Annotated in this window: 60 protein-coding genes and 1 pseudogene (1 of these 61 only partly in view); 28 read left to right on the forward strand and 33 right to left on the reverse strand. The window is 41.5% G+C overall.

Features of this window, described 5'->3' with window-relative positions; all coding sequences use genetic code 11:
• Positions 1-92: 92 nt before the first annotated feature.
• The 8 genes from G3T18_RS15990 to G3T18_RS16025 form a co-directional block, all read right to left on the reverse strand.
• Positions 93-494: a PIN domain-containing protein gene (locus tag G3T18_RS15990; protein ID WP_224411573.1), complete on the reverse strand. Its 402-nt coding sequence runs from the start codon at positions 492-494 to the stop codon at positions 93-95.
• Positions 487-735, reverse strand: a complete 249-nt coding sequence (locus tag G3T18_RS15995) for an AbrB/MazE/SpoVT family DNA-binding domain-containing protein (protein ID WP_224411574.1) — start codon at positions 733-735, stop codon at positions 487-489. The genes G3T18_RS15990 and G3T18_RS15995 overlap by 8 nt, the downstream gene beginning before the upstream one ends.
• A gap of 157 nt (positions 736-892) precedes the next feature.
• Entirely contained in the window at positions 893-1,072 is a 180-nt protein-coding gene (locus tag G3T18_RS16000; RefSeq protein WP_224411575.1) for a hypothetical protein, read from the reverse strand.
• Positions 1,073-1,300: 228 nt separating this feature from the next.
• Complete coding sequence (locus G3T18_RS16005) at positions 1,301-2,056, reverse strand: HEAT repeat domain-containing protein (protein ID WP_224411576.1); 756 nt, start codon at positions 2,054-2,056, stop codon at positions 1,301-1,303.
• A 119-nt stretch (positions 2,057-2,175) separates the two neighbouring features.
• A complete protein-coding gene (locus tag G3T18_RS16010; RefSeq protein WP_224411577.1) occupies positions 2,176-2,652 on the reverse strand; it encodes a GNAT family N-acetyltransferase in 477 nt (158 codons plus the stop codon).
• On the reverse strand, positions 2,645-2,833 hold the full coding sequence (locus G3T18_RS16015; RefSeq protein WP_224411578.1) for a hypothetical protein: 189 nt from the start codon (positions 2,831-2,833) through the stop codon (positions 2,645-2,647). Before G3T18_RS16015 ends, G3T18_RS16010 begins: the two co-directional genes overlap by 8 nt.
• Positions 2,834-3,107: 274 nt before the next feature.
• The gene (locus G3T18_RS16020; protein ID WP_224411579.1) at positions 3,108-3,602 is read right to left on the reverse strand and encodes a nuclear transport factor 2 family protein; all 495 of its coding nucleotides are present in this window, start codon (positions 3,600-3,602) and stop codon (positions 3,108-3,110) included.
• Between the two features lie 51 nt (positions 3,603-3,653).
• Positions 3,654-3,800 (reverse strand): hypothetical protein, encoded by a 147-nt coding sequence (locus G3T18_RS16025; protein WP_224411580.1) that lies wholly within the window; start codon positions 3,798-3,800, stop codon positions 3,654-3,656.
• A gap of 138 nt (positions 3,801-3,938) precedes the next feature.
• On the opposite strand from G3T18_RS16025, the gene G3T18_RS16030 reads away from it, so the two are divergent.
• Positions 3,939-4,277, forward strand: coding sequence for a P-II family nitrogen regulator (locus G3T18_RS16030; protein ID WP_224411581.1), 339 nt, complete (start codon positions 3,939-3,941; stop codon positions 4,275-4,277).
• Between the two features lie 57 nt (positions 4,278-4,334).
• Here the strand turns inward: G3T18_RS16030 and rdgB are convergent, their stop codons facing one another.
• The 3 genes from rdgB to G3T18_RS16045 form a co-directional block, all read right to left on the reverse strand.
• Entirely contained in the window at positions 4,335-4,925 is a 591-nt protein-coding gene (rdgB, locus tag G3T18_RS16035; RefSeq protein ID WP_224411582.1) for an RdgB/HAM1 family non-canonical purine NTP pyrophosphatase, read from the reverse strand.
• 253 nt (positions 4,926-5,178) lie between these two features.
• Entirely contained in the window at positions 5,179-6,618 is a 1,440-nt protein-coding gene (locus tag G3T18_RS16040; RefSeq protein ID WP_224411583.1) for a phosphoglucomutase/phosphomannomutase family protein, read from the reverse strand.
• A gap of 70 nt (positions 6,619-6,688) precedes the next feature.
• Entirely contained in the window at positions 6,689-7,057 is a 369-nt protein-coding gene (locus G3T18_RS16045) for a hypothetical protein (protein ID WP_224411584.1), read from the reverse strand.
• A gap of 357 nt (positions 7,058-7,414) precedes the next feature.
• Between G3T18_RS16045 and psbO the strand changes: the two genes are divergently transcribed.
• The 4 genes from psbO to G3T18_RS16065 all read left to right on the forward strand — a co-directional run bounded on the left by psbO (position 7,415) and on the right by G3T18_RS16065 (position 11,234).
• The gene (psbO, locus tag G3T18_RS16050; RefSeq protein WP_224411585.1) at positions 7,415-8,254 is read left to right on the forward strand and encodes a photosystem II manganese-stabilizing polypeptide; all 840 of its coding nucleotides are present in this window, start codon (positions 7,415-7,417) and stop codon (positions 8,252-8,254) included.
• 372 nt (positions 8,255-8,626) lie between these two features.
• Positions 8,627-9,409: an RNA polymerase sigma factor SigF gene (locus G3T18_RS16055; RefSeq protein WP_224411586.1), complete on the forward strand. Its 783-nt coding sequence runs from the start codon at positions 8,627-8,629 to the stop codon at positions 9,407-9,409.
• 363 nt (positions 9,410-9,772) lie between these two features.
• Positions 9,773-10,831 (forward strand): hypothetical protein, encoded by a 1,059-nt coding sequence (locus G3T18_RS16060; RefSeq protein ID WP_224411587.1) that lies wholly within the window; start codon positions 9,773-9,775, stop codon positions 10,829-10,831.
• Between the two features lie 109 nt (positions 10,832-10,940).
• Positions 10,941-11,234: a hypothetical protein gene (locus G3T18_RS16065; RefSeq protein WP_224411588.1), complete on the forward strand. Its 294-nt coding sequence runs from the start codon at positions 10,941-10,943 to the stop codon at positions 11,232-11,234.
• A gap of 27 nt (positions 11,235-11,261) precedes the next feature.
• Here the strand turns inward: G3T18_RS16065 and G3T18_RS16070 are convergent, their stop codons facing one another.
• Positions 11,262-11,798 (reverse strand): pentapeptide repeat-containing protein, encoded by a 537-nt coding sequence (locus tag G3T18_RS16070; RefSeq protein ID WP_224411589.1) that lies wholly within the window; start codon positions 11,796-11,798, stop codon positions 11,262-11,264.
• Between the two features lie 284 nt (positions 11,799-12,082).
• On the opposite strand from G3T18_RS16070, the gene G3T18_RS16075 reads away from it, so the two are divergent.
• The 3 genes from G3T18_RS16075 (at position 12,083) to G3T18_RS16085 (ending at position 14,824) form a co-directional block, all read left to right on the forward strand.
• Positions 12,083-13,597 carry a SagB/ThcOx family dehydrogenase gene (locus G3T18_RS16075; protein ID WP_224411590.1) on the forward strand — a complete coding sequence of 505 codons (1,515 nt, stop codon included), beginning with the start codon at positions 12,083-12,085 and terminating at the stop codon, positions 13,595-13,597.
• Positions 13,598-13,676: 79 nt separating this feature from the next.
• On the forward strand, positions 13,677-14,447 hold the full coding sequence (locus G3T18_RS16080; RefSeq protein ID WP_318013987.1) for a YdcF family protein: 771 nt from the start codon (positions 13,677-13,679) through the stop codon (positions 14,445-14,447).
• A 146-nt stretch (positions 14,448-14,593) separates the two neighbouring features.
• A complete protein-coding gene (locus tag G3T18_RS16085; protein ID WP_224411592.1) occupies positions 14,594-14,824 on the forward strand; it encodes a hypothetical protein in 231 nt (76 codons plus the stop codon).
• Between the two features lie 53 nt (positions 14,825-14,877).
• Here the strand turns inward: G3T18_RS16085 and G3T18_RS16090 are convergent, their stop codons facing one another.
• The 4 genes from G3T18_RS16090 to G3T18_RS16105 form a co-directional block, all read right to left on the reverse strand.
• Positions 14,878-15,099 carry a ferredoxin-thioredoxin reductase variable chain gene (locus G3T18_RS16090; protein ID WP_224411593.1) on the reverse strand — a complete coding sequence of 74 codons (222 nt, stop codon included), beginning with the start codon at positions 15,097-15,099 and terminating at the stop codon, positions 14,878-14,880.
• 121 nt (positions 15,100-15,220) lie between these two features.
• Complete coding sequence (locus G3T18_RS16095) at positions 15,221-15,403, reverse strand: hypothetical protein (protein WP_224411594.1); 183 nt, start codon at positions 15,401-15,403, stop codon at positions 15,221-15,223.
• 98 nt (positions 15,404-15,501) lie between these two features.
• Complete coding sequence (gene rimM, locus G3T18_RS16100; RefSeq protein ID WP_224411595.1) at positions 15,502-16,146, reverse strand: ribosome maturation factor RimM; 645 nt, start codon at positions 16,144-16,146, stop codon at positions 15,502-15,504.
• Between the two features lie 44 nt (positions 16,147-16,190).
• A complete protein-coding gene (locus G3T18_RS16105) occupies positions 16,191-17,474 on the reverse strand; it encodes a valine--pyruvate transaminase (protein WP_224411634.1) in 1,284 nt (427 codons plus the stop codon).
• A 148-nt stretch (positions 17,475-17,622) separates the two neighbouring features.
• On the opposite strand from G3T18_RS16105, the gene G3T18_RS16110 reads away from it, so the two are divergent.
• Together G3T18_RS16110 and G3T18_RS16115 are read left to right on the forward strand one after the other, a co-directional pair.
• The gene (locus G3T18_RS16110) at positions 17,623-18,465 is read left to right on the forward strand and encodes a Tab2/Atab2 family RNA-binding protein (protein ID WP_224411596.1); all 843 of its coding nucleotides are present in this window, start codon (positions 17,623-17,625) and stop codon (positions 18,463-18,465) included.
• 180 nt (positions 18,466-18,645) lie between these two features.
• On the forward strand, positions 18,646-18,909 hold the full coding sequence (locus tag G3T18_RS16115) for a hypothetical protein (protein ID WP_318013988.1): 264 nt from the start codon (positions 18,646-18,648) through the stop codon (positions 18,907-18,909).
• A 212-nt stretch (positions 18,910-19,121) separates the two neighbouring features.
• On the opposite strand, the gene G3T18_RS16120 is transcribed toward G3T18_RS16115, so the two are convergent.
• Positions 19,122-19,358 carry a hypothetical protein gene (locus tag G3T18_RS16120; protein WP_224411597.1) on the reverse strand — a complete coding sequence of 79 codons (237 nt, stop codon included), beginning with the start codon at positions 19,356-19,358 and terminating at the stop codon, positions 19,122-19,124.
• 188 nt (positions 19,359-19,546) lie between these two features.
• Between G3T18_RS16120 and G3T18_RS16125 the strand changes: the two genes are divergently transcribed.
• The 4 genes from G3T18_RS16125 (at position 19,547) to G3T18_RS16140 (ending at position 23,190) form a co-directional block, all read left to right on the forward strand.
• Entirely contained in the window at positions 19,547-20,419 is an 873-nt protein-coding gene (locus G3T18_RS16125) for an S-methyl-5'-thioadenosine phosphorylase (RefSeq protein ID WP_224411635.1), read from the forward strand.
• Between the two features lie 115 nt (positions 20,420-20,534).
• A complete protein-coding gene (gene map, locus G3T18_RS16130) occupies positions 20,535-21,401 on the forward strand; it encodes a type I methionyl aminopeptidase (protein ID WP_224411598.1) in 867 nt (288 codons plus the stop codon).
• 184 nt (positions 21,402-21,585) lie between these two features.
• The gene (locus G3T18_RS16135) at positions 21,586-22,473 is read left to right on the forward strand and encodes a hypothetical protein (RefSeq protein ID WP_224411599.1); all 888 of its coding nucleotides are present in this window, start codon (positions 21,586-21,588) and stop codon (positions 22,471-22,473) included.
• Positions 22,474-22,965: 492 nt separating this feature from the next.
• Entirely contained in the window at positions 22,966-23,190 is a 225-nt protein-coding gene (locus tag G3T18_RS16140; protein WP_224411600.1) for a hypothetical protein, read from the forward strand.
• An 83-nt stretch (positions 23,191-23,273) separates the two neighbouring features.
• Here G3T18_RS16140 and G3T18_RS16145 read toward each other — a convergent pair.
• Positions 23,274-23,738 (reverse strand): annotated as a pseudogene (locus G3T18_RS16145) (Rpn family recombination-promoting nuclease/putative transposase); the annotation flags it as partial.
• 128 nt (positions 23,739-23,866) lie between these two features.
• Between G3T18_RS16145 and G3T18_RS16150 the strand changes: the two are divergent.
• Positions 23,867-25,093, forward strand: coding sequence for an RNA-guided endonuclease InsQ/TnpB family protein (locus G3T18_RS16150; RefSeq protein WP_224411601.1), 1,227 nt, complete (start codon positions 23,867-23,869; stop codon positions 25,091-25,093).
• Here the strand turns inward: G3T18_RS16150 and G3T18_RS16155 are convergent.
• Positions 25,088-25,222 (reverse strand): Rpn family recombination-promoting nuclease/putative transposase, encoded by a 135-nt coding sequence (locus tag G3T18_RS16155; protein ID WP_224411602.1) that lies wholly within the window; start codon positions 25,220-25,222, stop codon positions 25,088-25,090. The two genes, G3T18_RS16150 and G3T18_RS16155, sit on opposite strands and share 6 nt — an antisense overlap.
• A 302-nt stretch (positions 25,223-25,524) precedes the next feature.
• Between G3T18_RS16155 and G3T18_RS16160 the strand changes: the two genes are divergently transcribed.
• The gene (locus tag G3T18_RS16160) at positions 25,525-26,469 is read left to right on the forward strand and encodes a phosphoribulokinase (protein ID WP_224411603.1); all 945 of its coding nucleotides are present in this window, start codon (positions 25,525-25,527) and stop codon (positions 26,467-26,469) included.
• A 204-nt stretch (positions 26,470-26,673) separates the two neighbouring features.
• Here G3T18_RS16160 and G3T18_RS16165 read toward each other — a convergent pair whose 3' ends face one another.
• From G3T18_RS16165 to G3T18_RS16190, 6 genes are all read right to left on the reverse strand, one after another.
• On the reverse strand, positions 26,674-27,234 hold the full coding sequence (locus G3T18_RS16165) for an anti-sigma factor family protein (protein ID WP_224411604.1): 561 nt from the start codon (positions 27,232-27,234) through the stop codon (positions 26,674-26,676).
• Between the two features lie 81 nt (positions 27,235-27,315).
• A complete protein-coding gene (locus tag G3T18_RS16170) occupies positions 27,316-27,972 on the reverse strand; it encodes a sigma-70 family RNA polymerase sigma factor (protein WP_224411605.1) in 657 nt (218 codons plus the stop codon).
• Between the two features lie 92 nt (positions 27,973-28,064).
• The gene (locus G3T18_RS16175) at positions 28,065-28,607 is read right to left on the reverse strand and encodes a late competence development ComFB family protein (RefSeq protein WP_224411606.1); all 543 of its coding nucleotides are present in this window, start codon (positions 28,605-28,607) and stop codon (positions 28,065-28,067) included.
• Positions 28,608-28,856: 249 nt separating this feature from the next.
• Positions 28,857-29,738 carry a M23 family metallopeptidase gene (locus G3T18_RS16180; RefSeq protein WP_224411607.1) on the reverse strand — a complete coding sequence of 294 codons (882 nt, stop codon included), beginning with the start codon at positions 29,736-29,738 and terminating at the stop codon, positions 28,857-28,859.
• Between the two features lie 4 nt (positions 29,739-29,742).
• Positions 29,743-29,880: a hypothetical protein gene (locus tag G3T18_RS16185; RefSeq protein ID WP_224411608.1), complete on the reverse strand. Its 138-nt coding sequence runs from the start codon at positions 29,878-29,880 to the stop codon at positions 29,743-29,745.
• A 74-nt stretch (positions 29,881-29,954) separates the two neighbouring features.
• A complete protein-coding gene (locus G3T18_RS16190) occupies positions 29,955-30,167 on the reverse strand; it encodes an Hfq-related RNA-binding protein (RefSeq protein ID WP_224411609.1) in 213 nt (70 codons plus the stop codon).
• Between the two features lie 80 nt (positions 30,168-30,247).
• Here G3T18_RS16190 and dapF point away from each other — a divergent pair, with 80 nt between their 5' ends.
• The 3 genes from dapF (at position 30,248) to G3T18_RS16205 (ending at position 34,234) form a co-directional block, all read left to right on the forward strand.
• Positions 30,248-31,105 (forward strand): diaminopimelate epimerase, encoded by an 858-nt coding sequence (gene dapF, locus G3T18_RS16195; RefSeq protein ID WP_224411610.1) that lies wholly within the window; start codon positions 30,248-30,250, stop codon positions 31,103-31,105.
• A gap of 127 nt (positions 31,106-31,232) precedes the next feature.
• On the forward strand, positions 31,233-32,396 hold the full coding sequence (locus G3T18_RS16200; protein ID WP_224411611.1) for a hypothetical protein: 1,164 nt from the start codon (positions 31,233-31,235) through the stop codon (positions 32,394-32,396).
• A gap of 41 nt (positions 32,397-32,437) precedes the next feature.
• Positions 32,438-34,234, forward strand: a complete 1,797-nt coding sequence (locus G3T18_RS16205; protein ID WP_397333960.1) for a metallophosphoesterase family protein — start codon at positions 32,438-32,440, stop codon at positions 34,232-34,234.
• Between the two features lie 182 nt (positions 34,235-34,416).
• On the opposite strand, the gene G3T18_RS16210 is transcribed toward G3T18_RS16205, so the two are convergent.
• The 3 genes from G3T18_RS16210 to G3T18_RS16220 form a co-directional block, all read right to left on the reverse strand.
• Positions 34,417-37,161: a cation-transporting P-type ATPase gene (locus G3T18_RS16210; RefSeq protein WP_224411612.1), complete on the reverse strand. Its 2,745-nt coding sequence runs from the start codon at positions 37,159-37,161 to the stop codon at positions 34,417-34,419.
• A 142-nt stretch (positions 37,162-37,303) separates the two neighbouring features.
• Complete coding sequence (locus G3T18_RS16215; protein ID WP_224411613.1) at positions 37,304-37,537, reverse strand: hypothetical protein; 234 nt, start codon at positions 37,535-37,537, stop codon at positions 37,304-37,306.
• A 109-nt stretch (positions 37,538-37,646) separates the two neighbouring features.
• Entirely contained in the window at positions 37,647-41,243 is a 3,597-nt protein-coding gene (locus G3T18_RS16220) for a response regulator (RefSeq protein WP_224411614.1), read from the reverse strand.
• A 716-nt stretch (positions 41,244-41,959) separates the two neighbouring features.
• On the opposite strand from G3T18_RS16220, the gene G3T18_RS16225 reads away from it, so the two are divergent.
• The gene (locus G3T18_RS16225; protein ID WP_224411615.1) at positions 41,960-42,580 is read left to right on the forward strand and encodes a GNAT family N-acetyltransferase; all 621 of its coding nucleotides are present in this window, start codon (positions 41,960-41,962) and stop codon (positions 42,578-42,580) included.
• A gap of 220 nt (positions 42,581-42,800) precedes the next feature.
• Positions 42,801-43,286 carry a hypothetical protein gene (locus G3T18_RS16230; RefSeq protein WP_224411616.1) on the forward strand — a complete coding sequence of 162 codons (486 nt, stop codon included), beginning with the start codon at positions 42,801-42,803 and terminating at the stop codon, positions 43,284-43,286.
• A 122-nt stretch (positions 43,287-43,408) separates the two neighbouring features.
• Here the strand turns inward: G3T18_RS16230 and G3T18_RS16235 are convergent, their stop codons facing one another.
• The 3 genes from G3T18_RS16235 to G3T18_RS16245 all read right to left on the reverse strand — a co-directional run bounded on the left by G3T18_RS16235 (position 43,409) and on the right by G3T18_RS16245 (position 47,276).
• A complete protein-coding gene (locus G3T18_RS16235) occupies positions 43,409-44,530 on the reverse strand; it encodes a histidinol-phosphate transaminase (RefSeq protein ID WP_224411617.1) in 1,122 nt (373 codons plus the stop codon).
• 112 nt (positions 44,531-44,642) lie between these two features.
• Complete coding sequence (locus G3T18_RS16240; RefSeq protein WP_224411618.1) at positions 44,643-45,473, reverse strand: metallophosphoesterase; 831 nt, start codon at positions 45,471-45,473, stop codon at positions 44,643-44,645.
• 384 nt (positions 45,474-45,857) lie between these two features.
• On the reverse strand, positions 45,858-47,276 hold the full coding sequence (locus G3T18_RS16245) for a dihydrolipoyl dehydrogenase family protein (RefSeq protein WP_224411619.1): 1,419 nt from the start codon (positions 47,274-47,276) through the stop codon (positions 45,858-45,860).
• 214 nt (positions 47,277-47,490) lie between these two features.
• On the opposite strand from G3T18_RS16245, the gene G3T18_RS16250 reads away from it, so the two are divergent.
• Positions 47,491-48,789 carry a serine/threonine protein kinase gene (locus tag G3T18_RS16250; RefSeq protein WP_224411620.1) on the forward strand — a complete coding sequence of 433 codons (1,299 nt, stop codon included), beginning with the start codon at positions 47,491-47,493 and terminating at the stop codon, positions 48,787-48,789.
• A gap of 167 nt (positions 48,790-48,956) precedes the next feature.
• Positions 48,957-50,372, forward strand: coding sequence for an ATP-binding protein (locus tag G3T18_RS16255; RefSeq protein WP_224411621.1), 1,416 nt, complete (start codon positions 48,957-48,959; stop codon positions 50,370-50,372).
• 30 nt (positions 50,373-50,402) lie between these two features.
• Here G3T18_RS16255 and G3T18_RS16260 read toward each other — a convergent pair whose 3' ends face one another.
• Complete coding sequence (locus G3T18_RS16260; RefSeq protein WP_224411622.1) at positions 50,403-51,194, reverse strand: ABC transporter ATP-binding protein; 792 nt, start codon at positions 51,192-51,194, stop codon at positions 50,403-50,405.
• 246 nt (positions 51,195-51,440) lie between these two features.
• A complete protein-coding gene (locus G3T18_RS16265) occupies positions 51,441-52,685 on the reverse strand; it encodes an FtsX-like permease family protein (protein WP_224411623.1) in 1,245 nt (414 codons plus the stop codon).
• A 114-nt stretch (positions 52,686-52,799) separates the two neighbouring features.
• On the opposite strand from G3T18_RS16265, the gene G3T18_RS16270 reads away from it, so the two are divergent.
• The 5 genes from G3T18_RS16270 to G3T18_RS16290 all read left to right on the forward strand — a co-directional run.
• The gene (locus G3T18_RS16270) at positions 52,800-53,207 is read left to right on the forward strand and encodes an acyl-CoA thioesterase (protein WP_224411624.1); all 408 of its coding nucleotides are present in this window, start codon (positions 52,800-52,802) and stop codon (positions 53,205-53,207) included.
• 65 nt (positions 53,208-53,272) lie between these two features.
• Positions 53,273-54,607 (forward strand): protein kinase domain-containing protein, encoded by a 1,335-nt coding sequence (locus G3T18_RS16275; RefSeq protein ID WP_224411625.1) that lies wholly within the window; start codon positions 53,273-53,275, stop codon positions 54,605-54,607.
• 2 nt (positions 54,608-54,609) lie between these two features.
• Positions 54,610-55,020: a hypothetical protein gene (locus tag G3T18_RS16280; RefSeq protein ID WP_224411626.1), complete on the forward strand. Its 411-nt coding sequence runs from the start codon at positions 54,610-54,612 to the stop codon at positions 55,018-55,020.
• A 23-nt stretch (positions 55,021-55,043) separates the two neighbouring features.
• Positions 55,044-55,439 carry a DUF4359 domain-containing protein gene (locus G3T18_RS16285; protein WP_224411627.1) on the forward strand — a complete coding sequence of 132 codons (396 nt, stop codon included), beginning with the start codon at positions 55,044-55,046 and terminating at the stop codon, positions 55,437-55,439.
• A gap of 233 nt (positions 55,440-55,672) precedes the next feature.
• On the forward strand, positions 55,673-55,827 hold the 5' portion of the coding sequence (locus tag G3T18_RS16290) for a DUF4258 domain-containing protein (RefSeq protein ID WP_224411628.1). 100 nt of this gene lie beyond the right edge of the window; 155 of the gene's 255 nt are visible here — the first part of the coding sequence; it begins with the start codon at positions 55,673-55,675; its stop codon lies beyond the right edge, outside the window.

Raw genomic sequence — 55,827 nt, forward strand, 5'->3', positions numbered from 1 at the left:
TATTTCTATACTCATAACTTGTTTTTCATACTTCTATCAAAGTGAACAGTAACAACTGTTAGAAGTGTTGTGGTTTCATTGTAAACGACTGGTTAACGAATCAAATTCACAGTAACATCAAATGTTAAACTAATCCAGGTACGATCGCTGGTAAAAACTGGAAGTTTTAATCTTTTACCCAAAGCTAAACAAGCTCTATCTCCTAAAGAAAGACCGATACTTTTAGTTAAAGGTCGCAGTCGAGCAACTGTCAAGGCATCTTCTTCTGTAAAAGGTAAAATTTCTAGGCTATTGTTTAATAATCCTTCGTCTTCTAGTTGTTGAACAAATCTTTGAGGATCTTCTCCAATATCGGCAACTTTAGTTAAGACTTCTGCCCAATTAATAATACTCATATAAGCACCGTCAAATAAAACATTTTCGACAGTTGTTGCTCCAGGTTCGTCGCGGAGGTAAGCTAATAATGCAGAAGCATTTAAAACACAATTACTCATTCATTGCCTCCTGATGACGTTCGTAAATTAATTCATTCACGAGATTACGTTCGGGAGCTTTATCTTTTAAAATACCCCTTAACTTACTAATTTGAGGGCGAATACTTTTTAGGTGTAAAGTTCCGTTTTCATCAACAGTAAGAATTAAGCGATCGCCAGGTTTTAGGTTTAGCTGTTGTTGCACTTCTTGAGGTAATTTTAGCTGTCCCTCGTTTTCTATTTTTAAGGTATAGTTAGTCATTGTTTTTGCCAATCTTTATTAAAATTATAGCCCAAGTAAAGACACGGTATTTTTAATTATGCTTGGGTTTAAACATAATTGTAATTTGCCGTGTCAATTAGGTTAATTGTGGTGTATTGTGGAGGAAGAAGTTAACTTAATGCTTTTTTTTACCTATTTATGCAGGTCTCATTAAGAGTTCTAAGTCGGTGATGAGAGGTGTAATTATTTCTTTTTCTTGTCGATCGTTGGCTTTGGTTTGCTTGTTTGTTTGTTGCGTTTCTTCTTCGTCGGCTAAGTAAATTACTGGAAGAGGTTCGTGTTGATTTTGGTTTGGTAGATATTCTGGATAAAGCATCGTTGTGAGTTGAACTCGATGCTTTTAAGTTAGTGATTTTGATGAAGTTTCTGTAAAGTTATTGTGTCAGTATCGGGAAATAACTACGCAGATAGCGAAATTGTGATTAACTCGCCATTCCTAGAGTAAGATAGTCAAAATCTGATGGTGAAATAATTTGCAGTCAAAAAAATAGCACGATCGCTGTCTGTTTTCATCTTCTCATCAGTGGGCGATCGCGTAACTGGTTCACACAATTCCTTCAAGTTCTAATTCTTCAATCATCTGAAGCCCACCTGGGTCGCCTACTTTTAACAATGATGCTCTTGCATCTTCTTTCACACCTAAATCTTCGTCTTCGACTAGGGCTTCAATCAAAGCATCAATTGCTGTAGCATAAACTACATTTGAGGGTAATTCTCGGCATAACTGCCCGATTGACCAAGCACAATTACTTCGCACTGCGGCTACTGAATCGCGCCTTAAAGCCTCAATTAACGGCGGTAGAGCCGAGATCATATCTTCGTATTCGAGTTTGGCTATTTGCGCTAAACTGCTTGCCGCCCAAAGACGTACTGCTGCAATATCACTTTTTAACGCATTTGTCAAGGGCGATAAAGAACGACGCGATCGGCAATTACCCAAAGCCCAAACTACACCTTTACGGACATAACCATTCCAATCATTTTCCAGTTGAGTAATCAACGGTTCCACCGCATCCGGACTAGGGTTACGTCCCAAAGCATAAGCCGCACTCACCCGCACCAAAGGACAAACATCTGTCAGCAAGCGGATCAAATGGGGAATAGCCCGTTCGTCCTCAATTTCGCAAAAAGCCCTAGCCGCCAACATTCGTTGTGGCGTTTCCGGGGAAGATAGCAGCGCTAACATCACCTCTGGGTTCGGCGGCGGAGTCTGTTCCTCTACAGGCTCCATGCGATCCAGAGGGCTTTCTAGCTCTGCATCAACATCGAGTATAAGTAGATCGTCATCATCATCATACATACTTGTAAGTTAGCATTACCGAGGTAATTTCACCAGTACCTTTTTAGGGGAATTGGGAATTGGGGACTGGGAATTGGTAACTGTTAACTGATAACTGCTCACTGTTCACTGATAACTGACTAAAGAGGTTTAACCATCAATAGCGACTGAGTTTGGTAGCCGAGACTGCGATAGAGGTTGACGGCTGGTTGGTTTTCCTGGAAAACATGAAGCCCAATTTGGCGATCGCCTCTTTTTTTTGCCCATATTTGCGCTTGATTCATTAAAGCCGAACCAATACCTTTACGTCGATGTTCGGGAGCGACATAAAGCAGGAAAATATGAGTATAGCGAGAGCCGACGATCTGATCGATCCCGTTTCCCATCCACAGACAACCGATGGGAGTCAGCCGTTGTTCTGTATCTATATTTGGTTCCACAAACCATAAAGGTGTTTCCGGAGAAAAATAACGCCTTACCGTGTCCGCCAAATGAGCAAAATCGTTAACTGCGGGAAAAATTTCCTGGTAAGTTACTTGCATAAACTTGACCAGTAAAGCGCGATCGCATCCAAGTCCGACTCGCAACCGATAACCTGGTAATAACTCTTCAGACACCGAAATTTCCCTTTAACAAAGACATATCAGCCGATGGCTGTGGTACTGAGTTTACATCTTCAATGGGTGCGGGCGCTGCCATATCGTTTGGTAAAAAGATTCTCGCACTAACTGCCACTAGCGCCACCAGAAAGACAAACACGATCAGTAAAGGAAAAACGAATTCGCGCAAAATTGCCATTGTTATCTCGGTTGTAACTTGATGAAAAAAAGATTTATTAAGCTTATCGTTTCTAGTGTAGCGATTTTTCTGTTCCAGGATTAGCAGCGTCGTGCCAAGTCAGCGCAGCGATCGCACTCAGTTTACTCTTTCACTGCTTTAATTGACCAATTAATCCCCAAAAGTTAAATATATTTTTTTTCCTAAAATACCAAAGCAGCTTTCATCGCCTACTTAATCAAGATCTGAGATATTTTCTCGGAAGTAAATCAAGAAACTGGCTTATAGATTGAAACTAACCAGAAGATTTAGTATCAATGTATTCTCGCCAATATTGAATTTTGCCATTTTCAAGCTCGAAAATAATGGCATCTTCAGCTAGAGAAATTTCTCCGGTTTCTTTCTTCTTTTGCTGCCAATCCCACTCCACAGCACCATCCTTACCATTGAAAACAATTCTTTTTACTGTTATTTTAGTATCGGTGTAGTTAGCAAAATAATTTTCTACTGCTTGTTTAATTGCTTGCTTTCCTTGAGATGTAGAACCAGGAACGATAAAAAGACCATTTTCTGCAAAATCAGCAATAATTTGGTCAGCATTGGCAGTTTCCCAACCATTTACTTGCCTTGCAATCAAGTAGTGAATGTTTAGTTCTAGAAACGGCAAAGTTGCTAAATTTTTAGCACAAACTATGCTTGTGGGCAAGATTAAACCATAAATGACGAGAGTAACTAAAGTAACTCTTATCAATTTGCCGAAAAAATTTAGATATTTGTAATCATTAATCATTATTTTTCTGCTTAAATATTAACTATAAGCTTTTCTTTCAGAAAACTGAATTTATTTCTCAAACTGTAGTGGTAACATCGCCACTGCGAAACTCTCCCACACTTGGCGGCGATCGCGGAACTTGTCAAAGAAACTCAGACAAACTGCGTAGGTGTATAGCCCGCCGTGAGCGATCGCCGCTCCCCCAAACATCACCATCTATGACGCAAGGATATATAATCTCTCTTGGCAAAATGTACCTGCTGTTACAATAATTTGATTATCTGCGGTGATAGAAAGTGACAGACTCGGCTTATAAATAAATACGAGTCGAAGAATTATTGAGGAGTTGAACAGTTGAAAAAAGTCGAAGCTATTATCCGTCCCTTTAAACTAGACGAAGTCAAAATCGCACTCGTCAATGCTGGTATCGTCGGAATGACTGTCTCGGAAGTCCGGGGTTTCGGACGACAAAAGGGTCAAACAGAACGCTATCGTGGTTCTGAGTATACCGTCGAGTTTCTCCAAAAGCTCAAAATCGAGATTGTCGTTGAAGACGATCAAGTCGATATGGTAGTTGATAAAGTTATCGCCGCCGCTCGCACTGGAGAAATTGGCGACGGTAAAATCTTTATTACTCCTGTGGATCAAATTATCCGCATTCGTACTGGAGAAAAAAATTTGGAGGCTGTGTAAAAAAAGCGATCGCATAACTAGGGGCAACCATAGGGGGATTGCCCCTAGATTTTGCCTTTATGTGTGGTCGCTCTTCAAAATCATGGTGGCTAATTTCGGTAATAATGCCTCGAAGGCTTTACCTCGATGACTAATTTTGTTCTTGACTTCTGGTGACATTTGTGCAAAAGTCATTTGGTGTTCTGGAACATAAAAAATGGGGTCGTAGCCAAAGCCACCTTTACCTTGAGGAGTTTGGAGAATTTCGCCTCGACAGATACCTTCAGTTTCTAAGACAACTTCGCCATCCCGACGAGCAACAGCGATCGCGCAAACAAACTGGGCTTGGCGATTATTTGCCTCTCCTAGCTCATTTAACAGCCGTTCGATCCGATCTTGGTCTGTTTTACCATAACGAGCCGAATAAATGCCTGGAGCGCCATTTAGAGCCTCTACCTCTAAGCCTGAGTCATCGGCGATCGCCCATTCTCCCGTTGCTTTGGCAATCTGGGAAGCTTTCAAACGAGCATTCGCTAAAAAAGTCTCGCCTGTTTCGGCAATATCTAGCTCATCTGGCTTCAGTTGCAACTTAATGGGTAAATCTGTTAAGTATTCCTGCATTTCCCGCACTTTACCTGGATTTCCCGTTGCTACGATTAGTTTTTTCATGATTATTGGGGATTGGGGACTGGGGATTGGGGATTGGGGATTGGGGATTGGGGACTGGGGATTGGGGATTGGGGACTGGGGATTAGGGATTGGGGATTGGGGATTAGGGATTGGGGATTGGGGATTGGGGATTAGGGATTGGGGATTGGGAAACAAGAGGATAAACTGCTAACTGCTAACTGTTAACTGATAACTGATAACTGCTAACTGTTAACTGATAACTGTTAACTGATAACTGATAACTGTTAACTGCTCAAGAGTTTGCCCAATTTTTTGCCCAAGTTAAAGTTTTCCGGACTTCAGTTAAATTTGGTGCTTCACAATACAAGCGTAAAACTGGTTCAGTACCGCTAAAGCGAATCAATAACCAACTATTATCCGCTAAACGAAACTTATAGCCATCGATGTCGAGACAGTCAATTACTTGCTTACCTGCTACAGTTTTCATGGGTTCGTTTTGTAACCGTGCGAGTAACTTCCCGCGTACATCCATACTCGCTAAAGGTAAGTCAAGGCGATCGTAAGCAAAATTAAAGTTAGTTTTTTCCTGTAACTGTGCGTAAAGTGCGCCTAAATCTTTCCCAGATTCAACGATCGCTTCTAATAAATAAAGTGCTGACATCAAAGCGTCTCGTTCGGGAATATGATTTCCATAACCTATACCACCCGACTCTTCGCCACCTACTAACACTTGAGTCGTTTGCATTCGATCGGCAATATATTTATAACCAATTGGTGTTTGATGTAGAGGCAAGCCATATAACTCAGCCAGACGAGGAATTATATCCGAACCACTCACCGTTTTAACCACTTCTCCCGTCATTTTGCGGCGTTTTGCCAAGTGAGCGATCAAAATCGGGATTAAAACTTGGGAACTGAGAAAATTACCTTGTCCATCCACAGCCGCAATGCGATCGCTATCCCCATCAAAGACAAATCCTACTCGCAAACCATCTGCCTCATTGCGGGCTGCACTGCGAATTTTCCGAAATAAAGCCGATAGATGACGAGGTAAAGGTTCCGGCGCGCCACCACCAAACAAAGGATCGCGATCGCCGTTGATCTCCTCAATCTCCATTCCCAACAAACGATTTAACCCTGTTGCGGCTGCACCGTGCATCACATCAGCAAATATCTGTAACTTTCCATAGGCGATCGCCTCTTGAATCGCCTCAATTTTCACCTTCTTACGCAAACCCTCACAATAACTCGACCAAGGTTCAAACTTCTGCAAACTACCAGAATATTTTCTTGACGGTTGAGGTCTTGACAAAAGCGCCTCAATTTGCTTCGTAACTTCCGGAGAAACCGAACCACCGAAAGCACCTTTAACCTTCAACCCCAAATAACCAGGAGGATTATGACTAGCCGTAATCACCAAAGCCCCCAAAGCCCGTTCAGCCATAGCCGCCCAACTAAAAGCCGGAGTCGGAGCATAACTTTGGGACAAAAGCACATCAAAACCAGCAGCCTGAGTAGCTTCTGCGGTTGCCAGAGCAAACTCTTCAGCCAGAAAGCGGCGATCGTAGCCAACAATAATCTTATTATTGCCAGCAGCATCGCCATAATTATCTGCCAAAACCTTTGCTGCTAGGGGAGCGAGCATCGTCACACGCTCAAAAGTGAAATCGGCGGCGATTAAACCTCGCCAGCCATCAGTGCCAAATTTAATCGGGTTTACAGTGACTGGCATGAGACAGGAATGATAGCTTGGTCAGCGAGATTCTAACACAATCAGTAGCGATCGGCTAACCTCAAACAAATTAACTTTCCGGTTCTGAAGTTTCCGAAACCTCAGCAACCAAATCTCCATCAGTCGAAACAAATAGCTCCTGATTTAGAAAAGCCCGCAGTTTCATCCGCTCAATATAGGGCCAACCGCCATTTTCCTCAATATCTTTCAGCAAATTGTATAATTCCTGTCGATTATCAGGAAGAGATTCCAGAAAAAGTTCCTCTCTAATACCTCGATGTAAATCCTCCAAAGTTCGCAGCACCAACAGCAAAGCCCGACTATCACCGCGACACTGCTTTGCCATCTGTAATACAAAAGAGAAAACCTCTTGCAGTTCAATTGTCAGCTCTTTTGAGTCCCAAGCTCGATCCGAGTTCATCACCTTCCAAGAATTCATTTTAAAATTCGGGATTGACAAAACTTGATGCACCTCTTGCACTGAAAACGTGGCTAGTATCGGTGGAAAAGAGCCACACCCGTGTACAATCTTTATGAGAGCTTAACATAAGCCTTTCAACTCTATCCTGATAATATTTTTGCTTAACACAGCAGCAGTTTCAGCAAAACCGCACGCTGTAGTTAGGCTAGCGCGAGCTAAAGACAAAGCTGTTCTTAACACTAGGAAAGCTCTCGATCTGGAAAACTCCCAATCGAGAATAATGATTATTTTCATCCTAGTTACACTTTGTCCACAGTTAGCGAATTTCCACAGAAAAATTTTGTTTTTTTCGAGATTGACGAAACGAGGTTGACCATGAGAAGGTATCGCGTACTCATTGTTGCCTTCCTAGCTGTATGCCTGAGTGTACTCACAGCTTGTAGCGAAGGACCAGCAACAGCCACCAGCAGAGAGCAACTAACCTACGATCAGATTCTTAATACTGGACTGGCAAATACCTGTCCGCAACTTACAGAAACTAGTCGTGGTTCGATCGCCATTGAACCCGATAAATCTTACCGTTTAGTAGATTTGTGTTTGGAACCGAAAGAATTTTTTGTCGAGGAAGAACCTACTAATAAACGTAGAGAAGCTGAATTCGTGCCTGGAAAATTATTAACCAGGTATACCACTAGCCTTGAGCAAATCAGTGGACAACTGAAATTAGAAGAAGACGGCAGCTTAGTTTTTATCGAAAAAGGTGGTATTGACTTCCAGCCAGTGACAGTTCAACTTCCTGGCGGCGAACAAATACCTTTCATGTTTACGATTAAAAGATTAGTTGCCAAATCTCAGCCCGGTTTGTCAGCAGTCAGTACTGCAACTGACTTTAAAGGTGAGTTTTACGTTCCTTCTTATCGAGGTAACGTTTTCCTCGACCCCAAAGGTCGTGGTGTCGCCAGTGGCTATGACAACGCAGTTGCTTTACCATCTCAAGCAGATGCAGAAGAATTAGCTCGTGCTAACGTGAAACGGCTACAAGGTGGTCAAGGGCAAATCTCCCTGCAAGTGGCAAAAGTCGATCGCGTAACTGGCGAAATTGCCGGAACATTTGAAAGCGAGCAACCTTCGGACACAGATTTAGGTGCTGACGAACCCGAACAAGTAAAAGTTCGTGGCATTTTCTATGCTCGCGTTGAACCTGATTTTTCATAAATTTCTTGCTCTTAGCCAGCATAAATAATCACTAAGCCCCTTCCTGGGGCTTTTTTTTATGACTGAACTGAGATGATTTTCCTTGTTGACTAGCAGTTTTCTCTTCATTTCTCAATATTTCTCGATTTTTTGCCGACAACTTCGGAATTATTTTGATTCATCTCAATGAAATTAGGTACTATCAATTAAGTAAATAAACTCTCACTCAGTCAATACGGGTAAAAATGCTGTTGTCGTCAAACCGACAAAAAGCTTACACTTAATTGATTTGAAAGGGAAAAACATCTGTTACAAATCACAGCATCATTGAGAAAAGCAGGTTAAAAATAAAAAAATTGCCTTTGACCAGTCGATCTACCAAATAATTAGGATATGTTGACTCAAACTGCCCAACAAGAAGAACTAAAGCGCAAAAGCATGGAACTTTTGCAAGACTATCAAAAGTCTGGAGATCCTCGCCTTCGCAACCAAATTTTGAAACTTAATTTTGGCTTGGTGAGGAAGGAAGCTCACCACTGGGTTAATCAATGTAATGAAAGTTACGAAGACTTAGTACAAGTTGGTAGTATTGGTTTACTACGGGCAATCGAACGCTTCGATCTGAGTAAGGGAAATGCTTTTAGTTCTTTTGCTATTCCCTATGTCCGAGGTGAGATTCAACACTATTTGCGCGATAAAAGTAGCTCTCTGAGGATTCCTCGACGTTGGTTGGAAATTCGTCACTCGGCGGCGGCGGTAACGCGAGATTTGCGAGAAAAGTTAAATCGCCAACCTACAGATGTAGAAGTTGCTCAAGCTTTAGAAATTTCCTTGAAAGAGTGGCAAGAAATTAAGCTAGCTTATCAAAATCGCGAACCTCTTAGCTTAGATGTTACTGTCGGTGATGAAGAAGAGGGTAGTGCTAGCTTAGGTGAACTGGTTCCCGATACGCACTATCGTAGTTTTCAGTTAGCACAAGAAGACCAAATTCGACTCGAACAAGCTTTGGTACAACTGGAAAACCGTACTCGCGAAGTTCTCGAATTTGTGTTTTTACACGATCTAACTCACAAAGAAGCAGCCGAAATTTTGGATATTAGTGTGGTAACAGTGTCCCGTCGAGTGAAAAAAGGGTTGAGTTCATTGAAAAAGCTGATGCAAACAGAAGTTTTTTGAATGAAGTTTACGATACTTGTGTGGGAGTGGTTCCGTAGTTGCTCGCTCGTCAAAGTTAAACGCGATCGCATTATCGTTCTCAAAAACGGATCTCCTCGCACTCTAAATTATTGCCATTACTGATTCTTCAGCATTTGTCAATCTTTGAGATCTAATTCAGCCACAGGGAATCAATCAGCTAAAAATTGTCAATATTTTCGCCAAAATAAGCATTTTACCCGACTATTTCTTAGTTCTTGCCAAATGTTAAATATTGTTGAGAATACTGGTTGAAAAAAAAAGCTAGTATTTGATTATAAGTATTTTCTGTTGTATGTAAAATTTTAGCTTGGGGGGATAATAGTCATGGGGAAATTTTCATTAATGGCATTCTTGGCAGCGATCGCTCTTTTTGTCGGTGGCTGTGAAGCTTTGCAGTCGTTTTTACCAGGTGGCGACGACCAACAACCAGAGGTGGTAGAACCAGTGGGGGAATCACCGACAGCAGAAGTTCCCAATAATACTCCCGGTGGTACAGAGAATCCTGAAATCGCTGAATCGGAGGAAACTGTCCCTCCTCCACCCACAGTAGTTACACCAGGAGGATTAATCCAATCAACTAATCCTCAACAACGGATAGGTGAAATTACTCAAGGTCGAGAAGATCCTTTCGCCTCGATTCCGGTACAACCAATTATAGAAGTTGAGCCAGGTGAACCTGAAACGAATAATCAACCAGTTTCCCCAGTAGCACCTGCTCCCGGTAACACTCAATCTGCTGGTAATAATAGGGGTGCAGGAGCAGCCGATAGAATCGATCGCGCACGAGATACAGTTTCACGCAGTACACGAGTTCCCTCACCACTGACGACACCTCCACCTACTACTACTCAAGCTCCACAAACTCCCTCCAATGGAAGCAGCACAACTCCCAGAACTCCCTCCAATGGAAGCAGCACAACTCCAAAAACTCCTTCCAATGGAGGCAGCACAACTCCAAAAACTCCCTCCAATGGAGGTGACAACGGAGATACTCCAGTAGCGGTTGCTCCTCCTAGCGAACCTAGTTTTATTCCTGAATTGCCGCCACCGCCGCAGCCAGATTTAGCAGAAGCAGTCGCTGTTACGGGAGTGGTTCAAGTGGGAGGCGTACCGCAAGCTATTGTCAAAGCTCCCAACGAAAAATTCAGTCGCTATGTCCGCGCAGGACAGTATTTGTCTAACGGACAGGTGTTAGTCAAGCGTATTGATATGAATGATGGTCCTGAACCTGTGGTAATTCTTGAAGAAAAGGGCATCGAAGTAGCCAAGACTGTGGGAGCGCCTGCCACAGGAGATTTACCTTCAGATACATCACCTAGTGCCTCGAAAGCTTCTATTGTTGGTAGCTTATCTGAGAGAGAAAATCGCTCTTTTGAAAGATTTACCAAAAAATTGGGTTGAAAGCCTCGCCGTTCTACGGCGACTTTGATTGAGAAGAAACTAGAAAATTAGTACAATAGTCGTTCTTCGAGTAGAACTAAAGTCTACGCGATGACAGATAAGCAAGAAGATGACGAACCAAATTACAGAACAAAAACGAGAACTTCTGCGTTGTTCGGGGTTGCCCTTGGCAGTGTATCGAGAAATTGCTGCTCATTTACGACAGGTTGAGGGTGTCGAAACAAAATTGATTACTCAGCAATCTCAACACTTTGATTACTACCAAAGTCAAGTTGATGGTATTTTGATTCAATATCCCATCCCATTTGATGCTACTTGCCAAGGTAATCTAGAAGCAATTTTGGCTTATTACGCTCAACAGCATGGTACATGGCAACGCCAGCCAGTTGATGAGTCAAGCTAGATTAGAAGACATAAAATGAGGAAATTCTTAAGTTTGATTGGTCGGATAACCATCGGGATTAATTGTGCTTGAGTCTATTTGCGCCTCGGATAAGTCAACATTGCGAGCGCGGAATAAGTTAGCACCGACTAATCGAGAGCAACTTAGATTTGCCCGAGCTAAGTTGGCTCTAGTTAAATTTGCTTCAGTCAAGTCAGCATTACTGAGGTCGGCTCCAAATAAATCACATCTTTGTAAATTAGCACCTTTCAGGTTAGCTCCTTGTAAGTTAGCGTAGCGGAGATTTGCTCTAGACAAGTTTGCTCCACTCAAGTTAGCATCTGATAAGTTACTTTGGTAAAGTTGAGCATCGCTTAACTCGCAAGCCTGAAGTTGCGAGCGTTCTAAAGTAGCGTTTTTCAAGTTAGCATAGGGTAAATAAGCTTGTGTTAAATCGCTACCCGCTAGATTTATTTCTGGGAGTTTAGCTTCAAAAAGGTCAGCGTTGCTGAGATTGACTTGACTGAAATTTCGTTGTCCTCTGGCATATTGTTCCAGTAAATCTTTTACATTTAGCTCTCGCATCTTTGTTTACTTAATTAGTTTTCCTCCTCAACTTTCAGGCTTTTTCTGAAACAGTTATGAGTATTTATGCTTAGTTATCTCTAAGTTAAGGGACTAAGTAAGCAGACAAATTTCTTCTCAAGATTTTCTTAATATTTGTAACAGGATTTTCAAATAAAAACTGACTGTTGATATAATTAGCATCTTACTCAGGAGGGATAGCCAAAGCAAAGTTTGCTCAACCTCTGCCAAATAGCGCCAATGAATGTCAAGATGAAAACAAAGGGTCAGTAACAAAAACAGCTATGGCAGAATTTTCAGGATCGATTGCAAAGCATTACCACGAGCGAACCAAATACGACCCCGAAACGATCGCCCAAAAAAACAAAACTCTCGACTGGGAAAAGCAGCCAGTACCATTTAAGGAATACAAAATTGGTCAAACCTTCGACCTAAAGCCTTATTTAACGGACGAGGAATTAGATTCACAGTGGCGACGGTTATCGAAGTTGCTCTTTTGCAGCTACGGGTTGACAGCAAAAATGGCGACGATGTTCGGATCGCCATTATATCTGCGGGCTGCACCTTCGGCGGGAGGTTTGTATCCGGTAGAGGTTTATCTGCTTTCTCGCGGAACAGATTTATTACCGCCGGGATTGTACAACTATCAACCGCAAACTCATACCTTAGTTCATTTTTGGGAAAGCGAGATTTGGGCTGATTTACAAGCAGCTTGTTTTCAACATCCAGCATTAGAAAAGACTAAATTAGCGATCGCCACAAGTGCTATTTTTTATCGTTCGGCTTGGCGTTATGAAGATCGAGCTTATCGACGGATTTTCCTGGATACAGGACATATCTTGGGCAATATTGAGTTAGCTTGTGCAATTAATAGTTATCGCCCCTACCCGATCGGTGGTTTTAATGATGAAGCAATCGATAAGTTGCTTTATCTCAACTCTAATGAAGAAGGAGTAATGACAGTCATTCCTTTACTAGATTTACAAAATGACACCCAAAAAGTATTTTCCGCAACGACAGCTTTACCCTCTGAAGTCACAACAGATTATCAAGTTGTTCCTGATGGAGAGTTGTTAGGTTATTTTCACCAAAAAACACAGATCGATCGGGTTTTAGAGCCACTTAATAAAGAAGAGAAAGGAGAATTATTTTTAGAAGATAAATATAATTTTCCCTTCTGTACGAAAATTTCTACTAAAATTACTCCCATTGATTGGCAAGAAAATTTATCGGGAATAGAAAATACCATTCTCAAGCGACGTTCGACTCGTGCTTACACGGGTGCTAACTTAACTTTATTAGAGTTAAATGCTTTGTTGAATTTTACTTATCAGCCTCAAGATTATGCCAGACAAGGTTTAGATGGTTCGCCAGATTATTTCGATCTGTCCTTATTGGAAACCTTCGTAGCTGTTTCGGGAGTAGATGGTTTAGAAGAAGGCTGTTATTATTACGCACCGAAAGCACAAGAATTACGCCAAATTCGCTTTAAGAATTTTCGGCGGGAGTTGCATTATTTGTGTTTGGGACAAGATTTAGGTAGAGATGCAGGGGCAGTAATTTTTCATACAGCCGATTTAAAATTAGCTATATCTAAATATGGCGATCGCGTCTACCGTTATTTACATCTGGATGCGGGACATTTAGGACAGCGTTTGAATCTTGCTGCTATTTATCTCGATTTAGGAGTTAGCGGTATTGGTGGCTTTTTTGATGACCAAGTGAATGAAGTTTTGGGCATTCCGGCTGACGAAGCTGTTATTTATATTACTACCTTGGGTCGTCCACGACGCAGATAGTCATCAGTGAACAGTTAGCACGTAGCCGCATTTATCAGTTTATCTCCCCCCTCTTCCAATCCCCAATATGTTTTTGTTTTTGTCAAAGCTACTACCGTTATTTATTTATCCTTTAGGATTAGCTTGTTTGTTGCTAATTATGGCTTTAGTGATGTGGTGGCGAAGATCGCGTTGGACACCGATACCTATATCATTAGCATTGTTAATTCTCTGGGTAGCTAGTAGCGGTTGGATGAGTGCTGCATTAGTGCGATCGCTGGAATGGCAAAATATTCCTAGAGGTGAGTTACCCACAGCAGAAGCGATCGTTTTATTAGGAGGTGCGACGAAACCGCCGACTCCACCACGACCAATGGTAGATGTAAAAGATGAAGGCGATCGCGTACTTTATGCGGCTAAACTATACCAAGAGCAAAAAGCACCGATAATTGTTGCGGCTGGAGGTCGTATTGATTGGCGTGATGGCGGACAATCAGAAGCAGAAGATATGGCAGAATTGCTCAAAATGATGGGGGTTCCCAGTCGAGCTATTATCCTAGAACCAGATTCATTGAATACTTATGAAAATGCGGTTAACGTGCGGAAAATTCTTGAAGATCGAGGCATTAAACGAGTATTGTTAGTAACCTCTGCTATTCATATGCCTCGAAGTGTGTTAATTTTTCAACGTCAAAATTTTGAAGTTATTCCCGCACCTTGTGACTTTCTCATCGCTAAACCAAGTGGACAAAGAACTACTGAAGGAACAATTCTCAATTTAATTCCTGATAGCGAGAGGCTTGTTAATAGTACTAGAGCAATGAAAGAATACATTGGAATGGTAATTTATCGTCTCCGGGGTTGGCTGTAGGTGAAATCGCGAGTAGCTCAACTAGCTACTCGATAAATTCAATAAACCCGATCTACTAATAAGTTCTTTAGATAATCTCAGAAGAATAAAAGCAAAAAGCAACACATAACACCTAAGTTATTTATTACAAATATATACAAGCATTTATGGAACGAGCATCTCGGAATCTGGCGTTAGAGAGAAACTTTGAAGGCAATCTCAGATGGGTAGCTTACCACGAAGGACTACTTAATCCTTTACGAGGGAATGCTCGAAGAGGAAATGCTAACGAGATTAGACGTATATACCGTGCGAGACAAGGACATAATCCGGATACGAGATATTTAGATGCCACGGTTAGCGATCTGGCGTTAATAGAGATGTGCCAGCGATTATGAAGTGTAAGCTTGAAGATAAAGATAGAGACGTTGCACGCAACGTCTCTACATGGTTAAATGACCTCCAGTTCATTTTGTCGTAAATGAGCTTTGAATTTTTTTGTGAACTGGACTTGAATGGGAAGATTGGCGCTAACTGGTCTTCCTTGCCATTCGAGAATAATTGCAGTTACTTCTCCTTCCATACCTTTGATATCGAAGGGTTCTTTTCTGTGTTCAGGATGGTGGTAAACGATAACAGAGTCAATGACACGGACGCGATCGCCAACTTTCATATAGCTTGTTTTCTATCTCCTACTGTGCTGCAAAATCGCTGATTAAGCGTTTTTTAGCAATTAAATTATTCTTGCATAAAATCGTCCTTAGTCTGAACTGGGCAGTTTCGATAGTTCAGTTTTAGGTGTCAACAACTAACTTAGGCTGCCAATCGAACCAAGGTTTTGCGGCTTGGTTCGCGCTGGCAAGAGATAATAAAGTTGTTTCGGCAGTTGGCTTACCCAGAGGAATGACGATCGCTGCTACGATCTCTACATAGCCTCTTAAATCGTGAGTTCTTCTAGTGAATATAAGCGATTTCACCAACCTTTTTTTAATAACCTAAAATTTCCAAAAATCTCCGATCGGAGCGCTACAGAAGCGTAGCGCGCAGCTTCTCGCCCAGTAGAGCTGACTAGGAACTAGGAATTATTTATTTCTAATAATCCTGGTGGCGGCAAAATTTCCAAACGCCCTTTTTCAAGATCCACCATTGTCACAATATCTTTAACAAAAGGGATTAAAATAGTTGCTGGTTTAGTCTTTTTGAAACGAAATTTACGACGTTTACTTCGACGAGAAATATTAGCCAAATCAGTTTGTTTTGGGGGATATTTTTGTGGCCATTGCTCGTGTAATTGTACTTCTAATAAATCATTTCCTGCCGTAAAAACATCAATAACAAAACCAATATTTTTTCCATCTAACTGATTGTAAACTTCGAGATTAATTAGATCTGAAACGTGATATTCATCCTGAGCGAGTTGAGGGCGATCGCGTTTATTCACTAATAATTTACAACCTCTTAAATCTTCGGCTGTATTTCTATCTTCCACCCCAGCCAGTTGCACCACATAAACATTTTTTCCCGGTATTTCTCGTCCTTGTAGTAATTCAATTAATTGGGGTACGCTACTGTCTGGACGTTGCAGCCAGCGCATTCCCGGTTGTTCAAAACGTTCGGGAAAATCAGAATTGACCAGCACTCGCACTTCTCCTTTAATTCCTTGAGGAGCTACAATTGTGCCAATTTCAATTAATTCATCGGCTAATTGTTCGTTATTCATTGCTAATTTATTACTTTTATGTCCAATTAATTTATTGAGGTCATTTAAGCCTTAATCATCGAACTTTGATAAACGTGATTTGTCAATTCCGCTAAACGCTGCATTCCTGTAACAATTTCTTCATTACTAGCAGTCAGACTAATACGGAGACATTGATGTTTATGTTGCCAATTTTCTCGCAAACCAGGGAAGAAAGAACTACCGGGAACCGCAATCACTTCAAACTCTTTTAGCTGCTGATAAAATTCCCAGTCAGTTATCGGTAAATCTTGAAACCATAACCAAGCAAAAATCGCCCCTTCACCTAGATGTAAAAACCAAGGTATATCTTGGGACATAGTTTCTGACAGCGTAGCTTCTAAAACCGCGAACTTTTGCTGGTAATAAGGACGAATAATATTAATCGAAATATCAGCTAGTTTACCAGAGGCGATCGCTCTTGCCGCGATCGCTTGTCCATATCTTGGTGAATGAATACAAGCATTAGTCTGAAAAGATTCTAACACCTTGAGTATTTCCGGTTCCCCAATTGCCACCCCAATTCGTTCCCCAGGCAAGCCAGCTTTTGATAAACTCAGACAATGGACGATATTACCACCAAAAATCGGTGTCATTGACCTGAAATTCAGTGCAGGAAAAGGCGGCGCATAAGCAGAATCCACCAAAACTGGTACATTATAAGGTGCAGCCAAACTAGCAATTTTGCGTACTTCCGCATCAGAAAGTACATTACCTGTAGGATTACAGGGACGAGAAAAAATTACACAACCCGTCTTCTGAGTAATTTCCAATTGGCTAAAATCTGGGCGATACTTAAAACGATGGGCTTCCTCATCAAGATCGAGAGTAGGTTGATAAGCTATTACCGCATCCGGAGTTAAACTCACCCCACCATAACCAGTATAATCAGGACTCAGAGGTAAAACAACCTGCTTCAACTCACCATCAATAGTTTTACCACCAAAAGCATTAGCCGCATAAAAATAGATTGACTGCGACCCAGGAGTAATGAGAACATGGCGATCGCTCAACTCTAACCCATAACGACGATTAAAATCAGCAACAATTGCGGCAATTAAAGGTTCATATCCTTGAGAAGTACCATAACGACACACCACCTCACCATATTCGGGGGAAGCAAGTAACTCAGCCGTACAATCGCGCCACAATTGCTCAACCTCTGGTAAAATAACCGGATTACCAGCACTCAAATTAATAAATTCTCGTCCTTTACCAGCCCGTAAAGTTTCGATAATATCTTTCATAATCGCCCGGACTCCAGTTAAACTGGACATCTGGACACCAATTTGAGATAAAGCAGGTTCCATAAGCATTCCCATAAAATCCTTAACTTCGGCTTCTGAATATTTTCAGCCACCTTACCAATGTAGCCCCAAAATCACCGACCATTCAGACTAAGCCAAACTTGGTCTTCCTCTCCTTTGCGTCTTTGCGCCTTTGCGCGATCAAAAAATCATGATAACCTGGCAAATAGACTTTTATCGTCGTCCCCTCAAAAATGAAGCAGGAAAACCCATCTGGGAATTGCTAATTTGTAGCCCAGATGGTAACTTCATCTACGACGCTCAATGTAGCCAATCTCAAGCTAACTCAGACTGGCTAGTAGAACAACTACAAACAGCAGCAAAAGGAAATTTACCCAATCTTATCCAAGTATTTCGTCCCCAAAGCTTAAGTTTACTTAAGGCTGCGGGAGAAAAATTAGCTATTGAAGTAGAAGCTACCAGACGAGTTGCTGCTTTGAAAACTCAATTAAGCAAACGCGCTTCAGAATATGCCAACTTAGATAATTCTACAGGCGAAGTTTACCAACCGATCAAAATTGAACAACCGCCCCCGCAAGCTTTACCAGAAAACCTCTGGGGTGATGAATGGCGTTTTGCAGCAATTCCGGCTGGGGAAATTGAAGCTAAGTTTAAATCTTACCCCATACCTATTGTAGATTTACCTGATGCTCTTTTGCCGCTCAATCTCGGTATTGCTTCCACGGTGAAAATTCCGGGTGTGATTATTTATGGTGGCAGAAAATCGATGCAGTTAGCTTGTTGGTTAGCGGAAGCAAAACCTTTCGCGTTGAATTACATTCCGACGGTGGTGGGAGAGTCAGGAGGTTTAGTCTTAGAGACGGGATTGTGCGATCGCTGGATTGTTGCTACTTTTGAAGATACAGATGTAGCTAAGGCTGCTCCATTTTATCAACAACGTCAGCAAGCTAGCCAAGGATTACATTTTTTACTCGTTCAACCTGATGACTCTGGTATGACTTATACCGCTTTTTGGCTGCTACAAAACGAATAAAGAAATCTATTTCTGCCCATATCATATTTCGAGACTATTTTTTGGTGTTTGTCATAAAAATTATTTTTCTTAGGGAAGAGGAACTATTGGTAATTATTTAATTCCCTAGATAGATACATATACCTAATCAGAAATACTATTATTTTAGTCATAATAAATAAATTGTTTGAGGAAACAAAAATGGATAACAAAACCAAACCCACAAAACAAGTAGGGGCTGATGTAGACACTTACGACAGAAATATAGTTCCAGCCGAAACAGCAGCGCGAAAAGAACGGGAAAAAGAAAATTTCAAGCATCCACCGGAACACAAAAAAGCTGAAGACGAAGCTGGTGTAGAAACAACAGAAGGTTATACGACAGACAAAGAAGGTTTAACTAATAATTATCCGATTGAACCAGAAATGTATGTCAATAAACCAGGAGATATGCGCGAACAATAAGAAAGAAAAAAAGCTGCAAGAGTAGCAGATTTTCAAATATCAATGAGGATGAAGAAGGTAAGTTGACGATGACAGAAGATCGTCCCAGTAAGGGAGAAGTAAAAGTTGATAATTAGCTAATTTACTCGCTCCAATTTCGATTTTAGATTAACTGGCTTGGTTAGTCTAAAATCGAAAGCTTTTTCCTTGTTTATTTTAGCAGAGTAGAGTGATTATGAATTTGAATTACTTTCTTCTTGATTAGATTCAGTCTCATCTGAAATAATAAAATTTTCTTGTGTTTCATTTGAATCTAAAATTTCTTGAAGTATTTGTTTTAAAGTTTTATCAGGTGGGCGTTTAGCAAATTCTTCGTGGGTATAAATCCACACTAACACAATCATTCTTTCATTTTGATTGACTAAGTATATCAGTCTTCCTTGTTCAGATGCTCCTTGTAAATTAGGCATCTTGAAGTAATATTTTCTAAACTCCCATTCTCCTAGTTTGTTTAGTTTTTCTGGTATTATTTAATGTTCAGAACCTAAGAAAAAGGGATCGTTACTTAAATCTTTTATATCCACAAAGCTCAAACGTAGCCGTAAACGATGCTAAAATATCTAGGCATTCGGTGAAAATAAGGGAGAAAGTAGCGATCGTGACACAAGCAAAAATTGGTATAATTGGCGGTAGCGGTCTGTACAAAATGGATGCGCTCAAGGATGTAGAAGAAATAACTATCGATACACCTTTTGGTTCGCCATCCGACGCCTTAATTTTGGGAACATTAGCAGAAACTAGAGTAGCATTCCTCGCTCGTCACGGACGCAATCATCATCTTTCCCCTTCAGAATTGCCTTTTCGTGCTAATATTCACGCCATGAAGCAGTTAGGTGTAGAATACTTGATTTCTGCTTCGGCGGTAGGTTCCCTCAAAGAAGAGGTAAAACCTCTTGATATGGTAGTACCAAATCAGTTTATCGATCGGACAAAAAATCGCGTCTCCAGTTTTTTTGCTGAAGGAATAGTCGCTCATATTGCTTTTGCTGACCCAGTTTGCAACAATTTAGCTCAAGTAGTTGCTGAGGCTGTGGCTAGTTTAAATTTACCTGACGTTACTTTACATCGTGGCGGTACTTATGTGTGTATGGAAGGTCCAGCTTTCTCCACTAAAGCTGAGTCTCATCTTTATCGTAGCTGGGGTGCGACAATTATTGGTATGACTAATTTACCGGAAGCGAAGTTAGCTAGAGAAGCAGAAATTGCTTATGCGACATTAGCTTTGGTGACAGATTACGATTGCTGGCATCCCGACCACGATAGCGTTACAGTGGAGATGGTGATTGCTAATCTCCAACGCAATGCAAGTAATGCTCAAAAAGTAATTCTGGAAACAGTGAAGCGTTTGAGTGAAAATCCCCCATCATCCGACGCACATTCAGCCTTGAAGTATGCGATTTTGACTCCTCTGGAAAAAGCTCCGGCGGCAACTAAGGAAAAATTAGCGCTATTGTTGAAGAAGTATTTGTAAGCCGTGTTTTTCTTCTTTAGCGAGAAAAAGTGCTGATTTGATACTGATAAAATTTAGCAGTAAGTACGCCAGCTAATATTTCGATCCATAAAAACTAACTTTTGTCAAGGTTCTGATGAATATTCTCACCAATTTACTTTTTTCCCAAAGTCAAACCGCAAGCAAACCAAGCAAACCAAGCAACGAAAATAAAGCACCCAGGATTAAAAAGAAACGTCGCGGGATTGAAATTAAATCCGATCGCGAAATCGAAATTATGCGTCAATCGGGTAAAATTGTCGCTACAGTGTTGAAAGAAATCTCGGAAATGGTGGAACCGGGAATGACAACCGCCGATTTAGATGCTTATGCAGAAAAGCGGATTCGCGAAATGGGTGCAACACCTAGTTTTAAAGGCTATGGTGGCTTTCCTGGTTCGATTTGTGCTTCGATAAATAACGAAGTTGTACATGGAATTCCTAGCCCGAAAAGTGTAATTCGTACCGGAGATTTATTGAAAGTCGATACTGGTGCATATCAGCAAGGTTTTCACGGTGACTCTTGTATAACGATCGCGGTAGGGAAAGTTACTCCTGACGCAGCTAAGTTAATGGAAGTGGCTGAAAAAGCTTTGTATCAAGGAATTGATCTTGTAAAAGCGGGAAATTATTTACTCGATATTGCTGGGGCGATCGAAGATTGTGTAAAAACTCATGGTTATAGTGTAGTAGAAGATTATACAGGTCATGGTGTCGGACGTAACTTGCATGAAGAACCTGCGGTATTTAATTTTCGCACCCGTGAGTTACCCAATGTGAAGTTGCGTCAGGGAATGGTTTTAGCCATTGAACCAATTTTAAATGCCGGATCGAAAGTTACTAGGGTACTTAGCGATCGCTGGACTGTGGTGACAGTAGATAATTCATTATCAGCACAATTTGAGCATACTGTATTGGTGACAGCCGACGGTTATGAAATCTTAACCGATCGTAGTAAAGTTTAAAAAAAAGCCCCTCTAAGGGTGACAAGCTTAGAGGGGATAACAGATCAGAGTGCATTTACCTTATATTTATACCTAAGACAAGCGAGATCGATCCGGAATATTTAGCCGCAAAATTTATTGTCTCGGAAATCGGCGATCGCTATTTGAATAAGCCATGATAGTACAGTAATTTAGGGAATTAAGCATGGCTGAATCAATTGTTAAGTTAGTTGACGAATTACCCACAGGTGGAATTACCGTTTCCGTCTTACGAGCATTAGATTTTATCGTTCCCGGAGAGTGGGATAATCTAGTTGGCTTTGAAAATACAATTCGTGCAGTTACCGGGAAAACCAAGTCGAAAAAAATTGACAAGATCCGCGATCGCGCCTTAGAACTATATCAGGACGAAGCAAACGGATATCAACGCGCCGTCTGGCTTTATCAAACCGCCGACAACGCCGACGCAGCAATGGGTACAGCAGCAATGGCGAATAAAGTTAGCGAAAAAATTGGCTTTCTCGGCTTCTTAAACAAACTTACACCCAAAGCCGACACAATTCAATCAGTGGATTTAGGTTTAAAAATAGTTGTCGAGTTAGTTGCTTTTTGCAAAATGAACCAACTTCCACCTTACAGTATTGCTGAATTTGCTGGTGCTTTACCAAACTACAACCACGAAGCAATTATGCGCATGGCAGCATTAATTTGCTTTGATGGTTTAATACCCCTCGGTCCCGACTTTATCCAAACTGCGGGTAGAACTATTTCCAGCTTAAGCCCAGATCGCTTAGAACAAAATACCGTTTTCAAACGTATTGGCGGTTTAATTCCCGGAGACGGCACTTCTGGTAAACTCAGCTTTATCAACCAAAGTTTTGATGCAGTTAAAGGTTGGATGAGTAGTTTAGTCAACTCGCGAGGCTTGAGTTCCACAACTATTCTCCGCCATTTAGAAGGATTTGTCGAAGTTTCCGACGATAAATTAGATTACGTCGCAGCTTTCCTAGATATGAGTACCAATTATTACGAGCATACCGGAATTCAAACCGTAGCGCGTCGCTTAATCGCACAAGCCGCCGCAGAAGTTTGACTACTCCCCTCCCTCCGCGTTGCTAAAGGGAGGGGATTCACAAGTAGTTCTCTTTCCTCTTGCAGGCACAGTCAAGTTGCCTCTAGACGCTCAATATGTTGACATATAGCCGCATATATTGCGCTTACTTTTTTGAGTTTTATGCTTTCAAACATCCATCACTCAGCTAGTTTAGTACGCTCCTCGCTCTGAAGAAAGCTGGCAGTGGTTTAGTCATACTGCCGTTAGAGCCAATCTAACCGTTGTTTCTTACTTACCGGGATTTCGACCTACTAGAGCGAAGAATCACGTAGATTTTCGTTTTACTATCAACTATTGTACTAACTTTCTAGTTTCTTTTCAATCAAAGTCGCCGTAGAACAGCGAGGCTTTAAACCCATTTTTTTTGGTAAAATTTTGCTGCCAGGATACGCAATCGGGAACTATTGTAGAATCTGTCTCGGTCTGATATTTTTGGAGTGGAATCTTTTGTTTGCTAGAGAGGAGAAAATTATGGAACCTCTAGGTCACGTTCATAACGCAATAGCATACGAAGAACGAGTTGCACCACTGCAAATTGAACCATTGCGCGTTCCTCGGAACTTCAAAATGAAAAAAATGACCAGTCTGGCTGCGTTAACGGCGATCGTTGTTTTCGGTGGTTTTACTACCGTCGTCGCTTCCAGCGTTACCACTTACAATATTAGTTCTGTCCAGCAACAGCCTGCAAATTTCTAGTCAATTGGTTTTCCTTCTCAAAGATTTCACTGGCAAATCTTACCCCTAGTGTCGTTGCTAGGGGTTAATTTATTTTAAGTTTGTTAGTTATTTTCAGACTGTTGTGCTACTCGGCGCACTGTATCTAAGTCTAACTCTAATCGCTGAGATATTTGTTCGATGCTTAAGCCCAACTCTAGCAATAAAGGAATCATCGCTAGCTTAGTTTCGAGTTTACCTTCTTGACGACCTTCTTCTTTAGCTTCTTGGTAAACTCTAGTTTGTTTTAAATCACTTAATCCTAGCATCGCTTCAACTTCCTCCCGACTTAAAGTGGGAAATTTATAAACGACAATTGTTTCTATTAATTGTATAACTCGTTGCTGTTGTTGAGCATCAGGAAATTGTACTGTTGCGCGATCGAGTAATTGTCGTGCGCGAATGGGGGTTTGTTGCTCGCTGGTGACAACTAATTGTATAATTCCTAAACCGAGCGATCTTTCTGTAGCACTAGCGGGTAGTTCATCCAGGTAGATGCGCTGTAAGCGAGTTTGTACTAGTTCCTGATAGCGAGGGTGAACGGTGACCGAAAATCTTGGGTTTCAAGCCCCGTCCTTTAGCGAAGCGGAGGACGGCTTTTTGTTGCTATTTTGGGTTGAATCTGCTACCATTTTGATACTAGCGTGGTCAGGATCAAATGTTGGTCTTGGAGTACAAGGTTAAGCCAAAGCCACAACAAGTAGCTGCCATTGAAGAGGCGATTCGGACAAGTCAGTTTGTGCGAAATAAAGTGCTTCGCTTCTGGATGGACAATAGAGGTGTAGGTAAAGCTGAACTCTTTAGATACAACACAGCATTAAGAAATGAGTTTGAATTTGTCAAAGACTTAAACTCCCATGCTTGTCAAACTGCGGTTGAAAGAACACTGAGAGCAATTACTCGCTTTTACGAGAATTGTAAACAACAAAAACCAGGAAAAAAGGGCTATCCAAAGTTCAAGAAGCACTCACGCTCTGTAGAGTACAAAGTTTCGGGTTGGAAGTTGGATGAAAGCACCAAGAAGCATATCACCTTTACCGACAAAAAAGGAATAGGGAAACTAAAACTAATTGGTTCTAGAGACATTCAATACTTTCAGCCAGAGCAAATTAAACGGGTCAGAATTGTCAGGAGAGCAGACGGATATTATGTCCAATTTTCCATCAAATTAGACCCCAGAGATACCGTAAAACCTTTAACTCCTACTCAGAAGGCTGTAGGAATTGATGTGGGTTTGAAGTTTTTCATTGCTGATAGTCAGGGGAATACAGAAGTAGTTCCTCAATACTATAGAAAAGCAGAAAAACATCTTAATAGACTCAACCGCAGAAAATCAAATAAGTACCGCAAAGGCAAAAAGCCACAGTCCAATAATTATCACAAAGCGAGACAGCGATCTGCCAAAAAGCATTTAAAAGTAAGTAGGCAACGAGAAGAGTTTGTCAAGAAAGTGGCACTCCGTTTAATCCAATCTAACGATTTGGTCGCCTATGAAAATTTGAATGTCAAAGGCATGGTGAAGAATCGTCGTCTAGCTAAATCGATAACGGACGCAGGATGGACAACTTTCCGTCAATGGTTAGAATACTTTGCAGACAAATATGGGAAATTAGCCATTGCTGTTCCTCCCCATAATACTTCTCAAAACTGCTCCAACTGTGGAGAGAAAGTAGAAAAATCTCTATCGACGAGAACTCATGTTTGTCATCATTGTAGGTTTGTTTGCGACCGGGACTGGAACGCGGCGATAAACATTCTGCAAAAAGCTTTATATATCGTGGGGCGCACGAAAATCTACGCTTCAGGAGAAACTTCCTCTTGGTTGGTTGGAGAAATCCTGTTAGCCAACGAAGATTCGTTGAATGAAGAATCCACGTCCTTATAGGGCGTGGAGCGTCAACTCCAGGGCAATAAAATTATAGGTATCTGGGTTAGTATCTGGTTTGCCAATTAGTTCAAAAAAGAAACTGGGATATTCTTTCAGTAATTGGTAGAAGAGGGTATCAGTTTTCACCTTTTTTGCTATCAAGAAAAATTCTTTTCTCAGTTTATAGCAATTGATGTTTAGGCGCTCGAGACCTGAGAAATTCTCAGAATTTAGCTGCCAAAATTCGCTATTTTTGAGAGCAAAGTCAACTTGGTGTGAAGATTTCGCTAGTTGTTAAGCAGAGTAAAAATAAACCATTTTTAAGTTTTGGCTTGAATTTTAAATAATTTGTTTTTAGATTGCTCAAAGTTACCGAATCGGCTTAGAATTAAGCCTAAAGACAAAATCATAGCTGAGAAAACTCAAAGCCTAAAGGAAATTAACAAATTATGGTTCAACGTCCGATTATTCTTGGTATTGTCGGCGATAGTGCTGCCGGAAAAACCACCCTGACAAAGGGTATTGCTCAAGTATTAGGTGAGGAAAATGTTACGGTTATTTGTACAGATGACTATCACTGTTACGATCGCCAGCAAAGAAAGGATATAGGTATTACTGCTTTGCACCCAGATTGCAATCACTTGGATATTATGCAACAGCATTTATCTTTATTGCGAACAGGTCAACCGATCCTAAAACCAATTTACAATCACGATACGGGTAAATTCGATCCGCCAGAATACATTAAAGCGAAGAAGTTTGTAATTGTGGAAGGATTGTTAGGTTATTATACGCGAGCAGCAAGAGACTGCTATGATGTCAAAGTTTATCTAGCACCTCCAGAAGCTTTACGCGCAACTTGGAAAATTAAACGCGATACCCGTAAGCGAGGTTATACTGAAGAGCAAGTTTTAGCAGCGCTACAAAAGCGAGAACCTGACTCAGAACAGTTTATCCGACCCCAACGTCAGTGGTCAGATGTGGTCGTTACTTTTTACCCCCCCAGCGATCGCGCTGAAGAAATTGATGGACGTTTAAATGTACGCTTGGTCTTAAGACCAACTATTCCTCACCCTGACTTGATTAGACTTTTTGAAGATCAAACTCCCGAAACTAACTCTCCTGTACGTTTGGGACTCGATCGAGATATGGGTAAACCTGTAGATATCTTAGAAATTGACGGTAAAGCTACGAAAGAACAAGTTCGAGATTTAGAAAAAATACTTTGTTCGGAAGTACCTACTTTAGAAAATGTTTGTCGGGTCGATAGCGAAATTGAAATTGGTAAGGTGACAGGTACTACGGGCGAAATTCTCCAAAGTTATCCTCTTGCTTTGACGCAATTATTAATCACTTATCATATGCTCAAAGCTTCTTCTCTCTATCAAAAGTAATTTTGACCAGTGAATCATATCTGGTCAAACAAAAAAATTTGCTGAGTTATGACCAGATTTGCTGGAAAAATAGTGAAGCTGATGTTAAATCTGGTTCAGCTTTTTCATGAAAATATCATTGAAGTCGAGAAATTAGCTAAATTAAATCAATAAGCCGTTAGCAGTAACCAGCTAACGACCGATTTAAGTTAAACAAATGAGTAACTAATTTAATCTTTGGTTATCAAACCGAGAATTCTTCGATTCGGGAAAAGACTGAATCGATTTTTCCGGTACAGATACTGCGGCTTTCGGGATTTCCACAGCAGGTTGATTAATCGCTACCATTAAAGGCTCAGCAGTAGTCTCAACTTCTGGAGACTGAGCTAACCGAGGTAAAGGCGAATAAGCACCTGGTAAAACTCCGGACACTGCACCCACAAAAAGTGCAGCGATCGCCCCTCCACCCCAACAAGCAATTTTTTGCCAATGGCGCCGATCGATTTTGCGGAATACTTGCCGATTTATTTCCTCAGTAGCTTGGGTTGCTTTAGGTACAGGTAGAGTTTGTATTCCGTGACGTATTTTGAGCAGTCGGGAATATAATTGTTGTGCCTTCGGGTCGTGGTCAAGCCACTCAAGCACTTGTTTGCGTTCTGTTGCTGTCACCTCGCCATCGAGAAAAGCACTTAATAACTCGAAGCGATCGCGCTCTTGATTGTTCATTTCTACTTTTTTAGCCTTGTGCTGCTCAATTGGTTTGAGTTGATTGCGGTCAGAATTCATGGTTCCCTCACCACTTCCCGATGCTATTTTCTCAGATCTAATCCTCGAACAACAGTTCTTGAGAGCAGAGATTTTGGCCGATCATTCCTCCAAGTAATTTTGCAGCACTGTTTGCAGTCTAGCTCTAGCTCTAGCGATTCTCGATTTAACTGTACCGAGAGAAACTCCAGTGATTTGAGCGATTTCCTCATAAGCCATGCCTTCAATTTCTCTTAAGACAATGGTAGTACGGAAAACTTCTGGCAAATCAGCGATCGCTACTTGTAGTTGCTCGTAAAATTCTCGCGTAGTCAAGTTTTCGTCAGGACTAGGCAGATCTGAGGCAATTTCCCAGTCCATTTCCCCATCGCTCATAATGCGAGGTGCGTCTAAGGATAAGGGATGAGCTACTCGTTTGCGTTTGCGTAGTTCATCATAAAACAAATTGGTAGCAATGCGACTTAACCATCCCTTAAACTTAACTGGTTCTTTTAGTCGTTTAATGTTGCGGTAAACCCTAATCCAGACTTCTTGAGCAAGATCGGCGCGATCTTGCCAATCTGGAGCCAGATGGTACAAAATCTTTTCTACATGAGATTGATACCTTTGCAGTAGTTCAGCAAAAGCAGCGCGGTCAGGTTTGATTCCTTCTTGACAGCGCAAAATCAAATCATAGTTGGAGAGTTTTTCGGGAGACACCAATTTTTGAGGTGCGTTTACCTCAACTGTTGACCAGGTTGCAGAAATAGATTGACTCATTGTCTAAGAAGGGACTCGCTCTAAGATTGCTCTTTAATTAAAGACCCTTCGATGGCAAAATAGTTCCCGGAATTAGTAAAGTTCCTCTTCAATTAAAAGTTTCCGGAAGAATTTTTCTGTTCGTAGTTAGGGGCATAGGCTTTGAGTAAGTTACTTACCTGTTTGAGCATATCACTTCCTTGACCGAGTATCTGTCGTCCTTCGTTGGGACGATCCAAGTTACGAGCGATCGCTTCGTTGACTTGTTCGCCAATTAACTCTTGTAAAGTTTCTTTGGCTCGTTCTCGTTGGAAGTTAGCTCCTTCTTCTGTGGTTGCATATAAAGGAGGTAGTCGATTTAGTGCATAAGCAGCAATATCTCCTACATCGAGGACGCGATTACTCGTAGCTTCAATTTCTGCGACGCGAGCGATCGCTTCACTCAATACCAATTCTTCCATGACATTGATAAACTGTTTGCGTGGTACCGCTACGACTTCTCCTGTCAATAACGCTCCCATCAGTCGATCTAAAGCCATATACTCTTCGATCGACAGTTCGCTGGCTGTATCGCAGATTCTTCCTACCTCTGCTTCCATTGCAGGGGTTAAGTATCCGTCATGTAAAGCTTGTTCGACAATTTTTTCTATACTCATTTTTAATTGGAATTAGCAGTCTTCAAGATCGAGATCGGGCTTAACTTTTTTCATCTTTCCTTAAGTTTCGGAAAAAATCCTTAAAACAAAAAAAACTTCACGAAAACTTAAGGGGGACTAGGGATTAGGGATTAGGGATTGGGGACTGGGGAGTGGGGTTTTTACTGCATCAGTGAACAGTTGGGAGGACAAGGAGAACAAACCGATCGGGTGCTAATCCCACGTCCCTAATTCCCAGTCACCAATCCCCTATTCAACACCCTCAAACCTCCAGGGAACCGGATCTACTGCTTCTCCGTGAACGTAAAGACCCCAGTGTAAGTGGGGACCTGTAGAAGCGCCAGTAGAGCCGATCGCGCCGATTCTTTGACCTGCTTGGACGAAATCTCCCGCAGCCACGTCAATCCTACTTAAATGTAAAAAAATACTTAGAACCCCTTGACCGTGGTCAATACCTATGGTATTTCCATGAACTCGAAAGCCTTCTGCTTCTCTACCAATTAAAGCGACTCTTCCCGCCGCAGGTGCAACTACTGGCGAACCGTAGCCACCTGCATAGTCTACACCGCGATGATAGTAATCTTGAGCAAATACACCATTGTAGTAGCGACGGACACCAAAAATTGAAGAGATTCTGCCATTATTAGGTTTGAGAAATGCCCCATTCCAGTATTTTTCCGGCGTTACCAGTTGTTTAAAAGCTGCTACTTCGTTAAGTTCCTTTTCCGTCGCCGAACTATTACTGCTACCAGAAAGTGTAATTCGTTGAGTAGGAAACGATCGCGATCGCAACGAAACGGCTAAATTACTAACTTCTCCATCGCCTCTAACCTGGATTGTCAATCTCCCAGGTCGATCTAAAGGCGTAGTTGGCAATAAAGCTCGATAACGATTCGATTCTAAAGCAAAAGCCGGATATAATCTATCTCCCATTGAGACAGTTGGTGGTGAATTTGCTGTCTCGGTTTCGATCGTTACCGAAATAGTATCCCCTAACTGAGGACTTTCTGGTTTCAGTTGCACCTGCAAAGCTTTTACTGGTGCTGCTAGGACGACTATACTAGCAGCAATACCGATTAAAGGCGCAGCTTTGAACCAGCTTTTTGTCGAAATAGTTTGTTTTCTTGGCATAAACTTACCTTGCTGCTTTGGAAATTTCTGCCCAAAGCCATGCCTGAAAGGGTTTTGCTTTGAGTAGTGTAGTCTTATTTTGGCGATCGCCGGCTCCTTCAAGCTGAAATTTTAGCCAAAAACTCATCGCAGCTAAAGTCATCTATCTTGCGTGAAAATCAAAGAATAACTAGCACTAGAGTAGCACGCCGATCAACTCTTCTTGGCATGGGGAAATTATTCTTGAGGTACCAGATAAGCGATCGCCGTTCGCCAAATCAACATCTGCTGTTGTTCGCTGTTCATCAGACAAAGACACTCTGGGTCTTGCCAAAGAATCTTACCCGTTAAAATATCATTGGTAATCAGTTTAAGATGAACTTGCTTTTCGTCTCTGATATAACCTTGAATATAACGAGTACCGGGTAAATGAGTATCTAATTGAGTCATAATCTAATCTTAACTGTCAAAATAATTGCTCGTTTGTACACCTATAGCTTAACCTTTGGACAAAGCTCGGAGAGAGTTGGATGGAAATTCAGTTTACCAAGTATCACGGACTAGGCAACGATTTTATTTTGCTTGATAATCGACACTCATCACAACCAATGGTGACGCCAGAGCAAGCCATCAAGATCTGCGATCGCCATTTTGGGATCGGTGCTGATGGGGTTATTTTTGCCTTACCTGGACAAGATGGCGCTGATTATACAATGCGTATCTTTAACTCGGACGGTTCTGAACCGGAGATGTGTGGCAATGGTATCCGTTGTCTGGCTAAATTTATCGCTGAACTTGAAGGTACAAATCAACCGGGTAAATCTTATCAAATTCACACTCTCGGTGGCATGATGGTTCCTCAACTGACCGCCGAAGGACAAGTAAAAGTAGATATGGGAACGCCTAAACTCACTGCGGTCAAAATTCCTACCACAATTTGTCCTCCTGAAGAAAAAGTAATTAACCAATCTTTAGACGTAGCTGGAAGCACTTGGACTGTTACCTGTGTCAGTATGGGAAATCCTCACTGCATCACATTTATAGATAATGTCGATGACATTCCTTTAGAAATTGTCGGTCCTCAATTTGAACATCACCCGGCTTTTCCTCAGCGCACTAATACCGAATTTATTCAAGTAATCAGCCCAAATTACCTCAAAATGCGAGTTTGGGAACGAGGTGCAGGTATAACCCTCGCTTGCGGTACTGGCGCTTGTGCTTCTGTGGTTGCTGGAGTATTAACTAACAATAGCGAAAACCTCTGTAGTGTCGAACTTCCGGGCGGAATCTTGACAATTAATTGGTCGGAAATAGATCGGCGAGTTTATATGACAGGACCAGCAGAAAAAGTCTTTGTCGGAAATTATCTCGCCGATGTTGGTAATTAATCAACTAATTTGAGGAAAAATAGACACAAAGCTTTGAACTTCTGACTTGGGCATAGTCAGAATTGCACCCAAGACTGATAGCTTCAAACTAAAAGCGCATCAACCAGTAAGAAAGGGGGAATCTTTTGTGAGTGGCGGTATATATTTGATCCAGGGCGATGACCAACTGGTTGAAATGACTGAGAAACCTTATGACTCAGAAGCACTTCTACAAGATTTGCTAGAAAAATATCCTAATTTGTTAGCTGTAGACCAGTCAGACAATGGCGTACCAAGGCGTTGGTTACTCGTTAAACGCAAAATTGGGCTTCCTGCGGAAGATTTAGGACAAACTAGGTGGTCGCATAATCATTTGTTTCTCGACCAAAATGCAATTCCGACTTTGGTAGAAGTCAAAAGTAATGATGACTCGCGCTTGCGGAAAGAAGTTATTGGTCAGATGATCGAATACGCTGCAAATGCTGTGGTTTATTGGCCCGTAGAATCAATTTTGGCGCAGTTTGAATCTAATTGTCGAGATCTCAATCGCGATCCAGAAGCGGTGTTTGAAGATTTTCTGGGTGCTAATACTGATGAAGAACATTTTTGGCAGCAAGTTAAAACTAATTTACAAGCAGGGAAAGTGCGCTTGGTTTTTGTGGCGGATCATATTCCGACCGATTTACAGCGTGTGGTGGAATTCCTGAACAAGCAAATGGACCCGGCTGAGGCGATCGCTGTCGAAATTAAACAATATGTCTCTGCGGAAAATGGTTTGAAGACGCTTGTTTCTAAAGTTATCGGTCGCACGGCGGAAGCACAACAAAGAAAAGCTAGCACAACTCGCGAAAGAAGGCAATGGGACGAACATTCTTTCTTCTCGGAATACGAACTTCGCTATGGCGATGATGAAACTCTGTTGGTTCAGAAAATCTATGAATGGGTAGTTTCCTATACGCCAGATTTACAAGTTCAGTGGGGAATAGGAGATATTAATGGCGGTTTTGCTGCTAAACTTAATTTGAAAAATAGAAGAGAAAAATCCTACGAACTTTTCTTTGTGGGGATTGATGGTACTCTGCAAATTTCTTCTTCTACTTACGCGAATATGCCACCTTTTAATTCTCACCTCGAATGGCAAGAATTAAGAAATCAATTCAGTTCTATTGGTTTAGCACTTCCTTCCGATCCCACGGAAAGAAGATTTCCTAATTTCCAACTTTCTACTTTAACTGATGAATATGGTCTCGAACAAGTTCTCTCAACCTTTGATTGGACTGTTAGCAAAATTAGATCGAATCTAACTTCATAGCTAGTTTTGATTGGTCATTAGCTATTGGTTGATAACGAGAAATGAGCAAAAATAAGTTCCTTGTCGGTTCGCTATTATTTGTCTTTCTTTTTCTATTAACGCTGTTGGCGATCTTGGTAAATTATCACTTAAATCAACCGCAGTTTATGACTTCTGCTACTCAACTTTTGAGCGATCCTTTTTTACAATTACCTACTCCAACTTCGGTGCGAGTTGTTTGGTTTACTGATTTTCCTGGTAGCCGTCATGCTGTTAATTATGGAGGTAGATTGCAGCAAACTACTCCCGCATTTACGACGAAGTTATCTCGCATTCGTGAAGACCAAAAATCGCGAGTTGGTAGTCAAACTGAAGATGGTCAAATTTATCCCCAACCCGTACCGCGAGATATTTGGCGACATGAAGCAACAGTTACAGGTTTAACTCTTAGGAAAAAAGTTCCTTATCAAGTCATAAGTTGGCGCGAAAATGGCGAGGAAATTAGTAGTGGAGTGTTTTCTCTTTCTCCTACACCTCCACCAGGAAGTAACTTAAAAATTTTGTTAACTTCCGATCATCAACTGAAGCCAATGACAGCCGCGAATTTGCAAAAGGTAGCAGAAACAATTGGTCAGGTTGATGCTATTTTTATGGCTGGTGATTTAGTTGATATTCCCGATCGCGCTTCGGAATGGTTTGATGATAATCGCGGTTGTGCTTTTTTTGCTTGTCTTCAAGGTCGCGGTAATTATTTACTAGAAAAAGAAGGTATAGTAACAGTATATCATGGTGGCTCATTAATTCAAAATGCACCAATTTTTCCGGCAATTGGCAATCATGAGGTGATGGGAAGATACTCCAGTAAGCGAGATTTGAATTATCAATTTAATGACCCTCATCCTCTTTCGGTAGCGGAAAATTATTATCAGTTAGCAGCCGCCCAAATTAATCCTCGTCAAGATCCGTTAGTTAAAGAAGCATGGTTGAAAGCTAATTCTTTTAATACTGATACTTATGAAGAAATTTTTACTTTGCCGACGAATATTTCGGGACAAAATAAATATTATGCGGTTACTTTTGGGGATGTGCGTTTAATTTCATTGTTTGTGACAAATATTTGGCGATCGCCAACTTTGGAGGATTGGGCTGTAGGTAGATATCGCGAACGCACGCAAGATTTAAATCATCCGGAAAATTGGGGCTACGGACAGCACATTTTTGAACCAATTGTCAAGGGTAGTTCGCAATATAATTGGTTAGAAAAAGAATTAGCAAGTCCAGAATTTAAGCAGGCGAAATATAAAGTAGTTATGTTTCACCATCCCGCTCATACTTTGGGCGATAATATTGTTCCTGCTTATACAGATCCGCAGCAAATTATTGAGTACGATCAAAGTGGCAAAATTAAATCAATTCGCTACGAATATCCTTTAGGAGAAGATTACATTATTCGCGATCTAATTCCTCTGTTGGAAAAGGCTAAAGTTGATTTAATTTTCTATGGTCATTCTCATTTATGGAACCGTTTTGTTAGTCCGAGTGGCATGAATTTTTTAGAATCTTCTAATGTGGGTAACACTTATGGTGCTTATCTCGGCGAGCAAAAGCGACCGATACCATCAGGATATCGAGAAAAATATGTAGCAGTTGGCGACCCAAATCAATTAGAAGCAATAGTACCAACTATTGACCCTTTATTAGCTGAAAATAACCAGTCGCTACCGTATATTGCAAGTAACGATATTACTGTTTTTAGTATTTTGGATACAGGAAAAGGAACAGTAAGTAGTTACCGTTTTGATACTCGCAAACCTAACTCAGAAGTTGTTAAGTTTGATGAGTTTAGTCTCAATAAGTAGTTGATGAGGAGGAAAAATAATCTTCCGGGGAAATTACCAAGATTTTGCTTTAATTTCACCTACTGGGCGACTGAATTTATGAAGAAGATCGCGTAGGTCAAAATACAAGTATACCAGCGAGCAAGATGCTCGCACTACAGTATTTAACCATTTAGTAGCGCGATCGCGCCATCACTTCCAGGTCATTTACGCTGGCTTAGACGAGGGAAAGGTGAGTCAATTTGGTTAACCAAGATTGCCATGGGAATCATCGGCAGCATCGGGAATAAACAAATTAGCCACTGATTCCAGGTTAGGGGTGCGGTTTCAAAGAGGACATTCATCAGTCCCCACTGGCTAAACACCACTTGAAGAACAACCGCAGCAGCAATTCCGCCCAAGAGAATAGGTGCATTGGTGATAGTTCGAGACTTGCGACTCAGGTAGTTAATCAAGCTAATTCCCAATTGACTGATACTCAGCAGGTAGATAATCCGCGCAGCGACCAAAGCTTGAATCGCCATCGTACGGGCAACAGTAACATCTCCGGTGTTGGCTTTCGCCCATTCAAAGATGCCAAAAATCAGAATCCAGTTAAACACAGAAACGGCTAAAATTCGGCGTAATAACTTCGGTGTAAGCAAGGGTTCATTGGGACGACGGGGAGGCTGTTGCATTGTCCCTGGAGACTTGGGTTCAAACGCTAGGGGAACAGTCATGGTTAGAGAGTTGATCATATTCAGCCACAGCACTTGGATAGCAAGAATCGGTAAATCCCGGGCTAGGAAAGCACTGATCAGAATTGTCATAGATTCCCCGCCATTCACGGGTAAGAGAAAGGCGATCGCTTTCCGCAAATTTTGATAAACGGTGCGTCCTTCTTCTACTGCCGATTCAATCGAGGCGAAATTGTCATCGGTAAGCAGCATATCCGCCGACTCCCGTGCTACTTCGGTTCCCCCTTTCCCCATCGCAATGCCAATATCCGCTTGTTTCAAGGCTGGCGCATCATTCACCCCATCCCCCGTCATGGCAACGATTTCACCTTTGGACTGGAGGGCTTCCACCAATTGTAGCTTTTGGGCAGGAGCAACCCGAGCAAACACCGAGCCATCTTCAACCGCCTGAGCAATTTGGCGATCATCCATTTGTGCGAGTTGCTGCCCCTCAAAGGCTAAAACCTGTCCTGCGGTTTGAATTCCCATGCGCTGGGCAATTGCCCGTGCTGTGGCAATATGATCCCCAGTAATCATCTTGACCTTAATTCCGGCAGACTGACAAGTATGGACAGCAGCGATCGCTTCAGGGCGAGGTGGGTCAATCATTCCCTGCAATCCCAGAAACACTAAACCCGTTTCCAAGTCATCGTGGTCAACGGTATGCTGATGGTGAGAGACTTCTTTTTGGGCAAAGGCGAGTACCCGTAATCCTTGAGCTGCCATCTTTTCAACCATCTGCTTAATCTCGGCTGAGTCAAGGGCAGTAGGTTGACCTTCCTGATTCATCATCTGGGAACAACGACTTAATAGTGCCTCTACAGATCCCTTCACATAAATAATGCGAGACACCTCATTATCATGTAAGGTTGCCATATACTGATACTGAGATTCAAAGGGAATGGAATCTAAGCGGGCTTTTGAAGCAGATAGTCCTGATTGACTTAGACCCACTTTAGTCGCAGCAGTAATCAACGCCCCTTCCGTTGGGTCTCCCACCACTGACCATCCTTCCTCTAGTCGTTTTAATTGGGAGTCATTGCAAAGTAACCCTGACACCAGACAAGCTTCTAAGGCGGGGGGTAATTCATCCTCCAAGGGCGTTTCCGAGGAGTCACCCCCGATTAAACTCAGTTCTCCTTTCGGACTGTAACCACTTCCACTAACGCTATATTCTTGTCCCCCAGCATAAATAGCTTGGACAGTCATTTGGTTTTCCGTCAAAGTGCCAGTTTTGTCCGAACAAACCACCGTAGCACTACCCAATGCCTCCACTGCGGGAAGTTTACGAATAATAGCGTGACGACGTGCCATGCGGTTAACCCCAATGGCTAAGGTAATCGTAACTACTGCGGGGAGTCCTTCGGGAATGGCACTCACAGCTAAAGCCACCGCCGCCTCAAACATATAAAGCCAAGATTCTCCTTGTGCCAAGCCAATGACAAAGGTTAGGGTTGCTAGGGCTAAAATGACATACAGTAGGGTACGACTAAATTTAGCGAACTTACGAGTTAAGGGCGTAGTGAGGCTAACTCGGCTTTCCATTGATTTAGAAATTTGCCCTACTTCTGTGGCATTGGCAGTAGCAACCACAATCCCTCTCCCCTGTCCAAAAGTAACGAAACTTCCCGCGTAAGCCATATTGATGCGTTCGGCTAGGGGAGTATCTGGAGGTAGGGGTTGGACTGATTTCTCGACGGGAACAGATTCTCCCGTTAGTGCTGACTCATCTACCTGTAAGTTACGCACCTTCAGCAATCTCAGATCGGCGGGAACTTTATCGCCTGATGTTAGTAACACCACATCCCCCGGTACTAAATCCCGTGAAGGAATTCTTAGGGTTTGTCCCTCTCGTAGTACCGTCGTTTCGGTGGTGACAGCTTTAGCAAGGGATGCGATCGCGCCTTCGGCTTTGGCTTCCTGCACATAGCCAATCACGGCATTGATTACCGTCACCCCCCAGATCACTGCTGCATTCGTCCACGATCCTAGGAATGCTTTAACTCCCCCGGCAACTAAGAGAATATACAGGAGTGGCTGATGAAATTGTAAGAGAAATCTGAGCCAAGCGGGTTTCCCCGGCTTAAATTGTAGTTCATTCCAGCCATAGGTTTCATAACGACGGGCAACAGCTTCTGCGGTTAAACCAGTCTCTCCATCGCTATCGAAATCAGCTAAAACGTCTTGAGCCGAAAGTTGATAAAATGAACGCGACTGTTGCTGCACTGGCATCAAACTCTCCAATGGGTTAGAGGTAACTTAAACTGATAAATAAAAAACCTTTATAACCTGTAGCTCAGTTAAATTTAACCTATGTTTACAACAAAAATAATAGATTTAAAAAAAATTGTCCGACTACTTATTACTTTAATAATTAAGCATAGTAAGTTCCAGTATCATCAATTTTCCCTTGGTGAATTAGCTTAGAATCAACATGAATTTCTCCAGAATACGAAGATCCAAAATCGCTAAAGCTAATTTCCGCCCAACCGTCACTACCAGTGCGTGCTGTCCTCACACCACCCGATCCTAATGAACCGAAAACACCTGGCATTGCTGCTTTAATCCAGACTTTTACATTGGACTTACCTACATAAATTCTTGGCATAAGTTAACCCTCTAAAACTTTATGTTTAAATATAGCATAAACTTTTTGAGTTTGATTTAAGTAGAGCAGGTCTAGAATATCGAATTAGGGCGATCGCGAAACCGCGAAACTAAACATTAATCGCTACGGAAAAAGTTAATACAGTTTCGTCGATTCCCTTCAGCTTGAGAGGAGTACACTTAGTAATTTCTCGATCGTCAAGGTAATCAGCCACAGTAGCAGAAACGAGAATATTATCTGGATCGGTAGCTTCTTGAAGTCTCGCAGCAATATTAACCGCCGGACCGATCGCCGTATAATCAGATCTACCTTCACTACCAAACATTCCCACCACCGCGCTACCTTGATGAATACCGCAACGGAATTGAACCAAAGGCGGTTTACCTTCACCTCCAACAATACCTTGTTCTTGCCAACGTTGATTGAGTTTTTCCAGAGAGGAATACATAGCCCTTGCTGAAGCGATCGCGCGTCGGATTTGTTCGTGGGCTGGTAATTCTTCAGGAGCACCAAACAAAGCGATAATGGCATCACCCATAAATTTATCTACTGTACCGCCATTAGCAAAAATCGCTTCACTCATCGCTTCAAGATATTCATTGAGTAACTGAGCAATGCGACGCGCGCGCAAAGTATTCGACAATTGCGTAAATCCGACAATATCGCTAAATAAAATTGTCACCAAACGAGGTTCCGGACGCAAATCTAACTCCAGTTTCCCAGTCGCCGCAGATTTTACCAGATCTCTAGGCAAAAATCGCTTCAACACAGCTTCCGTGAGGTATTCATTGAGTTGTTGAACTCTTCGCTCATTTTCCTTCAGCGCTAGTAAATTGCGTACCTCAGCTAATAACTCGCGATCGTTAAAAGGTTTAGATAAATAAGCATCTGCACCTTGCTCCGTCCCCGAAATACGACTTGTTTCATCAGCTTTCGCTGTTAGTAAAATAATCGGAGTTCCCTTCAAATCTTCATCAGCCCGGATTGTTGCAATTAGTTCTAATCCAGAAACTAGCGGCATCATGAGATCGGTAATAATCAACTGGGGACGACGCATCTGCGCAACCTCAAAGCCACTCGCGCCATTTTTAGCGGTACAAACTCGATAACCTGCTTCCCGCAGAATTCCCCCGACATAAGTACGCAAATCGGGATTATCATCAACCACGAGAATTAAAGACGAGTTTTCTGCAACTAAGTTATCTTCGTCAGTAATCTGTTCAATTTCAGTTCCCGTTTCCAGATCCAATAATTCAGTTTCCAAATCTGCTAATTCTACCGTTGCACGAGCCGCTTGCACTTCGGTATTAACTTCCAATACCATATCCAGTGGTAAATGAGCGGTTCCGGTTTGCAGCCAAACGGTAAAAGTAGAACCTTGTCCCGGAAGAGATTCAACGGAAACTTGTCCACCGTGGAGGTTAACTAATTCTTTGACTAAAGCTAATCCCAAACCACTACCTTCGTAAGAACGATTAATCGAACCTTCAGCTTGACGGAAACGGTCAAATAAATGGGGAATTTGACTGGGTGAAATTCCAATTCCGGTATCTTTAACTTGAAGTCGCACGTGATCTCCAGCCGGTTCGAGAAAGACAGAAATTGTTCCTCCAGCTTCGGTAAACTTCATCGCGTTGGAAAGCAAGTTGTAGAGAACTTTATCAAATTTTTCCACATCCAGATAAACGCGAGGACAACTTTGAAGATTAGTGTCGAGATTTAAATCTTTTTTCTGACAGTAAGGACGAAAAGTTTCGACAATTTGCTCGGTAAATTCCAAGAGATTGCAAGGGCGAAAACTTGCTTGCATTCGCCCAGCATCGAGGCGTTGCAAATCGAGTAATTGATTAACCAAACGCAGCAAACGACGACAATTACGCAGCGCGATCGCGGCTTGTTCGGGTGGCATTCCTTGTCTATGGTTAGCGGCGGCTTCCAAAGGACCGATAGTTAAAGTGAGGGGAGTGCGAAATTCGTGGGAAACATTTTGGAAGAATTCAGTTTTTTGACGGTCTAATTCCAACAAACGTTCGGCTAAAGAGCGAGTTTTTTGGTAGAGACGCGACTGTTGGACAGCGATCGCTGCTTGGGAAGCTACAGCTTGAGCTAAGTCAATATCGGCATTACTCCAACGTCGAGCGCGATTATTTTGGCGTAAGGAAATACTACCAATAATCTTGCCATCAACAATGAGCGGTACTAATAGCAAAGCACGAGTTGGCGATCGCAGAGGCAAATCGAAACCCTGCATTTCTGGAGAAGACTCCATATCTTGTAACACTACTGGCTGTTGGGTACTAATTAATTGTTGCAATACAGGATTGCCAGTAATGGGAACATAAGATTGCGGCAATTGCGATCTGGCATTTTGCTTAGTCCCGAAATCTTGAGACTTAACTAAATTTTGCCGATTTTCCTTTTTTAAATACTCAGGTAAATTATTTTTGCTCTTCTCTTGGTTAAACTGCGAGCGATCGTCAGATTCCATGTCAAATTCAGCAACAGAAAACCCGGAATCAGTAGTCGCATCGTACAAACCTACACATTGGACATATTCATCTGATTCTGTCCACAGCGATAAAGCACAACCATCCACTTCTAAAGCTTGTCCGAGTTGAGTAGTAATCGCGGTAAAAATTTCCTGGGGGTCGAGGGTAGAACGAATCGCTGTAGTAATTGTATTCACCAAAACTTCCCGTTTCGCCAAAGCTTTAACTTGCTCATAAGAACGAGCTTGAGCGATCGCTAAAGCGGCTTGATCGGCTACCATTACTGCTAGTTGAATTTCATCATCTTCCCAAACTTGAGGTTGTCCGCATTTATGCAAAGCCAGAACAGCCATTAATTCAAGCTGAAATATGAGCGGTACAATCAAACTCGAGCGAATATTTGCTCGTTGATAAGCTTCTCGACGCTGTTGAGTTTCCGGGTGATTATTTTCCCAACAGTTTTCTGGAGAAACTTCATCCTCAGATAAAGCATGACCTCCTTCAGCTTCCACATCATTAATAACTTCAATATCTTCAGTTTCCCAAACTGTCAGAGCAAGAATTTTGGCTTCTATCGTCGGAATTCCCGCTTTTTGATAAACAAAACTTTGTTCGTAACCAAGTAAAGGTTGGGAACCAGAACGCAACAAACAAATGTCTACCTCCAACATATGACCAATAGTATTCACAATAGTTTGTAAAACTTGGCGTAAGGGCGAATCTCCAAAACGTCCATATTGGGCATTTCTAATTGTGTTTGTCACCGAGTTAAGTAAAGACTCCCGACGCAACGCCCTACCTAACTCTTCAGTTCGTACCTTCAAAACATTGTGAGTATCTAGAGCTTGACGTACTACGTTTTTTAGTTCCTCAGCTTGCCAAGGTTTTGTAACAAACTTAAATACTTTACCTGTATTAATCGCCTCAACCAAATCCTCAACATCGGTATAGCCAGTTAAAATAATGCGGATAATATCAGGATATTGGACGGCGGTGAGACTAAGAAACTCCGTTCCCGTCATTTCTGGCATTCTTTGGTCAGAAATAATTACCGCCACTTCTTCTTCACAAGCGAGAATTTCTAATGCAGCAGGACCGCTTTCTGCTCTGAGGACTTTATATTCTCGATGGAATGTCCGATAAAGCAGATCGAGGTTGTCTGGTTCATCATCGACAATCAAAATTTTCGGTTTTCTACTGCTGTTTTGGGATTTCATTTATGCACCAGTCTCCTGCTGCAATTGTTCGTCTTGAGTAATTTGGTTGATTTTCATCTTTTATTCGGCACAATCTACTGTGACAGATAATTTTTCCACAGAGTAATAACCAGAAAAATTTGTTTTCCATCACAATTCCGAAAAACTAAAATCAAAAATGATGACGTGCGTTAAATGAGTTTCAGGGTGATTCTCCTAATGGTAGCCGCGATCGCTGGTGGTTCAATCTAGTTTAGGCAAGGTTTTCCTGGGTAGACTGCTTTCAAATATTTAATTTAACCGAGCAGGCTCTACTCTTGGTGAACTACCCACACTTCTCTTAGAGTCTGCATAGAGTATTACTCTCAATGGGCGAGCTTGAGGATACACTTCTTACCATAGTATCTTCCTTATTGGGGATTGGGGACTGGGGTTTCACTGACCAGTTATCAGTTACCGGTGAACAGTCGGGATTGTCAATGGGAGAAATGATGGAGTTAGAAGCACGACAGATTCGAGGGTAAACTGGTAACTGCTCATTGGTCAGGTGTTCGCTGCTAACTGATATGATTGAGCTTGCTGGCAATAGTTCTTAAAAAGCTACAATCAGAAAAAGATGTTCTTGAGAGCAATTAGTTAAGCTAGATTTAGCTTATTATTGCTTTTAATGGGCATTGTGGCTCTCAGCGCGAGTTTTGGCAACTTCGTATTAGCTTTTAGCTTCAGATGTTGGAGGGATGGTGAACTCCTGCTTTTCTTACTTAAAATCTAATGAACCAGTAGCAGCAGGTTCGACACTCAAAGCTGACGGATTATTTATTCGTGCTGCTCGTCAGGGGGATCTCCACGGTCTCGCTTCAGTTTTGGCTGAAAGTTTTCATTCTCAGTCAGGATCGCTGGGTTGGGTTTACCCGATCTTGAAATTGGGAATTTATGAAGACTTACGCACTCGTTTGCGTTCTTGTTCGCCTCATTACCTTTGCTTAGTAGCGATCGCGACGGGAACTGATTCTGCAAAAAGCGAGCAAATTGTCGGCACAGTGGAAATGGCTTTGCGTTCTGATTCTTGGTTTGACCCGGACTCAGCTCATCTATATATTTCTAATTTAGCTGTCTCGGAATCTTATCGCAGACAGGGTATTGCCCGGCGCTTACTCGCTGGCTGCGATCGCACGGCGATGGAATGGGGATTTAACGACCTTTATCTTCATGTACTGGAAAATAATGCTCGCGCAAGGCAACTTTATCATCGCTGTGGTTATCGACTACAGCAAGTTGAATCTAGTTTAGGAACTTGGCTATTTCAGCGCCCTCGCCGTTTGTTTTTACACAAATATCTCAAATCTACTACTTCTTAAGCTTCGAGCGCTTAAAATTAAATCAACAGCAGTTATCGAAAAGATGGCGCGGGAAAATCTCGCACTTCAAAACACTGGATGCGCCTTGGAACTTAGCTTTCTTTTTGATGCCGAGGATGCCAGCATAAATTCATGGCAGGTTGTCGATACCATGATAATTTTTGATTTAAATGTCAAAGGCTACGTTTGTCTCCTCTGCTAGTTCTTAACCGGATGACCGATGCTACCGAATACTCTCAACCGTTCCCAAAACCACGAGCAAGAAGATTTGCAAGCTGAGAAGATTCTCTCTCAATTACAGAATAAACAGCTTTTAGTGGTTAATAGTCGTCGTCGTAATGGATTGATTATCTATAAACGCTATCATGCTGAATTTGCTGGACCTGGATCGGCTGTAGGTGGTTTTTTAGACTTAGATGCAGTGGGAGTGCTTCCTGTGGGTAGTCTGTCATTAGTCGTTCCCCCCTCTTCTGAAGAAAAACAGCGAGCTTATTTAATTCGACGGCAATGGATTCGTTTGACAAAACAAATTACCGATAATCCTGTACCATTACAACGGGCGCAAATGATTCTCAATCAATTTGAACATTTTTTCGATCCGGAAACTGTTGCTAAGTTACCCGATCGCGCTTTTGCTCTGATGATAGGAGTTTTACCCCAAACAATTCGCAAGGTTCGCAATCCAGAAGAGCGCTTGGATGTTTGATTGGTTAGGGATTGGGGATTGGGGATTAGGGATTAGGGATTAGGGATTGGGGATTGGGAAGATAAGGAGGAATTAGCGGATAAACTTATAACTCACCCCAGTCACCAGTCCCCAGTCCCCAATCACCAGTCACCAGTCCCCAATAATCTTTGGATGGTGCGGGTATTTTCTTCGGGAGTCCCAACAGTAATTCTTAAACCTCCACCTGTATGCCGAATTAATGTTCCTTGGGCTTTGAGAGCGTTGGTTAGTTGTTTCAGTTCTTCGTGGGGATCGGTAGTGGTATTTTTGAGTCGTAGATAGATAAAGTTAGCGTCGCTGTGCCAAACTTTGAAGATCGGATTTTGAGATAAAGCTTGAGATAATCTGTCTCGTTCGCTGAGGATTTTGGCGATCGCTGGTAAAATTAACTGGCGATTTTCGAGTGTCAGTAAAGCTGCGGCTTGGGAGGGAGCTGGCAAATTGTAAGGAAGGCGAACTTTCTCCAGGATAGCGATTAATTCTGGATTGGCGATCGCGTAACCGACTCGATGTGCGGCTAATCGAAATGCTTTGGAAAATGTTCGCAAAATAATCCAATTGGGATGTTTTTCTAATTCTCCTACCACCGAAGTTTGACTGAATTCAAAATAAGCTTCGTCGATAACTACTAAAATTTGTGCGGGTAAATTGCGTAACCAATCTAATTCTGCTTCGGTGAGAGCATTAGCTGTGGGTGAGTTAGGATGAACAACAAATATAACTCGAATTGGTGGATTATTTGTTTGCTGGAGACTCGCTTGTGCTGTCGCTAAATCAATGGCAAAATTAGTTTCTGAACGTCCTACTGTCACCACTGGAATTCCGAGAGTTTGGGCGATAATCTCGTACATGGAAAAAGTCGGATTAGCCACCAAAATCGAGCCTTCACCGCGTAAACAAGTAGCAATCAAAATTGAGCGAATTAATTCATCAGATCCGTTACCAATCGAAAGGCGATCGCTGGTAATTATCTGAGGCAAATTAGCTGATTCATTCACATATTCAGCCAAAACTTGTTTAATCTTTTCATGACTACCATCTGGATAGCGATTTGTCAATATATTTTGCTGATAAATTTCTGCCAATTTCTGCTTTAACTCAATTGGCAAATCGTAAGGACTTTCATTAGTATCAAGTCGATCGATTGGTGCTGTAACTTTTCCACCTGGATGAGGAGTATAAGCAGTAAATTGAGCTAAATCTGAGCGAATAAAATCGAACATGAATGATTAATTTTAATAATTTATTGTTGCTTTTTTGTTTGTTTTTTGGTAATAAATAGTAACTGTTAACTGGACAAAAAATTAAGTCTTAATCGACAATTTTACTACATATTTAATGTTGAGTTATCAGAGTAATAATTGTCACCTCTGGCGGACAAAAAAAGCGTCCCGGGAAATAAGTTCCCAAACCACGATTAACGTAAAGTTGATTATTCCCGATGCGATGAAATCCTTGCGCCCATTCCCAGTGTCTCATAACTCTAGAACATTGACGCAAATAAGGAATAAATAATTGTAATGGTTGAGGTGTAATTTTTCGCATTGGTTGGATTAATTGGGCTGCCGATCCAAATCCAGGAATTACTACCTGTCCCCCATGAGAATGACCCGAAAGTTGTAAATCGACTCGCCATTTTTGGAGGATTTCTGCTGTATCGGGATTGTGAGACAAAACAATTCGAGGAGTATTGGGATCTAGTTTACTAAAGACTGGTTCCGGACGAAACTGTCGCGACCAAAAATCAGCAAGTCCAACAATAGGTAAATGTTCTCCGAGAGGATAAGCAATTTCATTCCATAATACTTGGATACCAACGCGAGTTAGAGCTTGAGTGACTAAAGCTTTAGAATGCAAAAAGTAGAGATCGTGGTTTCCCAAGCAAGCGAAAATACCTAACTTACTTTCTAGGTGTTTCAACCGCAATACTAAGCTGTTGATGGGTGTAGGATCGTCAGTGACGTAATCTCCGGTAAGTAAGATTAAGTCAGGGTTTTCTTGGTTAGAGATTTCGATAGTTTCTGCGAGAAGGGTTTCGGAAAGTCCATCATCGTAGTGTAAATCTGACAGATGAACGATTTTCGTACCTTGTAAGGATGGTGAGAGATCGGCGATCGCTACTGTAATCCTTTCTACACTTAATGGTCCAGACCAGATCGACGGCATTACTTTTGTTTACTCCCCAGACAACCGCGCTTCTAGGATAGCTTAATTAGTTGTTGCGTAGTAAGGACTCAGTTAGTAGTGAGGGCTTTAGCCCGAATATTTCTTAGTTAGTAGTGAGGGCTTTAGCCCGAATATTTCTTAGTTAGTAGTGAGGGCTTTAGCCCGAATATTTCTTAGTTAGTAGTGAGGGCTTTAGCCCGAATATTTCTNGTCCTTACTACGAACAGTTGGCGAGTAATTCAAGAAATTAGAGGACTAAAGTCCTTACTACGAACAGTTGGCGAGTAATTCAAAGAATTAGAGGACTAAAGTCCTTACTACGAACAGTTGGCAAGTAATTCAAAGAATTAGAGGACTAAAGTCCTTACTACGAACTAACTTAAATTAAAGCGATCGCCGGAAATCGAAAAACTTTTTAAACAGATTTTGTTGCCACTGTTTTTGGGCGTATTTTTGTTTGGAAAGTTGCAAGGCTGCTTTACTATTAACCTCCGATAAAGTCGGATAAACGTGAATACCTGAAAGGGCAGAAACTTTCAGTTTATGGGACATTGCTAAAACAACTTCGTGAATTAATTCCCCTGCGGATTTACCGACAATATGTGCGCCGAGAATTTCACCGTTACTGCGACAAATTATTTTGGCAAAACCATGAGTTGCAGCTTCGGCTTGGGCGCGATCGACATTAGCAAAGTCTTGTTTAAGAATATGAACATCATTATATCTTGCTTGAGCTTGTTTTTCAGTTAAACCAACGCGGGCTAACTCTGGTTCGGTAAAAGTTGCCCAAGGAATTACGCGATAGTCAACTTTATTAAAGGGAAAAAATAAAGCATTTTTTAAGACAACGACGGCTTCATGACTGGCGACGTGAGTAAATTGATAACCGCCGATTACATCGCCACAAGCATAAATTCGTTTATTACTTGTTTGCAGTTTTTGGTTAACTTTAATCCCTTTTTTGCCAAATTCTACGCCAGCAACTTCTAAGTTGAGAGTATCAATGTTGGGCGTTCGTCCTGTAGCAACTAAAATTTCCTCAACAATTATTTTCTGAGTTCCTGCGTCAATATATTTTTTCCCATCGATAACTTCTACTCGTTCGGCGCGGATATTTCTCAGCAGACGAATACCTTCAGATTCTAACTGTTTTTCAACTACTATTGCTGCATCAGGTTCTTCTTTTGGTAAAATATGAGAACTGCTAGAAATAATGGTTACTTGTGACCCCAAACGATGAAAAGCTTGTCCGAGTTCGCAACCAATGGGACCGCTACCAATAACAGCTAAAGATTCGGGTTTTTTGGGGAGGGTAAAGACTTGTTCGTTAGTTAAATAACCTGCTTCTTTGATACCTTTAATTGGTGGAATAGCGGGACGAGAACCTGTAGCAATAACAAAAGCGCGGGCTTGCAATTGACGGGAGTTAACTTCAAAGGTAGATTTGTTGATGAATTTACCAGAACCGAAGATAACTTCAACGCCAAGATTCTCAAATCTTTCTGGCGAGTCGTGAGGTTGAATGGCAGCGATCGCGTTTTGAACGTGGTCGATTGCTTCGGCGAATTTAATTTCTGGCGGGTTAGTATAAATCCCAAAACGCGAACTATTTTTAACATCGTAGGCGATACGGGAAGCGTGAATTAAAGATTTAGAAGGTACACAACCGTACCAAAGACAGTCACCTCCCAGCCGATCTTTTTCTACTAAAGCGACTTTGGCGTTAAGTTGTGCCGCTACCGCCGCAATGACTAAACCACCAGAACCACCACCAATTACTACCACATCGTAATCAACTGCCATAATTTTGTTTACCTTTTTCAATAAAAAAAATTTTGCTTGAATATAAAGGGCTTTAATTGTTTTGTAGCTTACGAAAATTAATTTGGGCTGAGAGGTGAAGTGTAGCGGGAAAAGTAAGTAGCGATCGCCAAACCTTTAGCTTCGTTTCCGGAACTGACAGTAAATCTATGCTGATAATGGGATAGGAAGCAGTACCCAAAATACAGATTAGGTTATGGCTTGGGCATTAGGACAGGAGTTGCAGGCAGGACAGTACGTTATCGAAGCGGTATTGTCTAGAGGTGAAAATAGCATTATTTATCGGGTAAAAGCAAGAAACGGGCAAATATACGCCCTGAAAGCTTTGAATAAGAATGAGTTGGAGAGTGATTTCGATCTCGCCCAAAAAGAGTTTTTTGCTGAGGTACAACGTCTTCAGCAATGTCAGCATCCGCAAATTATCCGCTTGGAAGATGTTATCCAAGAGGGGAAGCTGTTTGGAATGTTGATGGAGTACATTCCTGGGGAAACTTTGGGGCGTAGGGTGGCGAATCGCGGGATTTTGCCGGAGAATGATGCTTTGCGCTATATTCGGCAAATTGGTGAGGCGCTAATTGCGGTTTATAAGCAGGGTTTTGTCCATCGGGATGTGAATCCGCGTAATATTATTTTGCGCCCAGATGGGAAAGAAGCGATTTTGCTGGATTTTGGCAAGGCGCGAGAGTTTAGCCATCCGAGGGAAACAGATGTTTATAGTTTGGCGGCAACGCTGTATTTTCTTTTAACCGCAGAAGTTCCGCCTTCGCTGCCAAGACGTAGATTAGGAGAAGGTTTGATTGCGCCGAAGCAGTTAAATCCTAGCGTCAGCGATCGCCTGAATCTGGCTATTTTACAAGGCATGGCTTTACAACCTTCGCTACGCCCTCAGTCGATGGAAAGATGGCTAAATTTGTTGGTTGGGGCAAGACAACAATTACTGAGTTCTACCCCAGAAATAATACGTTCTCAGTTGCCTGTAAATGAGTCAGCAATCATCCCGATTGAGGCTTTTCCTCTAAAAACTATCAAACCCGTCACTGAACCTACTCAGGTCGTTAGTTTGCCGTGGGGATTTCTTGCCGTTAGTGGGGCATTTTACGCGATCGCGGGTTGGTTATTGGGGAAATATTTTCCGCAGCCTGGTGCGATCGCGGCGGCGATGGTATGGGCTGGTGTTTGGGCTTGGAGTTGGGCTTGTGTGTGGATGTTAGGTTGGATTTGGGCGATCGGTTGGGGAATGGCGATCGCCTTTGCTTGGGCTGCAATTTGGACTTGGGGCTTAAAAGTTGCTTTGAATTTGCCTTTTGCTTTGGCTGTGGCTGTCTCGGTGGCTTTACCGGTGGCTTTTATTTGGGCTGAGGCTTTATTTGAAGCGGGAAATAGGTTAAATCGTTATTTCCGCAAGTTAGATACCATGTTGATTTTATCTTTAACTTCTTGGTTGGGTTTAGGTTTAGGTTGGTTGGGGCATCACTTTACTTTTGGTAGTTGGTAATATAACAACGAACAGTAAACAACAATCGGAGTCTATGCTAGCAATGTTTTCCGAAAATAAGGATGTTCTAACCAACTCGTTCTCTGCTATAGTTATTTTTCTTGCCTCAGTTTAGCTAGAAAGATCCTTGACAATTCACTGATTTTAACGGAAATAAAACTACTTTCATGGTTGAATTAAATATTGCCGCTTTTGGCTTTTGGCAACATTGTGCATCTTCTCTACTTTTATATCAATCTGTATTAAAAAATGAAGTTGGACAAGCTTTTTTAGAACTTTTAGATAGTTTTGGACAAAGAAATGCGCGTATTTGTCGCACTGCTTATGGGAAATGGTTTCAAGCTTTAGCCAACCAAAATAAAACTTGGCAAGATTACTTAATCGAGCGAATTTTATTAGATGATAATCCTTTTTCGCGGCAAGTCCAACAAGCAGATATTTCAAATTTACCACCTGCTTTAGTTGCGGCAGCTAAATACGATCTGCAAGCTTTACAAAATTTGGCAAAATGCCGCAGTCAACAACTAACAAAAGGCGTACAATTTATCGCTAAATTAAATGCCGGACAATCTTTACTTAACTTTGAGGAATCACTCGAATATAGTCTTTTGGCTGAAGAATATACAGCAGAATTAGAAACTTTAGGTATTAATAACTTTAACGAACAAGTAGCAGATTTAGCCCAAAATCTTGCCAGAATTCAGCCCATCGCTTGGGATTTAGAAACAAACTCAAACAGCTTTCTTCATCAGCAAAAAAATTGGGCAGATGCAATTCCCGAATTAGCCAGATACTATCAAGAAAAGGGTACAGGTTTATTTGCCCAGTATAAAGCTTTACGCTGGCAACAAAATCAATTAATTGGCATTCCTAATCCAGATCCGATCCAATTAGAAGAAATTGTTGGTTATGAATACCAAAAAGAAAATTTATTAAAAAATACCGAATTTCTTTTAGCTGGATATTCGGCTTTGCACGTACTTTTATATGGCAGTCGCGGTTCGGGTAAATCCTCTTTAGTCAAGGCTTTGTTACAAAAATTTAGGGATAGTAAATTGAGATTAATCGAGGTCGCAAAATCCGAATTAAAAGACCTACCTATAATTGTCGAAAAACTGCGTAATTTACCACAGAAATTTATTATTTTTGTAGACGATTTATCCTTTGAGGAAGACGACGAAGCTTTTAAAGCCTTAAAAGTAGTTTTAGAAGGAAACGTAACCGCCAGGGCGCAAAATGTAGTCGTTTATGCAACCTCAAATAGAAGACATTTAGTTAGGGAATTTTTTCGCGATCGCCCGCGTCCCCGCGATAACGATGAAGTCCACCCTTGGGATACAGTCCAAGAGAAACTCTCATTTAGCGATCGCTTCGGTTTAACTCTTACCTTTGAACCAGCAAATCAAGACACTTATTTGGAAATTGTCCGCCATTTAGCTAAGTTAGAAAAGATAGTAATTAGCAACGAAGAATTAGAATTTCAGGCTAAACAATGGGCAACTCGACATAATGGTAGATCGGGACGTACCGCCAGGCAATTTATTGATTTTCTCCAGGCAGAATTAGGAATTAACCACAGATGAACACAGATAAACGCGGATAATTAATTTATTTTAATATTCAGAGAAATTACGTCTATCATTGTTAGGTAAATCTCGATTGGGTTCTCGCATGAGGATACCATCTTCAAGGTAAGCAATGCGATCGCCAACGTCTTTAATTCGAGGATCGTGAGTTACCATCACCACAGTAGTGTCTTCTTCTTTAGCTAACTTACACAGTAACTCGATTACAGCGTGTCCGCTATGAGAATCTAGCGCGGCAGTCGGTTCATCTGCCATAATTATTTTCGGCTTACCAGCCAAAGCCCGCGCGATCGCCACACGCTGTTTTTGTCCCCCCGATAAATCGCGAGGCAAATTTTGCAGTTTATCAGCTAATCCTACTTCTTCTAACAGAAATTGCGCTTCACTTTTAGCGGCTTTTCCCTTAATTCCCTGTAAATTAAGCGCTAATTCCACATTTTCCTTTGCAGTAAGCGCCGGAAACAAATTAAAACCTTGAAAAATAAAGCCAAGATTGTGTAGACGAAAACGCGATCGCTGTTGGGGCGACATCACGGTAATATTTTCTCCAAGTAACTCCACCTTACCCGTCGTCGGTGTCAGTAAACCCGCCAAAACCGACAGCAACGTCGTTTTCCCCGAACCCGAAGGACCCATCAACAACTGAATTGTACCCGGTGGAATCTGCAAATCAATACCTTGCAAAGCGCGAAAACGTTGCTTTCCCGACTGGAAAACCATTTCAATCCCATTACAAGCGATCGCAATTTTTTCTGTTTGGTTTTGTTTCAATGCTTTTACGGTAGAAGCAGCCCGTTTTTTACTTTCTAAAACACTCATCACACCAAATTATCTTAAACGCGTACACGAAGCCATGCCAGAGGCTTATCGTCAGTTCGTAGTTGCATTTTCACGCTAAAATGTTCCATTCTTGACAAACTTGATTTTCAGTTACGCGATTTTTATCATAAATCACCTAAATTGTCAGTAAAAATCATCAAACAAACTTAGCGCCCTTACTTTGCGTCTTAGCGTCTACTCTACGAGAACGGCTCCGCCGAATGCGAGACAAAAACCCCCTTCAACTTAAGCCTTAAAAACGATCGCCGGATCGACTTTCGTTACTCTTTGAATCGCAAAAAAAGCCGAACCCACACACATAACTACCGTCACTCCAAAAACCAGTATGGCAGTTGTCGGAGTAATCAGAATTAAAATACCCTGAGTAGCCGCAGCCCAGGTACTAATGCCCAAACAAAGTGCCAAACTAGGAAAGTAACCTAATATTGCCATCAACAACGCTTGTTCGATAATAATCCCATAGATATATTTATTTGACGCGCCCATTGCTTTGAGAGTGCCAAATTCTTTAATATGACTCGATACAGAAGCATAAAGAATTTGTCCCACGATCGCAATCCCGACAATTATTCCCACCGTTGCACCTAAACCGAGAATAAAGCCAATTCCCGTTCGTTGTAGCCAAAAAGTACGATTCAAATTCGCAATTTCTTCTTTCGTAAACGCGCGAGTATCGGGTAAATTTGCTTCTAATTCTGCTTTCACCTTGTCAATATCCGCATTATCATCTACAGAAACTAAAATAAATGTAATCGAATCAGCCGCGTCTAATGCTGCGGGTTTGGGAGGTAATTGATTTTCGGGTGTTTTAATCCGAATATTACTACATTCGATTTCCCCAGAATCGGAACTCAGTTTACAATTTAAACTTGATTGAAAACCCGAATTAAGATAAGTATTGGCATTTGACAAGGAGGTGAAGACAAAGGTATTAGCAGTTATCGAAGTATTTCCTCGCGTCATCCCAACAATCTGCACTGGTAAAGTGTTAATTTCGGCTCTTTCTTGCATTTTTTGGACATTTAAAGTCTTCAAATTCAGTTCGTCTACCATTACCGCATAAGGCTGATTTAGATCGTCAATATTACCCTGAGTAATGTTTTCTGGCTTAAATAATTGTCCTTGGGGATCGAAAGAAATCAACCGCACCAGTGTTATTTTGTCATTCTTATCTAACCAAACCGCCGTGTCAAGAATTAAAGCTTCGGCTCGTTTTACTCCTGACAACCTTTGGGATTTGGTTAAATAATAATAAGGCATTGGTAACTGTTGATCCAAGTTGATTATCGTTTTATGAACTACCCAAATATCAGCCGGCGAATCTTCAATCAAATCGGTTGTCGAACGAGCAAAACTATTAAAAATTCCCGTTTGAATTGTTACTAAACTGACGGCAAACATGATTCCCGCTTGAGCAACTAAAAAACGAGGAATATCTTCAAATAAGGTTTTTCGCGCAAGAGAAGCCATAATCTATTTAACCGCAATTTCTGATTTTTTCTAAAATTTTAACTTAAGACTTTAGCCGGAAAAAATTGGTCTTCATTGATTATTTTTTTGTTCTTCTACTAACAAGAGTAAAATATGTCATTTACCTATTTTCGCACTGTACGCTTATCAGATACCGACGCTGCTGGTGTTGTCTATTTTGCCAATGTCTTAACATTTTGTCACGAAGCTTATGAAGAGTCTTTAGCCCACACGGGAATCGATCTCAAAACCTTTGTCGGGAACTCCGAGACAGCAGTTCCCGTCATCCATAGTAGTGTAGACTTTTTTCGTCCTTTGTTTTGTGGCGACAAACTTCTGATTACCCTCACACCTCGACAAATCAGCCTCAACGAGTTTGAAATTTATTACCATATTTCAGCCAATTTGTCAAGAAAAGACCAAGTAGCAAAAGCCCATACTCGTCACGTTTGTATTAATCCTGGAAGTAGAAAAAGAGCAAATCTACCGGAGGCTCTGGTTAACTGGCTGAAGTTATTTTAAAGGAGCAACGGCGCGATTGGGCGATCGCGCCGATTGCTAATTATTTTGTGTAGTATATAAGTATTATGCAGACCGGGCGCTACCAACAAAATCTAATTAAATTACCGAACTTTGAAAGCTTTGGCTATCAAGTGAAACAGCAATTAGGACACAATTATCAAGGAGGAAGAGTTACTTATCAAGCAATTAATTTAGCCACAAATATCGCTGTAGTTATCAAGCAATTTCGCTTTGCAACCAGTAACAGCGACTGGTCTGATTGTAAAGCAGTCGAGCGCGAAATTCAAGTGCTACGCAGTTTAAATCATCTGGGAATACCTCGCTATTTAGATTCATTCGATCCTGGTGAGGGAATTTGCTTAGTGCAGGAATACAAACACGCTCAACCTTTATCAACTCCGCGCAGTTTTGCTTCGGAAGAAATTAAGGAAATTGCGGTGAAAATTTTAGAAATATTAGTTTATCTGCAAGAGCGAATTCCGCCAGTATTTCACCGCGATCTCAAGCCAGAAAATATTTTAGTTGATGACGAATTAAATGTTTATTTAGTAGACTTTGGTTTTGCCAAAATTGGTGGAGGATCGATCGCCGCTAGCAGTATTCATGCGGGTACATTTGGCTTTATGGCTCCCGAACAATTATACGATCGCGAGTTAACCAAAGCAGCAGATTTGTATGGTTTGGGTGCAACTTTGATTTGCTTGTTGACGCAAACGAAGTCTACTCGTATCGGTGAATTAATTAATTTAGCGACGAATCAAATTAATTTTCAGCATTTAGTCAGTCAACTCAGTTTTCGTTTTATTGAGTGGTTAGAAAATTTAGTTCAACCCGATCCCGAAAAGCGTTTTCCCAGTGCTGAAGCTGCTTTAGCTGCACTGCAACCTCTTTATGTAATTCGCACTCCCGAAGTTGAACTTTCGGCAACTAGCTTAGAATTTGAGTCTCAACATATCGGCGAAAAACTAACTAAAACTGTTACTATTACAAACTCAATTCCCGAAACACTTTTAGAGGGAAATTGGCAGGTTGCTCCTCATTCGAGCGATCCACCTCATACACCAGATTATCATTTCTGGATTTCGTTTCATCCTCGTCAATTTAGGAGCAATTCAATTCAATGTAAAATTCAGATCGATACCAGTAAATTAAAAGCAGATAAAGTTTATCGGCGAGTGCTTTTACTGCATACAAATGCCACAAAGTCAACCCAAATTGTGACTTTAAAAGTGAAAACTGCACCCTTGCCGATCGCCAAAAAAAAGCTACCTTGGTTTTGGTTGTCGATGTTGCTAGTTTTTTCAGCTTTTGCACCCTATGAAATTAAGCTGTTTAGCTTGGTAATGGAGAAAGTAATTGAAACAATAAATAATATTTGGTTGTGGCAAGTGGGCTTTTAGCTATGGAACAAGTAATACATTTAATAATTGTTACTGGTTTGTTAATTTGGATTTTATATAACATTTCCAATTGGCTAATCAAAATAATTTTAATTATTGGCGCGATCGCCTTGGGATCGCTTGCCATTGCAGTAATTCCCGCCGGAGTTATTTGGAGTTTTCGTCAAGTTTGGCAACAAATACGTCTAGACAAATCTCAACGAATTTTAGCCATATTTTTACCAATTGTAACAGTGTTAGCCGGAATTAGTCTCGGCTTATTTTGGCAACTAGGATTTACTAATCTTTGGATACCAATAGCAATTTGTTTCAATACTTTGCCCTTGTTAACTATTCTTGTATATCGCCCCATTCAGCGATTAAGCCTCATCCGCCAGTATCGCGAAAGCGAACGAGATTTAATTAGTCCATAATAGAAATAAAGGAGGGAAAAAAGATGCTTAAATCAAAATGGGGAAAAGGCGCGATACGCGCCCGGCGCGTCGGCGGAGCCATCGCGTTAACTCTTCTTTCCGGTGTCATGGTAGCCACCAACCCCAACCAACAAGCTTACGCTGAATATGCTTCCGAAAAGCTAGTCAGCCAAATTCAAGACGCTACTTGTCAACAGCGAGAATTACCGCAATTTCTCCAAGGCGTATTTGATGGCGCAGGGGATATTTGTCGTAACGCGATCGCTAGTAGTGGTAATGTCGTTAGTTTGCCAATTCAAGCCATAGTTAATCGCACAACTACACGCCAAAATTTCGTAATTTTGAGCGTTTATACCACCGAACTTCCCAACACAAAAATCACCAGTTTAGGCGCATTCGGCAACTTTATTACTTTTTAAATCTAGGGTGGGCAATGCCCACCTTATACTAAGTTGCACTTAAATATAGTAGGGGTTTAGAGACTAAAATATTTAACTGAATGAAATATCTAGATACAATCATTTAATCTTACGTCATCCTTCGCTTCGCTCAGGATGACATTTTTCCACATTATCATCTTACAAGGATACTATCTCTGGATGTAACTTGATATTAGTTAGGATAAAATAAGTTTAATGAAGGTTAACTTAAAATGAAACCCGTTAGACTTTCCGCTCATGCTAGAGGTTACTTAAATAAACGAGGATTTACTGTAGCAGAAGTTGAAGAAGCTATCCGTACAAGTTCATGGTCAATCGCAGACCGAGAAAGGTTACAATGTCGAAAGAATTTTTCTTTTAATCAAGA

The sequence above is a fragment of the Oscillatoria salina IIICB1 genome, assembly GCF_020144665.1.
GTDB lineage: Bacteria > Cyanobacteriota > Cyanobacteriia > Cyanobacteriales > SIO1D9 > IIICB1.

What these genes read in the sequence shown, in the direction of transcription:
- G3T18_RS16265 (WP_224411623.1), bottom strand. Translation starts at nt 52,685, where the DNA reads ATGGCTTCTCTTGCGCGAAAAACCTTATTTGAAGATATTCCTCGTTTT.
- dapF (WP_224411610.1), top strand. Translation starts at nt 30,248, where the DNA reads ATGGAAATTCAGTTTACCAAGTATCACGGACTAGGCAACGATTTTATT.
- G3T18_RS16240 (WP_224411618.1), bottom strand. Translation starts at nt 45,473, where the DNA reads ATGCCGTCGATCTGGTCTGGACCATTAAGTGTAGAAAGGATTACAGTA.
- rimM (WP_224411595.1), bottom strand. Translation starts at nt 16,146, where the DNA reads ATGAATAACGAACAATTAGCCGATGAATTAATTGAAATTGGCACAATT.
- G3T18_RS16040 (WP_224411583.1), bottom strand. Translation starts at nt 6,618, where the DNA reads ATGCCAGTCACTGTAAACCCGATTAAATTTGGCACTGATGGCTGGCGA.
- G3T18_RS16225 (WP_224411615.1), top strand. Translation starts at nt 41,960, where the DNA reads ATGGTGAACTCCTGCTTTTCTTACTTAAAATCTAATGAACCAGTAGCA.
- G3T18_RS16090 (WP_224411593.1), bottom strand. Translation starts at nt 15,099, where the DNA reads ATGAAAGTTGGCGATCGCGTCCGTGTCATTGACTCTGTTATCGTTTAC.
- G3T18_RS16115 (WP_318013988.1), top strand. Translation starts at nt 18,646, where the DNA reads ATGGATAACAAAACCAAACCCACAAAACAAGTAGGGGCTGATGTAGAC.
- G3T18_RS16120 (WP_224411597.1), bottom strand. Translation starts at nt 19,358, where the DNA reads ATGCCTAATTTACAAGGAGCATCTGAACAAGGAAGACTGATATACTTA.
- G3T18_RS16070 (WP_224411589.1), bottom strand. Translation starts at nt 11,798, where the DNA reads ATGCGAGAGCTAAATGTAAAAGATTTACTGGAACAATATGCCAGAGGA.
- G3T18_RS16270 (WP_224411624.1), top strand. Translation starts at nt 52,800, where the DNA reads ATGTCATTTACCTATTTTCGCACTGTACGCTTATCAGATACCGACGCT.
- G3T18_RS15995 (WP_224411574.1), bottom strand. Translation starts at nt 735, where the DNA reads ATGACTAACTATACCTTAAAAATAGAAAACGAGGGACAGCTAAAATTA.
- G3T18_RS16220 (WP_224411614.1), bottom strand. Translation starts at nt 41,243, where the DNA reads ATGAAATCCCAAAACAGCAGTAGAAAACCGAAAATTTTGATTGTCGAT.
- G3T18_RS16260 (WP_224411622.1), bottom strand. Translation starts at nt 51,194, where the DNA reads ATGAGTGTTTTAGAAAGTAAAAAACGGGCTGCTTCTACCGTAAAAGCA.
- G3T18_RS16275 (WP_224411625.1), top strand. Translation starts at nt 53,273, where the DNA reads ATGCAGACCGGGCGCTACCAACAAAATCTAATTAAATTACCGAACTTT.
- G3T18_RS16205 (WP_397333960.1), top strand. Translation starts at nt 32,438, where the DNA reads ATGAGCAAAAATAAGTTCCTTGTCGGTTCGCTATTATTTGTCTTTCTT.
- G3T18_RS16020 (WP_224411579.1), bottom strand. Translation starts at nt 3,602, where the DNA reads ATGATTAATGATTACAAATATCTAAATTTTTTCGGCAAATTGATAAGA.
- G3T18_RS16105 (WP_224411634.1), bottom strand. Translation starts at nt 17,474, where the DNA reads ATGGAACCTGCTTTATCTCAAATTGGTGTCCAGATGTCCAGTTTAACT.
- G3T18_RS16250 (WP_224411620.1), top strand. Translation starts at nt 47,491, where the DNA reads ATGGCTTGGGCATTAGGACAGGAGTTGCAGGCAGGACAGTACGTTATC.
- G3T18_RS16190 (WP_224411609.1), bottom strand. Translation starts at nt 30,167, where the DNA reads ATGACTCAATTAGATACTCATTTACCCGGTACTCGTTATATTCAAGGT.
- G3T18_RS16180 (WP_224411607.1), bottom strand. Translation starts at nt 29,738, where the DNA reads ATGCCAAGAAAACAAACTATTTCGACAAAAAGCTGGTTCAAAGCTGCG.
- G3T18_RS16210 (WP_224411612.1), bottom strand. Translation starts at nt 37,161, where the DNA reads ATGCCAGTGCAGCAACAGTCGCGTTCATTTTATCAACTTTCGGCTCAA.
- G3T18_RS16165 (WP_224411604.1), bottom strand. Translation starts at nt 27,234, where the DNA reads ATGAATTCTGACCGCAATCAACTCAAACCAATTGAGCAGCACAAGGCT.
- G3T18_RS16135 (WP_224411599.1), top strand. Translation starts at nt 21,586, where the DNA reads ATGGCTGAATCAATTGTTAAGTTAGTTGACGAATTACCCACAGGTGGA.
- G3T18_RS16175 (WP_224411606.1), bottom strand. Translation starts at nt 28,607, where the DNA reads ATGAGTATAGAAAAAATTGTCGAACAAGCTTTACATGACGGATACTTA.
- G3T18_RS16280 (WP_224411626.1), top strand. Translation starts at nt 54,610, where the DNA reads ATGGAACAAGTAATACATTTAATAATTGTTACTGGTTTGTTAATTTGG.
- G3T18_RS16005 (WP_224411576.1), bottom strand. Translation starts at nt 2,056, where the DNA reads ATGTATGATGATGATGACGATCTACTTATACTCGATGTTGATGCAGAG.
- G3T18_RS16160 (WP_224411603.1), top strand. Translation starts at nt 25,525, where the DNA reads ATGGTTCAACGTCCGATTATTCTTGGTATTGTCGGCGATAGTGCTGCC.
- G3T18_RS16015 (WP_224411578.1), bottom strand. Translation starts at nt 2,833, where the DNA reads ATGGCAATTTTGCGCGAATTCGTTTTTCCTTTACTGATCGTGTTTGTC.
- G3T18_RS16055 (WP_224411586.1), top strand. Translation starts at nt 8,627, where the DNA reads ATGTTGACTCAAACTGCCCAACAAGAAGAACTAAAGCGCAAAAGCATG.
- G3T18_RS16150 (WP_224411601.1), top strand. Translation starts at nt 23,867, where the DNA reads ATGTTGGTCTTGGAGTACAAGGTTAAGCCAAAGCCACAACAAGTAGCT.
- G3T18_RS16000 (WP_224411575.1), bottom strand. Translation starts at nt 1,072, where the DNA reads ATGCTTTATCCAGAATATCTACCAAACCAAAATCAACACGAACCTCTT.
- G3T18_RS16285 (WP_224411627.1), top strand. Translation starts at nt 55,044, where the DNA reads ATGCTTAAATCAAAATGGGGAAAAGGCGCGATACGCGCCCGGCGCGTC.
- G3T18_RS16230 (WP_224411616.1), top strand. Translation starts at nt 42,801, where the DNA reads ATGCTACCGAATACTCTCAACCGTTCCCAAAACCACGAGCAAGAAGAT.
- rdgB (WP_224411582.1), bottom strand. Translation starts at nt 4,925, where the DNA reads ATGAAAAAACTAATCGTAGCAACGGGAAATCCAGGTAAAGTGCGGGAA.
- G3T18_RS16045 (WP_224411584.1), bottom strand. Translation starts at nt 7,057, where the DNA reads ATGAATTCTTGGAAGGTGATGAACTCGGATCGAGCTTGGGACTCAAAA.
- G3T18_RS16025 (WP_224411580.1), bottom strand. Translation starts at nt 3,800, where the DNA reads ATGGTGATGTTTGGGGGAGCGGCGATCGCTCACGGCGGGCTATACACC.
- G3T18_RS16235 (WP_224411617.1), bottom strand. Translation starts at nt 44,530, where the DNA reads ATGTTCGATTTTATTCGCTCAGATTTAGCTCAATTTACTGCTTATACT.
- G3T18_RS16060 (WP_224411587.1), top strand. Translation starts at nt 9,773, where the DNA reads ATGGCATTCTTGGCAGCGATCGCTCTTTTTGTCGGTGGCTGTGAAGCT.
- G3T18_RS16185 (WP_224411608.1), bottom strand. Translation starts at nt 29,880, where the DNA reads ATGACTTTAGCTGCGATGAGTTTTTGGCTAAAATTTCAGCTTGAAGGA.
- G3T18_RS16085 (WP_224411592.1), top strand. Translation starts at nt 14,594, where the DNA reads ATGGAACGAGCATCTCGGAATCTGGCGTTAGAGAGAAACTTTGAAGGC.
- G3T18_RS16065 (WP_224411588.1), top strand. Translation starts at nt 10,941, where the DNA reads ATGACGAACCAAATTACAGAACAAAAACGAGAACTTCTGCGTTGTTCG.
- G3T18_RS16255 (WP_224411621.1), top strand. Translation starts at nt 48,957, where the DNA reads ATGGTTGAATTAAATATTGCCGCTTTTGGCTTTTGGCAACATTGTGCA.
- G3T18_RS16170 (WP_224411605.1), bottom strand. Translation starts at nt 27,972, where the DNA reads ATGAGTCAATCTATTTCTGCAACCTGGTCAACAGTTGAGGTAAACGCA.
- G3T18_RS15990 (WP_224411573.1), bottom strand. Translation starts at nt 494, where the DNA reads ATGAGTAATTGTGTTTTAAATGCTTCTGCATTATTAGCTTACCTCCGC.
- G3T18_RS16245 (WP_224411619.1), bottom strand. Translation starts at nt 47,276, where the DNA reads ATGGCAGTTGATTACGATGTGGTAGTAATTGGTGGTGGTTCTGGTGGT.
- map (WP_224411598.1), top strand. Translation starts at nt 20,535, where the DNA reads ATGAATATTCTCACCAATTTACTTTTTTCCCAAAGTCAAACCGCAAGC.
- G3T18_RS16215 (WP_224411613.1), bottom strand. Translation starts at nt 37,537, where the DNA reads ATGCCAAGAATTTATGTAGGTAAGTCCAATGTAAAAGTCTGGATTAAA.
- G3T18_RS16140 (WP_224411600.1), top strand. Translation starts at nt 22,966, where the DNA reads ATGGAACCTCTAGGTCACGTTCATAACGCAATAGCATACGAAGAACGA.
- G3T18_RS16075 (WP_224411590.1), top strand. Translation starts at nt 12,083, where the DNA reads ATGGCAGAATTTTCAGGATCGATTGCAAAGCATTACCACGAGCGAACC.
- G3T18_RS16110 (WP_224411596.1), top strand. Translation starts at nt 17,623, where the DNA reads ATGATAACCTGGCAAATAGACTTTTATCGTCGTCCCCTCAAAAATGAA.
- psbO (WP_224411585.1), top strand. Translation starts at nt 7,415, where the DNA reads ATGAGAAGGTATCGCGTACTCATTGTTGCCTTCCTAGCTGTATGCCTG.